This is a genomic window from uncultured Anaerovibrio sp. (assembly GCA_902786545.1).
Taxonomy (GTDB): Bacteria; Bacillota; Negativicutes; order Selenomonadales; family Selenomonadaceae; genus Anaerovibrio.
On record CADACU010000024.1, the window covers coordinates 1 to 43,761 of the forward strand.

At 43.7% G+C, this 43,761-nt stretch carries 63 protein-coding genes and 2 tRNA genes; 2 read left to right on the top strand and 63 right to left on the bottom strand.

The window, feature by feature from the left end; genetic code table 11:
* Nucleotides 1-218 precede the first annotated feature (218 nt).
* The 20 genes from QZV24_RS06025 to QZV24_RS06120 all read right to left on the bottom strand — a co-directional run bounded on the left by QZV24_RS06025 (nucleotide 219) and on the right by QZV24_RS06120 (nucleotide 16,137).
* Nucleotides 219-3,269, bottom strand: coding sequence for a type I restriction endonuclease subunit R (locus QZV24_RS06025; protein ID WP_294521509.1), 3,051 nt, complete (start codon nucleotides 3,267-3,269; stop codon nucleotides 219-221).
* Nucleotides 3,270-4,598 (bottom strand): restriction endonuclease subunit S, encoded by a 1,329-nt coding sequence (locus tag QZV24_RS06030; RefSeq protein ID WP_294521511.1) that lies wholly within the window; start codon nucleotides 4,596-4,598, stop codon nucleotides 3,270-3,272. It abuts the gene before it with no gap.
* Nucleotides 4,598-6,382 carry a class I SAM-dependent DNA methyltransferase gene (locus QZV24_RS06035; protein WP_294521515.1) on the bottom strand — a complete coding sequence of 595 codons (1,785 nt, stop codon included), beginning with the start codon at nucleotides 6,380-6,382 and terminating at the stop codon, nucleotides 4,598-4,600. Before QZV24_RS06035 ends, QZV24_RS06030 begins: the two co-directional genes overlap by 1 nt.
* Before the next feature lie 208 nt (nucleotides 6,383-6,590).
* Nucleotides 6,591-6,881, bottom strand: a complete 291-nt coding sequence (locus QZV24_RS06040) for a hypothetical protein (RefSeq protein ID WP_294521516.1) — start codon at nucleotides 6,879-6,881, stop codon at nucleotides 6,591-6,593.
* Nucleotides 6,878-7,885, bottom strand: a complete 1,008-nt coding sequence (locus tag QZV24_RS06045) for a DUF4417 domain-containing protein (RefSeq protein ID WP_294521520.1) — start codon at nucleotides 7,883-7,885, stop codon at nucleotides 6,878-6,880. The genes QZV24_RS06040 and QZV24_RS06045 overlap by 4 nt, the downstream gene beginning before the upstream one ends.
* 203 nt (nucleotides 7,886-8,088) lie before the next feature.
* Nucleotides 8,089-8,826, bottom strand: coding sequence for a helix-turn-helix domain-containing protein (locus QZV24_RS06050; RefSeq protein ID WP_294521524.1), 738 nt, complete (start codon nucleotides 8,824-8,826; stop codon nucleotides 8,089-8,091).
* A gap of 122 nt (nucleotides 8,827-8,948) precedes the next feature.
* The gene (locus QZV24_RS06055; RefSeq protein WP_294521532.1) at nucleotides 8,949-9,206 is read right to left on the bottom strand and encodes a hypothetical protein; all 258 of its coding nucleotides are present in this window, start codon (nucleotides 9,204-9,206) and stop codon (nucleotides 8,949-8,951) included.
* A complete protein-coding gene (locus QZV24_RS06060; protein WP_294521534.1) occupies nucleotides 9,178-9,360 on the bottom strand; it encodes a hypothetical protein in 183 nt (60 codons plus the stop codon). The genes QZV24_RS06055 and QZV24_RS06060 overlap by 29 nt, the downstream gene beginning before the upstream one ends.
* Before the next feature lie 13 nt (nucleotides 9,361-9,373).
* Nucleotides 9,374-9,871, bottom strand: a complete 498-nt coding sequence (locus tag QZV24_RS06065; RefSeq protein WP_294521538.1) for a hypothetical protein — start codon at nucleotides 9,869-9,871, stop codon at nucleotides 9,374-9,376.
* Nucleotides 9,872-9,989: 118 nt separating this feature from the next.
* A complete protein-coding gene (locus tag QZV24_RS06070) occupies nucleotides 9,990-10,382 on the bottom strand; it encodes a YkvA family protein (protein WP_294521540.1) in 393 nt (130 codons plus the stop codon).
* Nucleotides 10,383-10,408: 26 nt separating this feature from the next.
* Entirely contained in the window at nucleotides 10,409-10,675 is a 267-nt protein-coding gene (locus tag QZV24_RS06075) for a hypothetical protein (protein WP_294521543.1), read from the bottom strand.
* A 99-nt stretch (nucleotides 10,676-10,774) separates the two neighbouring features.
* Nucleotides 10,775-11,329 (bottom strand): XRE family transcriptional regulator, encoded by a 555-nt coding sequence (locus QZV24_RS06080; RefSeq protein ID WP_294521545.1) that lies wholly within the window; start codon nucleotides 11,327-11,329, stop codon nucleotides 10,775-10,777.
* Nucleotides 11,330-11,458: 129 nt separating this feature from the next.
* The gene (locus QZV24_RS06085) at nucleotides 11,459-12,082 is read right to left on the bottom strand and encodes an ERF family protein (RefSeq protein WP_294521548.1); all 624 of its coding nucleotides are present in this window, start codon (nucleotides 12,080-12,082) and stop codon (nucleotides 11,459-11,461) included.
* 25 nt (nucleotides 12,083-12,107) lie between these two features.
* Entirely contained in the window at nucleotides 12,108-12,536 is a 429-nt protein-coding gene (locus QZV24_RS06090) for a hypothetical protein (protein ID WP_294521551.1), read from the bottom strand.
* Nucleotides 12,537-12,590: 54 nt separating this feature from the next.
* The gene (locus QZV24_RS06095) at nucleotides 12,591-13,487 is read right to left on the bottom strand and encodes a hypothetical protein (protein WP_294521555.1); all 897 of its coding nucleotides are present in this window, start codon (nucleotides 13,485-13,487) and stop codon (nucleotides 12,591-12,593) included.
* A gap of 16 nt (nucleotides 13,488-13,503) precedes the next feature.
* Nucleotides 13,504-13,833, bottom strand: a complete 330-nt coding sequence (locus QZV24_RS06100; protein WP_294521558.1) for a hypothetical protein — start codon at nucleotides 13,831-13,833, stop codon at nucleotides 13,504-13,506.
* 11 nt (nucleotides 13,834-13,844) lie between these two features.
* Nucleotides 13,845-14,462, bottom strand: coding sequence for a RadC family protein (radC, locus tag QZV24_RS06105; RefSeq protein WP_294521561.1), 618 nt, complete (start codon nucleotides 14,460-14,462; stop codon nucleotides 13,845-13,847).
* 201 nt (nucleotides 14,463-14,663) lie between these two features.
* A complete protein-coding gene (locus QZV24_RS06110; protein ID WP_294521564.1) occupies nucleotides 14,664-15,611 on the bottom strand; it encodes a DUF932 domain-containing protein in 948 nt (315 codons plus the stop codon).
* On the bottom strand, nucleotides 15,608-15,787 hold the full coding sequence (locus QZV24_RS06115) for a hypothetical protein (protein WP_294521567.1): 180 nt from the start codon (nucleotides 15,785-15,787) through the stop codon (nucleotides 15,608-15,610). Before QZV24_RS06115 ends, QZV24_RS06110 begins: the two co-directional genes overlap by 4 nt.
* Before the next feature lie 5 nt (nucleotides 15,788-15,792).
* Entirely contained in the window at nucleotides 15,793-16,137 is a 345-nt protein-coding gene (locus QZV24_RS06120) for a hypothetical protein (protein WP_294521570.1), read from the bottom strand.
* 245 nt (nucleotides 16,138-16,382) lie between these two features.
* Here QZV24_RS06120 and QZV24_RS06125 point away from each other — a divergent pair, with 245 nt between their 5' ends.
* On the top strand, nucleotides 16,383-16,571 hold the full coding sequence (locus QZV24_RS06125) for a helix-turn-helix domain-containing protein (RefSeq protein ID WP_294521573.1): 189 nt from the start codon (nucleotides 16,383-16,385) through the stop codon (nucleotides 16,569-16,571).
* Nucleotides 16,572-16,678: 107 nt separating this feature from the next.
* Nucleotides 16,679-16,858, top strand: coding sequence for a helix-turn-helix domain-containing protein (locus QZV24_RS06130; protein ID WP_294521576.1), 180 nt, complete (start codon nucleotides 16,679-16,681; stop codon nucleotides 16,856-16,858).
* Nucleotides 16,859-16,901: 43 nt separating this feature from the next.
* Here QZV24_RS06130 and QZV24_RS06135 read toward each other — a convergent pair whose 3' ends face one another.
* From QZV24_RS06135 to map, 43 genes are all read right to left on the bottom strand, one after another.
* The gene (locus tag QZV24_RS06135; protein WP_294521578.1) at nucleotides 16,902-18,821 is read right to left on the bottom strand and encodes a hypothetical protein; all 1,920 of its coding nucleotides are present in this window, start codon (nucleotides 18,819-18,821) and stop codon (nucleotides 16,902-16,904) included.
* Nucleotides 18,822-19,166: 345 nt separating this feature from the next.
* Nucleotides 19,167-19,243, bottom strand: a tRNA-Arg gene (locus QZV24_RS06140).
* Between the two features lie 9 nt (nucleotides 19,244-19,252).
* Nucleotides 19,253-19,329, bottom strand: a tRNA-Pro gene (locus QZV24_RS06145).
* 75 nt (nucleotides 19,330-19,404) lie between these two features.
* Nucleotides 19,405-19,749: an Hpt domain-containing protein gene (locus QZV24_RS06150; protein WP_294521581.1), complete on the bottom strand. Its 345-nt coding sequence runs from the start codon at nucleotides 19,747-19,749 to the stop codon at nucleotides 19,405-19,407.
* 160 nt (nucleotides 19,750-19,909) lie between these two features.
* A complete protein-coding gene (rplQ, locus tag QZV24_RS06155) occupies nucleotides 19,910-20,251 on the bottom strand; it encodes a 50S ribosomal protein L17 (RefSeq protein WP_294521584.1) in 342 nt (113 codons plus the stop codon).
* A 42-nt stretch (nucleotides 20,252-20,293) separates the two neighbouring features.
* Nucleotides 20,294-21,271, bottom strand: coding sequence for a DNA-directed RNA polymerase subunit alpha (locus QZV24_RS06160; RefSeq protein ID WP_294521587.1), 978 nt, complete (start codon nucleotides 21,269-21,271; stop codon nucleotides 20,294-20,296).
* Between the two features lie 65 nt (nucleotides 21,272-21,336).
* Nucleotides 21,337-21,930 (bottom strand): 30S ribosomal protein S4, encoded by a 594-nt coding sequence (gene rpsD / locus QZV24_RS06165; protein WP_294521592.1) that lies wholly within the window; start codon nucleotides 21,928-21,930, stop codon nucleotides 21,337-21,339.
* A gap of 17 nt (nucleotides 21,931-21,947) precedes the next feature.
* A complete protein-coding gene (rpsK, locus tag QZV24_RS06170) occupies nucleotides 21,948-22,340 on the bottom strand; it encodes a 30S ribosomal protein S11 (protein ID WP_290655638.1) in 393 nt (130 codons plus the stop codon).
* A gap of 13 nt (nucleotides 22,341-22,353) precedes the next feature.
* Nucleotides 22,354-22,722, bottom strand: a complete 369-nt coding sequence (rpsM, locus tag QZV24_RS06175; protein WP_290655640.1) for a 30S ribosomal protein S13 — start codon at nucleotides 22,720-22,722, stop codon at nucleotides 22,354-22,356.
* 22 nt (nucleotides 22,723-22,744) lie between these two features.
* Nucleotides 22,745-22,858 (bottom strand): 50S ribosomal protein L36, encoded by a 114-nt coding sequence (rpmJ, locus tag QZV24_RS06180; protein ID WP_290655642.1) that lies wholly within the window; start codon nucleotides 22,856-22,858, stop codon nucleotides 22,745-22,747.
* A gap of 42 nt (nucleotides 22,859-22,900) precedes the next feature.
* Complete coding sequence (gene infA / locus QZV24_RS06185; protein WP_009645081.1) at nucleotides 22,901-23,119, bottom strand: translation initiation factor IF-1; 219 nt, start codon at nucleotides 23,117-23,119, stop codon at nucleotides 22,901-22,903.
* A gap of 77 nt (nucleotides 23,120-23,196) precedes the next feature.
* Nucleotides 23,197-23,841 carry an adenylate kinase gene (locus QZV24_RS06190; protein ID WP_290655651.1) on the bottom strand — a complete coding sequence of 215 codons (645 nt, stop codon included), beginning with the start codon at nucleotides 23,839-23,841 and terminating at the stop codon, nucleotides 23,197-23,199.
* 14 nt (nucleotides 23,842-23,855) lie between these two features.
* Nucleotides 23,856-25,112 carry a preprotein translocase subunit SecY gene (gene secY / locus QZV24_RS06195; RefSeq protein WP_294521601.1) on the bottom strand — a complete coding sequence of 419 codons (1,257 nt, stop codon included), beginning with the start codon at nucleotides 25,110-25,112 and terminating at the stop codon, nucleotides 23,856-23,858.
* Nucleotide 25,113: 1 nt separating this feature from the next.
* Nucleotides 25,114-25,554 (bottom strand): 50S ribosomal protein L15, encoded by a 441-nt coding sequence (gene rplO, locus QZV24_RS06200; RefSeq protein WP_290655656.1) that lies wholly within the window; start codon nucleotides 25,552-25,554, stop codon nucleotides 25,114-25,116.
* A gap of 23 nt (nucleotides 25,555-25,577) precedes the next feature.
* Complete coding sequence (rpmD, locus tag QZV24_RS06205; RefSeq protein ID WP_290655658.1) at nucleotides 25,578-25,760, bottom strand: 50S ribosomal protein L30; 183 nt, start codon at nucleotides 25,758-25,760, stop codon at nucleotides 25,578-25,580.
* A gap of 13 nt (nucleotides 25,761-25,773) precedes the next feature.
* Nucleotides 25,774-26,274 (bottom strand): 30S ribosomal protein S5, encoded by a 501-nt coding sequence (gene rpsE / locus QZV24_RS06210; protein ID WP_085022924.1) that lies wholly within the window; start codon nucleotides 26,272-26,274, stop codon nucleotides 25,774-25,776.
* Nucleotides 26,275-26,296: 22 nt separating this feature from the next.
* Nucleotides 26,297-26,656 carry a 50S ribosomal protein L18 gene (gene rplR, locus QZV24_RS06215; protein ID WP_290655662.1) on the bottom strand — a complete coding sequence of 120 codons (360 nt, stop codon included), beginning with the start codon at nucleotides 26,654-26,656 and terminating at the stop codon, nucleotides 26,297-26,299.
* A gap of 23 nt (nucleotides 26,657-26,679) precedes the next feature.
* Nucleotides 26,680-27,231, bottom strand: coding sequence for a 50S ribosomal protein L6 (gene rplF, locus QZV24_RS06220; RefSeq protein WP_290655664.1), 552 nt, complete (start codon nucleotides 27,229-27,231; stop codon nucleotides 26,680-26,682).
* A gap of 27 nt (nucleotides 27,232-27,258) precedes the next feature.
* Entirely contained in the window at nucleotides 27,259-27,657 is a 399-nt protein-coding gene (gene rpsH / locus QZV24_RS06225) for a 30S ribosomal protein S8 (protein WP_290655666.1), read from the bottom strand.
* Nucleotides 27,658-27,693: 36 nt separating this feature from the next.
* Nucleotides 27,694-27,879: a type Z 30S ribosomal protein S14 gene (locus QZV24_RS06230; protein ID WP_027397562.1), complete on the bottom strand. Its 186-nt coding sequence runs from the start codon at nucleotides 27,877-27,879 to the stop codon at nucleotides 27,694-27,696.
* A gap of 17 nt (nucleotides 27,880-27,896) precedes the next feature.
* Nucleotides 27,897-28,439 carry a 50S ribosomal protein L5 gene (rplE, locus tag QZV24_RS06235; protein ID WP_290655670.1) on the bottom strand — a complete coding sequence of 181 codons (543 nt, stop codon included), beginning with the start codon at nucleotides 28,437-28,439 and terminating at the stop codon, nucleotides 27,897-27,899.
* Nucleotides 28,440-28,460: 21 nt separating this feature from the next.
* Entirely contained in the window at nucleotides 28,461-28,793 is a 333-nt protein-coding gene (gene rplX, locus QZV24_RS06240) for a 50S ribosomal protein L24 (protein ID WP_294521617.1), read from the bottom strand.
* A gap of 18 nt (nucleotides 28,794-28,811) precedes the next feature.
* Complete coding sequence (gene rplN, locus QZV24_RS06245; RefSeq protein WP_294521620.1) at nucleotides 28,812-29,180, bottom strand: 50S ribosomal protein L14; 369 nt, start codon at nucleotides 29,178-29,180, stop codon at nucleotides 28,812-28,814.
* A gap of 36 nt (nucleotides 29,181-29,216) precedes the next feature.
* Complete coding sequence (rpsQ, locus tag QZV24_RS06250; protein ID WP_290655675.1) at nucleotides 29,217-29,474, bottom strand: 30S ribosomal protein S17; 258 nt, start codon at nucleotides 29,472-29,474, stop codon at nucleotides 29,217-29,219.
* Nucleotides 29,475-29,511: 37 nt separating this feature from the next.
* Nucleotides 29,512-29,703 (bottom strand): 50S ribosomal protein L29, encoded by a 192-nt coding sequence (gene rpmC / locus QZV24_RS06255; protein ID WP_235320857.1) that lies wholly within the window; start codon nucleotides 29,701-29,703, stop codon nucleotides 29,512-29,514.
* Complete coding sequence (rplP, locus tag QZV24_RS06260) at nucleotides 29,693-30,136, bottom strand: 50S ribosomal protein L16 (protein WP_027397556.1); 444 nt, start codon at nucleotides 30,134-30,136, stop codon at nucleotides 29,693-29,695. Before rplP ends, rpmC begins: the two co-directional genes overlap by 11 nt.
* Nucleotides 30,136-30,804: a 30S ribosomal protein S3 gene (gene rpsC, locus QZV24_RS06265; RefSeq protein ID WP_290655676.1), complete on the bottom strand. Its 669-nt coding sequence runs from the start codon at nucleotides 30,802-30,804 to the stop codon at nucleotides 30,136-30,138. The genes rplP and rpsC overlap by 1 nt, the downstream gene beginning before the upstream one ends.
* An 18-nt stretch (nucleotides 30,805-30,822) precedes the next feature.
* Nucleotides 30,823-31,155, bottom strand: a complete 333-nt coding sequence (gene rplV, locus QZV24_RS06270; protein ID WP_290655678.1) for a 50S ribosomal protein L22 — start codon at nucleotides 31,153-31,155, stop codon at nucleotides 30,823-30,825.
* A gap of 25 nt (nucleotides 31,156-31,180) precedes the next feature.
* Nucleotides 31,181-31,462, bottom strand: coding sequence for a 30S ribosomal protein S19 (gene rpsS, locus QZV24_RS06275; protein WP_290655680.1), 282 nt, complete (start codon nucleotides 31,460-31,462; stop codon nucleotides 31,181-31,183).
* A 28-nt stretch (nucleotides 31,463-31,490) separates the two neighbouring features.
* A complete protein-coding gene (rplB, locus tag QZV24_RS06280) occupies nucleotides 31,491-32,318 on the bottom strand; it encodes a 50S ribosomal protein L2 (RefSeq protein ID WP_290655682.1) in 828 nt (275 codons plus the stop codon).
* Between the two features lie 25 nt (nucleotides 32,319-32,343).
* Nucleotides 32,344-32,625 carry a 50S ribosomal protein L23 gene (gene rplW / locus QZV24_RS06285; RefSeq protein ID WP_290655684.1) on the bottom strand — a complete coding sequence of 94 codons (282 nt, stop codon included), beginning with the start codon at nucleotides 32,623-32,625 and terminating at the stop codon, nucleotides 32,344-32,346.
* Complete coding sequence (gene rplD / locus QZV24_RS06290) at nucleotides 32,625-33,248, bottom strand: 50S ribosomal protein L4 (protein ID WP_290655686.1); 624 nt, start codon at nucleotides 33,246-33,248, stop codon at nucleotides 32,625-32,627. The genes rplW and rplD overlap by 1 nt, the downstream gene beginning before the upstream one ends.
* Nucleotides 33,249-33,270: 22 nt before the next feature.
* On the bottom strand, nucleotides 33,271-33,915 hold the full coding sequence (gene rplC / locus QZV24_RS06295; protein ID WP_290655688.1) for a 50S ribosomal protein L3: 645 nt from the start codon (nucleotides 33,913-33,915) through the stop codon (nucleotides 33,271-33,273).
* Between the two features lie 15 nt (nucleotides 33,916-33,930).
* Nucleotides 33,931-34,242, bottom strand: coding sequence for a 30S ribosomal protein S10 (gene rpsJ, locus QZV24_RS06300; protein ID WP_290655690.1), 312 nt, complete (start codon nucleotides 34,240-34,242; stop codon nucleotides 33,931-33,933).
* A gap of 262 nt (nucleotides 34,243-34,504) precedes the next feature.
* Entirely contained in the window at nucleotides 34,505-35,692 is a 1,188-nt protein-coding gene (gene tuf / locus QZV24_RS06305; protein WP_294521631.1) for an elongation factor Tu, read from the bottom strand.
* Between the two features lie 20 nt (nucleotides 35,693-35,712).
* The gene (gene fusA, locus QZV24_RS06310) at nucleotides 35,713-37,791 is read right to left on the bottom strand and encodes an elongation factor G (protein WP_294521633.1); all 2,079 of its coding nucleotides are present in this window, start codon (nucleotides 37,789-37,791) and stop codon (nucleotides 35,713-35,715) included.
* Between the two features lie 42 nt (nucleotides 37,792-37,833).
* Nucleotides 37,834-38,304 (bottom strand): 30S ribosomal protein S7, encoded by a 471-nt coding sequence (rpsG, locus tag QZV24_RS06315; RefSeq protein WP_290655696.1) that lies wholly within the window; start codon nucleotides 38,302-38,304, stop codon nucleotides 37,834-37,836.
* A gap of 51 nt (nucleotides 38,305-38,355) precedes the next feature.
* Complete coding sequence (rpsL, locus tag QZV24_RS06320) at nucleotides 38,356-38,739, bottom strand: 30S ribosomal protein S12 (protein WP_027397544.1); 384 nt, start codon at nucleotides 38,737-38,739, stop codon at nucleotides 38,356-38,358.
* A 95-nt stretch (nucleotides 38,740-38,834) separates the two neighbouring features.
* Nucleotides 38,835-39,080 carry a ribosomal L7Ae/L30e/S12e/Gadd45 family protein gene (locus tag QZV24_RS06325; protein WP_294521638.1) on the bottom strand — a complete coding sequence of 82 codons (246 nt, stop codon included), beginning with the start codon at nucleotides 39,078-39,080 and terminating at the stop codon, nucleotides 38,835-38,837.
* Between the two features lie 441 nt (nucleotides 39,081-39,521).
* Nucleotides 39,522-41,516, bottom strand: a complete 1,995-nt coding sequence (gene tkt, locus QZV24_RS06330) for a transketolase (protein ID WP_294521640.1) — start codon at nucleotides 41,514-41,516, stop codon at nucleotides 39,522-39,524.
* Between the two features lie 42 nt (nucleotides 41,517-41,558).
* The gene (locus QZV24_RS06335) at nucleotides 41,559-41,939 is read right to left on the bottom strand and encodes a RidA family protein (protein ID WP_290655700.1); all 381 of its coding nucleotides are present in this window, start codon (nucleotides 41,937-41,939) and stop codon (nucleotides 41,559-41,561) included.
* A gap of 101 nt (nucleotides 41,940-42,040) precedes the next feature.
* Nucleotides 42,041-42,409, bottom strand: coding sequence for a chorismate mutase (gene aroH, locus QZV24_RS06340; RefSeq protein ID WP_294521643.1), 369 nt, complete (start codon nucleotides 42,407-42,409; stop codon nucleotides 42,041-42,043).
* 90 nt (nucleotides 42,410-42,499) lie between these two features.
* Nucleotides 42,500-43,372, bottom strand: coding sequence for a type I methionyl aminopeptidase (gene map / locus QZV24_RS06345; RefSeq protein WP_294521644.1), 873 nt, complete (start codon nucleotides 43,370-43,372; stop codon nucleotides 42,500-42,502).
* Nucleotides 43,373-43,761: the final 389 nt, after the last annotated feature.

Below are 43,761 nucleotides of genomic sequence, written 5' to 3' on the forward strand. Positions count from 1 at the left end.
GTTTCGGATTTTTACACCTTTATAGGAGTTTCCTGGACCCAGTATCCGAAATTTCCGAAGAAAATCTTTACTTAATAAATTACGTGTCTTTTTTAGGCCAATATGAGCGGTTCAGCACTCTAAACAGCCACAGTTTGCCCTAATAATATTAACCAATTTTTTGAAAAAAATAACAAGGCCTCTGACAAAAGTGCCGGAGGCTTTGTTGTCACTATATATTAGATTCCGCTTCTGAATTCATTGAATAATGACGCTGCCAAAGCATTCATAATGACACGATACTTTTCAGAATCCTTAAAGAGCTGGGTATATGTTTCCTGGCTTTCAATATACGCCTGCTGGGCCGTATCATTAAAAATTGTTGGGAAGACATTATTAGTAAACATTTGCGCCCCATTATTAACTGCAGCTTTCTGTAGCTTCTTGTTGTTTATGAGCTTATCATGCAACGCAGTAATAACTACTCTGTCGCCTTCTGTAAACTCGCCCACATACTGCTCATTAACTTTGGCAATAACTTCTTCCAAAGGACTCAGGGTTTCTTCCTGTTTAACAGGTTTTTTAGGCTTCGCTGGTTCGTAGGCACCTTTCTGCTCCTTAACCAGCTGTATGGAGCCTTCAAAGGTCTTTTGCAGATTATAAAATTCCAGACGGACACGGTTACCCAAATCAAACGGTGTGGATGGATCACCCGGCAATACCTTGGCCAGATATGAGCAGAAAATGTATTCCTTGTGCAGCGCCTTATCAAACATTCTGGCAATCTGAGTAATGTAGGAATACCATTTCACAAAGCTGCGGCACATCTTACGGAACTGATACCGTTGTTCCTGATTCAGATCATTATACTTGCGCTGAACAGGGAGCAGTGTGTTGGTAATAGCAGCCTGTGTCTTATTATTCTTTCGGGCATTTTCATCAAAATAGATGGCATTGACCCGCTCAATATCTGAATCATCATAAACCTTGTAATCACGCAGCATCTTCTGAATCTTGTAGATAGTATCTGTATTAAGCTCCTGCTCCAGATATGTTTCCTGATAAAATGGCTGGAAGGCATCAAGGATTTCCTCCTTGGTATTAACAAAATCCAAAATGAATGTATCTTCCTTATCGGGATGTATTCTGTTAAGACGGGACAAGGTCTGTACTGCCTTAACTCCACGGAGCTTCTTATCTACAATCATAGTATGTAGGAGTGGTTCGTCAAAACCAGTCTGATACTTCTCTGCCACTACAAGGATATTGCCCTCATCATGGAATACCTGCTTTGTCTGAGCTTCTGAAACATGGTTGCCTGCAGTATCAACATTCAGACTGCTTTCCGTGTATTCCTTGCCACTTGGATCATCAGGGTCCTTGATACTGCCGGAAAAGGCTGCCAGTATTTCCACATCATCATAATGCTTGGAATTAAGATATCTTTTCAATTCATGGAAATAACGCACAGCAGCAAGACGTGATGAAGTAACCACCATCATTTTGCCTCTGCCCTTTATCTTGTCCTTGGTAATATCCCTGAAGGTTTCTACTATAAGAGCAGATTTCTGCTGAATATTGTACGGATGAAGCTCGCTGAACCGCTTTATCATCTTCAGAGCCTTTGACTGCGGTACATCCGGATTATCACTCACATTTTTGGCAATCTGGTAGCATGTCTTGTAGGTCATATAGTTCTGCAGAACATCCAGTATAAAGCCTTCCTCTATGGCCTGACGCATGGAGTAGATATGGAACGGATGGAATGAACCATCCTCATATTCGGTACCAAACTGTTCCAGGGTTTTCTCCTTAGGAGTAGCCGTAAAGGCAAAGAAGGACAAATTCTTATGATGTCCGTGGGAAATCAGCTCACGAACCATACGGTCCTCTGTATCGAGGAGTTCTTCTTCCGCCTTGCCCTCAATTTCAGCATATTCCTTCAGTGCATCCTTGGTATCAGCCAAGGCCACCTTCATCTTCATAGCAGAGCTGCCTGTCTGGGACGAATGAGCCTCATCCACTATAACAGCAAAGCGTTTGCCTGATGTGTCATTGACTTCCTCATAGATAACAGGGAATTTCTGCAACGTAGTAACAATAATACGCTTGCCAGAATTTATGGCGTTCTTTAGATCCTGAGAGGTCTTCTTCTCTCCGATAGTTTCCACACTTCCCAAGGTGTGGTCAAAGCTGGTCACTGTATCCTGCAGCTGTGCATCCAGATTACGGCGGTCAGTAACGATAACTACTGAGGTAAATATTGGCTGATTGTCTGCATTATGCAGTGACGCCAGACGATAGGCCGTCCAGGCAATGGAATTGGATTTCCCGGATCCAGCGGAATGCTGGATAAGATAATTGTTGCCCGTACCATGCTGAAGGACATGAGCTATCAGCTTGCGTACAACATCCAGCTGATGGAAACGAGGGAATATCAGCTTTTTCTTGGTGGCATTAACTACCTTGCCGTTCTTTTTGGTCTTTTCCTGAGTGACCTGATAGCTGATGAATTTCTGCAGAATGTCCATCATACTGTCTTTCTGCAGCACATTCTTCCATACATAGGCGGTAACATAGTCGTTGTTATCAGTCTGAGGATTACCTGCGCCACCGTCATTTCCGGCACCATTGCTTCCCTGATTAAATGGCAGAAAGAAAGTATTAGCGCCATCCAGCTTGGTAGCCATGGCAGCCTCATAAAGATCAACTGCAAAGAAAGCCAGTATGCGGTGGTTGAGCCTAAAGGCAGGCTCATGGTAATCACGGTCATACATCCACTGGGTCTTGCCATTATCTATACTCTGGCCAGTCAGCTGGTTCTTCAGCTCTATGGCAATGACTGGAATACCATTTAATGCCAGCATCATATCAACGCTGTTCTTATTCTGGGCAGAGTAATGCCACTGACGGATGCACTGGCAGATATTCTGCTGATAATGCTTTACAGCAGTTTCATTAAGGGTGGATTCTGGCTTAAAGTAGCAGACCTTAAAATCCATGCCACGGTGCTTGAAGCCATGACGCAATACATTAATCAGCCCATCTTCAAGAACCGCATCCTCAAAGCACTTGTAAAATTTCTGATTAACATCAAAATTGCACTGACGCTCGAAGCGCTGCCACATAATAGGCTGGGTAGCCTTTACAAAGGATACCAAGGTTTCAATATCCAATGCCATATCAATAGAATTACGATAGCCAGTATCATCAGCCTTGGTATAGCCCCCCTCCGGGGAAATCAGAAAGGCTTCAATATTTGCTTCAAATTGTTTTTCATCTTCTGCCACTTACTCCACCACCTTTCGCTTACCGGTAACTACTTCGTAGATAAGGGATTTCTTGTAAGATTCAAGGTCTTCGATAAGGGATTGTTTTTCGGAAATCATATCATTAAGCGTCTTGATACGCTTATCAAGATACTGTACTATTTCCCTCTGTTCTTCAAGCGGAGGAATAGGCAAACGGAAGTTCATTATGGTGCTGGAATTGGTATTGGCAAGGTTAGTGGTTTTCTTCGCCGTATAGTCAAAATAACACCGTGCCACTTCGGAGGTGGTAACATGGCTGAAATATTCCGGCAGCAGCTTATCAGATTTGGTAGTCAATGCGAAAATATGATTCTGATGGAGGCACGGGGTAATCTCTCCGTGCCAAACACATCCACGCCCCAGTTTGTCCCTGTCTCCACCTTCTGTCATAAGGACAACGCCTGCTTCTAAACGATATTTGTCAACTTCTTCTGGAAGTACCTGTATGGTTTTCACATCTGACAAGTCAACATATTCACCTTGTACATTGGCTACTCTAAGATAGGGCATTTCTACTAACTTAGCTCCTGCCGGATATTTTTGCCCCAAAGTTATCCCTGACTTGATGGAAGCAAAGAACTTCAACTCTGCTACCTGCCATTCAAAGGGGGTTTTACCTATCCATAAGATATTTGTATCCTTGAGTGGCCGGTTCTTTTTTTTACCTAATGTAACAGCTTGGGTGATAACAGCCTGTTTCAGGTCCTTGTATTCCTCAATACTGGCTTTAGCTTCAGCAATGATAGCATCTATCTTGGAACAGTTGTCATCGAGATAATTGGCAATAGCTTCTTGCTGACCTAATTGAGGTGCAACGATAAATATATTTTTAAAATTTTGGAAACTTAAAGTTTTTCGTATTCCTGAACCCATCCCATGAAAAACTTGTTGATAATCATAGGCTTTGAATAGATAAACAGCAAATCTAGGATTAATTCGTTCTTTGTTTGGGTACAATGCCAAATACGCTGATGTTATAATACCAGGCTCCCTAACAATCGCTACTCGTTGTGAGATAAAGTCATAATTTAAATTCAAACCATTAATCATAATAGTATCTGGCTGAACAATATTGTAGGCACTGATAGTATCTTTCAATTTATCATCCAGTTCTCCTTGGACATGTTTATCCACTATTTCACCATAACGGAATGAAAACTGATTTGTGTACTCTAAAGATGTATTCTTATTCCTTATCTCACTAAATACACCATTAGCTGGATACATATCCCAAGACACAGGATATAATCCTATCCATTCAATACCACTATCCTTTAATTCTGCCTTATCACGCATTATAGCCTTCATTATGCTTCCTCCCCGAACAGTTCATGGAGCTTGGCCATCAGGCTCTTTTCGTGAGCTTCAATACGCTTGGCTATTTCATCAGCTGGCTCTATCTGCTTATATTCATAGAAAGTGCGGGTAAATGGAATCTCATAGCCCACCTTGGTCTTTTTCTTGTCAACCCAAGCATCAGGATTATAAGGCAGTACCTCACGCTTGAAGTAAGCATCAATATCCTCATCCAACGGCACATTTTCCGTATCACGCTTCTTGGCATCGGCCACTGGCTTTTTATTTTTGATCACCTTGTTGCCTTCCTCATCCAGCTCCGGGGATTCCACAGTAATTTTGTTGTAGCCCAAGGTAACAGAGTCCAGTACCTTGCTCTTTACAATGATTTCATTGCCGTTTTCGTCCACATCCTTGAAGGTGCCATCTGTATAATCACCATAGATTTTTACAATCAAATCACGGCAGGCAGTAGTAATATCCACCCGCTTGTTACCAATACTCTTTCTCCTACTGCTATAACAGCTGCTGGCATCTATCAGCTGAACCTTGCCAGTGCGTTCCTCTGGCTTATCCTTAGTGATAATCCATACATAAGTAGCGATACCGGTATTATAAAAGGTATCATTCGGCAACTGCACAATAGCATCCAGCCAGTCATTTTCAATAAGGAAACGGCGAATCTCGGACTGGCCTGAACCAGCATCACCAGTAAATAGGGAAGAACCATTCTGGATAATAGCCAAACGACCTGTCTTTTTCAGCTTTGCCAAGCCATTGAGCATAAACAGCATCTGACCATCAGATTTGGCAGGGAGTCCCGGCGCAAAACGGCCCGCCATCCCCTTCTTATGCTCAGCTGTAACCTCTTTCTCCTCACGCTTCCAAGGAATACCAAAAGGTGGGTTGGAAATTACATAATCAAACTGATAGCCAGTAAACTTATCGTCAGAAAGGGTATCACCAAACTGCATATTGTTTGGGTCACCGCCACGAATCAGCATATCAGCCTTGGCAATACCAAAGGTAAATGGATTGAATTCCTGTCCAAACACATCAATATCTGCATCGGCATCAAGGGCCTTAAGTCTTTCTTCCATACAGGTAAGCATCTGACTTGTACCCATTGTCATATCATAGACAGTCTTGGAAATGCCTTCATCCCCAAAGGCATTATTATCCCCTGCCACCAACAAATCACACATGAGATAGATAACATCACGGCTGGTGAAATGGGCTCCAGCTTCCTCGTTGTAGGACTCTGAGAAACGCTGTACGAGGTTTTCAAAAATATAACCCATATCAACGGCAGCTATCTTTTCTGGGGAAAAATCCCCCTTATCTGAGTTAAAATCTGAAATCACACGATAAAGAAGCCCGCCTTCCACCATCCTTTTGACCTGGGATGAAAATTCCATGCGGGCCAGTATGTCCTGAACATTGTCGGAAAATCCGTTAAGATAGTCCTCAAAGTTTTCCTCGATATTATCTGGGTCAGCCACCAGCAGATCAAAGGTAAACTTGCTGGTATTATAGAATTGATAGCCGGATGCACTCTTTAAAAAACCGTCCTTTACAGCCAGCTTCTCCACATCGGCATAGGTTTTAAGCACCTTATCGTGGGTTGGCAACAAACAGTCATGGAAACGCTTGATTACTGCCATAGGAAGCACCACAAGACCGTATTCATGTGGTTTAAAGGCTCCCACTAAATCATCAGCTACAGACCATACGAGAGCTGCTTTCTCCTGAATATTCTTCCCCACTTCCTGTATTTTCTCATTACTGGATTCCATATTTATAAATTCCCCTTTTATCTGTCGTTACTTGTAGTCATATTGTCTTTAGCCCCAAATATTATTATTCTTGCTAATAAGCGTATTTCCTGCATTTTTCCTGTTTTTACAAAAATAACCCCATCCGGTACCATCACCGGAAGGGGTTATAGAACGGCTACTGTATGATTTTTACATGAAATTACTATATCTTTTGTTGTTTTGACGTCTAATATACAATAGTTACATCAATCTCTTTTTCAATTTCCAAAAAAGATTTTCCATCAAAACATTTTTCGGAAAGTACCTTATCTATCGCCTCTTTAGGAATATCACCATCTTTTGATATTTCATGTCGGCAAATACATTTAGGTTTGTCGGAAATATCCCATATAACAAGCCAGTTCTTATGATCACTGAATTCCGGCTGAATAATATAGAGGTTTTTATTGTATGAAAATTCCGCATCTCGCCTATAAGTAAGATACTCATATAATTCATCTAATGTTGTTCCATTCATACATTTACCCCCTTGAACAAATCCTTATGCTTCCTATAAAGGTAGTGATGTGATTTCAGCTTCCTAGGTGTTTTCCTGTTTTTACCTTTTGAGAAAAAATGAACATGTAATGATATTTTCCCCCGATGAACACCATAATCAATCTGATAGAGGGGCGTCCTATCTTGTCCAAAAATTATAAATTGTTTAAATACACCATTTTTATTATACAACACATAAGCTGTGCCTGGAGTATTTGACCGTTCAGGTAAACTAAGGCTTGCTTTAGGGTCTTTAGGAGCTAAAACCTTTATGCCACCTTCATAACCAACAGTTTGCCATCTGGCAGGAGTGCTGAACCCCCCACTTTCCAACATTGATCCTCTGCTCCCCATCATGCACCACGTTCCTTTATAACTAGGATAATAAATAACATTTGGATATGATTCAAGCTCTGGAATTGGTCTACCACAAACAATTAAATGAGTTGGTGATTTTTGTTTATATAATTCCTCGACACCCAACATAAATATTTTTAGGCTATATGGCTCTGATTTACAGCCATTCGTGGATATAGCTATAGTACTATGTTCTGGCAAACCATCAAAGCACCATTCGAAATCACTTTCAAAACACCAAGTAGCCACAGGTATAGCATTAAATTTCTGTTTTTGGAGATAATAGGCCATCACTCTATTGCGGGTGCAATTCCAAATAAGTTGTCCTGGCAACATTTCAGGCTTCATTGAGTAGTCAGTAGTGATTATTCCTTTGAAGCGTCTTAGGTTTGAAAAACTGACCTCAGGATGATTCCAAAAATTTTCAAAAAGTACGTCATCAATGAAAAAATCCACCCAGTGTTTTTCCGGTTTTTTTATGCTATTCCGCTCATTAAATGATATAACATTTTCAGGAATAGCCTGAGTCGCCTTTAATTGTGGCAATTTATATTTGCCAACTAATGTTGCATTATGAAAATAGTAGAGTTTGAAAATATCATATTTTCTAATACCAGTTTTAAGCATAAAATCGCCTTCTTTCTCCGCATATCGCGGTCATATTTACAATAAAACTGTATAGATTGACAATAAAGCGAAAATATGCCATCATATATGAACACATAGGATATGCTTCGGCATATTCCGCAATAGAACGCATCAATTAACTGCTGGTAACAGTTTTTTGGTGCGTTTTATTTTACCTCCTTTCAAATTAATAGTTATTTATGCTAATCCAGAAACGCCCTATAACCTTTTGGAAATCTCCTTGTTTTTTTTGTATAAGTGCGTGACTGGCGATTGCTAAAAAATTCATCAATATTTTTTTGTTTTGTGGCTATGGCTTCCGGAGTTCTACTTTCAGGACTATCATCCATCAATTCTTCAGCCATACAGGCTGAAATTGCTTTTATTTGCCACCATTTTAGTGGAATGCAGCTAACCTTATTAAAATCTTTTTCAATAACATAAACTTTATATTCATCATCCAAGCACTCTTCCCATGCTTCAAGATTTTCTTCCTTGCTAAAAAAATTTGCATCCGCTTCTTCAACTTGCTGGCAAAAGTCTTCTTTATTCGCATATATTTTATCCTCCTTTGTCAGCAACGGAAAACTATCTTTGGTTAAATTTACTTTTTTTGCTTTATTTAGCAAATAATTGACCAACTTTTCATCATAAGAAAATTTTACTACAATTTTTCCATCCGTCTGTTCCAGCACTGTCATTGTTTGAGTTGATTCTACTTTTCTTTTACAACGCTGAAAGCGATTTACACCTAACAATTCGTCTAGCGATACTCCCAGTGCACCAGCAATGTTGCACAAAACTTCAAGTTTAGGCTCAACACCTTTATTTTCATAAGCCACATAGCGTGTGTAAGGTATACCCAGTTTTTCGGCAAACTCTTTAGCCTGAGTGTATCCAGCCTGTTCACGATATTTTTTTAGCTGCAAACCTAAATCCATTGTAATCCACCCCTTTAACTAGATATTAGCATTATTTTCTATTTCAGTCAAATCATTTTAGCATTTTTTTCTATTTATTGAAACCATAAAAAGAGCTGCCAAAATGACAGCTCCCTAATCACTTAGTATTTTGATTTTATTAATGATATGTGCCTCTTGAGATTGCTCACAATAAGCCAATCATGCTTGGAAAATTCAATATTGGAATTTTCCATAGCATCTGTAATTGACGATAATACGGCTTCCATGGATCTGACATCATAAAGGATTTCCTTTAGTGCTGCCAAGCCTTCTTCCAAAGACCCATAGTTATCATTGTAATTATATGGGTCAATATCATAGATCAGCTGATTAAGGCTCTTTATGAATTTCTCTTTCATCTTTCTCATCCTTCTGCTGATTATGAACTTTCCCAAATTTGAACTTATCATTGATTTTCTGGACATACTTTTCCTTTAACCTGTTCATACCGGATTGTTCGGCCGTAAACCCATATCCGTCACAGATTAAGTCCCTGATATCAAATTTAACCATAATTCTCAGCTCCTTATGATGGTTTTACAGCTGTTCGAGTTGTACCGTCAGGCAATTCCATTCTGATAATATTTTCGCTCTCTCCTGCCGTTTTGGAATTTTCCAAATCTTTGAGGAGTTTTTCCAGAGTGCTTCTGTACTTTATCAACGGATCAGTGGCTCCCAATTCATCATCCTCATCTTCTGAAGTTTGTGCCTTGAGGTCAGTGATGATTTTATCCCCGCTACGCTCAAGAGCGACCTGTAGCTTCTGGATAGAGGATTTTACTTCTTCGTAAACCTTCTCCCGCTGCTCGTCAGTTGTACACTCAGCCATGGCCCATTTGGCTTCCTCACGGATTTTTTCTATCAGGGACTCAATGCTTTCTTCAGTTGATGGCTCCCGTCTGGATTCCCTTTGTACCCTGAAAAGGTCATCGTCTAATTTCCCTTCTGATTCCAGCCATGCGGCTATTACCAAGCCAATAACACCACCGGCTCCCAACAATAAACCATTCTTTACCCAGCTCATAATAAATTCCTCCTTTGGTTCAAAATATTGATTTAGGGTAAGTTAAATATAAAATAAAAGGCATTAAAAAAGGTTGCCTGATAGGCAACCTTAACCCTTTTTGGTGAAATATTAAGTTTTAATCTTCCTTCAACTTTTCCAAAGCCTTGATACCAAAAATATCACGAATTTTGTTACGGGCCTGGTTCTTAATATCATCGTTTATATACATCTGTGCTAGTAGCAAAGCAACACCAATAGCTGCGGCGTCATCTGTATAGCCTGCCAGAGGCGTCAAATCAGGAATAAAATCGATAGGAGAAATCAGATACCCTAATGCTCCGTAAATCCCCATCTTAACCCGTGTAGGACAGTTTGGCGATTGAGCCACATAATACAACTGTAATGCTTTATATATCAGCCCAATGCCTATGGCCGTCACATTGTTCCTTATCTTACTCCAAAGCCCTTCCTCAGAATATTTATCTACATACTCTTCTACTTCAATATTACTGAAATCCGGTGCCTTCATGCCAATCCCTCCTAATTCAGTCTATATTATTCTTCACCTCTGCTCTGTCTTGCCCATTTATGAAGTGCCTCCAGCTCTTCTTTATACTCATCCAGTAATTCCTGAGGTGGTTTCCAAGTTTTATAATTTACAAGTTTTCTAGGGTCTTCTTTTACTTCTTCATCAGATTTCCTATTATTTAACTCAGGATGATTTTCCATAATGGCCAGTCCCATAAGCTCTATATCTTCTAAAGTATACGGTGGACCCTTTTTTTCGAGTTCTTCCAATCTTTTTTTCAACTCAATATCCATACTGCTCCCTCCAGATAATATCTGCCATAACAAAACTTCTGAACATATCATACAGGAAGAAAACACTTAATAGGTTGCCTACCAGTCAACCTTACAGATTTACGAATATTGCTTGCCGGTAAGCGGTGCATAGCCATATTCATCCAATGTGATATTGATAGCCTCAATATTAAATACCTTGGCATCAATATAGCATCTAACAATAACATCCTTTTTGATGCTGTTAGAGAGTGTATAGCCAGCACGACCAATTAGATCTTCCGTTTCGTTTAGATTAAGATGCAGAGCTATAGCAAATGCTACCGCTGTATCCTTGGACGGTCGATAGTTTTTATTTCCTTTTATCTTGGCAAAATGGTCCTTGGTAATATCAGCCTTCTTATAGATGGCCGAAGGTTTCTGACCTGACTTGCTGATAAGCTCCAACAATTTTTCCGAGAAGGTCAGTTCCAATTGGCTACGGATTCCGTCAAGCAGCCGTTTCAGCATATCCCCTGACGGGGCTGTATACGCCGTTCTGTACCCAGGAATATAGGTTCTTGGCTCTTTAAATACACTTAAAAAGCCTTTATTTTCCTCATCATCAGGACGGTAATGCTTGGCTATATATTCATTGATTTCTGCTCTGGTTAGCATGTTCTTTTGAGTATCCATACCTTCTCCTTAAACACATACAAAGCATTGGTTATAATGAATTCTACCATAACAGCAAGTGATTTATACAGGGAATTAAAAATAACACTGGGGCAGGGTAAACCTGTCCCAGTGCTAACCTCTTTATCCTTATACTGCCTGATGGTTTTTCTGACAATTCATGCAGAGGCCGGTACCAAAGCGTTCCTGACTGAATTTCTGTACTTTATCAGAAATTTTGGTGCCACAGTCAGTGCAAACGGCCCCAAGGCTGTAGGCAGCTCCTGTTCCTCTGCTGACAGCCCTTGGTTTGGGTACTTCTGATACAAACTGGTCTGTGCGGATGTCAGCCTCCGGATCATCGCCAGTAGATATATTGAAGGCCATCATATAAGCGTACTTGATACTGGCTGTTTCTGCCTTCATCACAGCTTTATCCCCGCTGTCCTGACCATTGCCAAGGCCAGCTATGTCCACAAATTCCCCAGACTCAGAATCTATAAGTCTGATATTCATTTGTACCGTCGCCAGATGCTCCTGATTCCCCTTGGCATTAGCTACATGCTCCAGCGAGATGAGATCTGCCTTGGCAATCGAGCAAATCTTATTCTTGACCAGTGCCTCATTAACCTTCTCAAGTACATCTGCTGCTGTCGCATATTGGTACTTATGAAATTCATTAGTGCCATTCTTCTGTACATGCGAGACTTCTTCCATGACTTTAACCAACTTAGCCGTAATTTTCTTGATTGGTCTGTCCGTTGTAGTTTCCATTGTAATTTCACTCCTCTCATAACAATCACGCAACCAAAGGCAAAGAGTTCCAACAATAGCGATAAACCAGGCTATATGGCCTTACTTCCTCAATCAGTTCGCCATCCTCCCAAAGCTGCAGACCAGAATCTGCTCCCCGATCATCAGTAGCCCAATAATACCTGAAACCAACCTTCGGGAACTTTTTGACCAGAGCCTCAATCACCTTCAACGGTGCTGTCCACGAAGTCGAAAAGCTGATGGTATTATCCTTGTTTCTGATGCAGTCCAACGCATCAGTAGAGCCCCAATTGGTGATTTTCCAATGATGAATGTCAACATCCGTTTCCTTTGGCAATGGGATTATATTATCCATGTCCATAAGGCCATTATCACCAACGATATAGTTCATAACCTTTGCCACATCTTCTTTTGCTCCCAACATAACCAGTACACTTCTCACATAGTTCGCCACATTAACACCTCCTAATATCAAGGGCACTGCCTTTTCTGCCAGTGCCCCTTCAAATTATCCAGCTTTCTTTATCATAGCCTGCTTTATAGCCTGTCCGTGGTCACAGTAGTCGGCTACATCACAGTAGGACTGGCATTTCTTATCATGCCACCGTTCCCTGACTGAGCATAGCTTTGGAATTTCACCTGTAGCTATAGCTTCCTTGAGAGCCTTGGCCTTATGCTTAAAATAGCGGATAAGCCATTGATCAGATATCTTGTTTATAGGGATTATATAAACATTCCGGTCAATTCCCCGCTCAGCCGCTATTCTTAGGCTACCATCCCGGCATATTGCCTGAATGAACATCCTTTTGACCTCAAAGCCCTGCTGTTCCAGTAATATACGATAGTAATTCAGCTGCAAGGCCCAGTCCATAACATATCTGACACCATCGGTAAACAGCTCCTGACGGTACTTTGGCTGACCTTTCTTGGCGCCAGTCTTATAAAACTCACCAGTAGGAACAGACTTCTTGTAGTAGCCCAAGGCCCGCATCAGCTTGTAGCTGGAAGTTACCTTCAAATCTCCCAAAGTTCCTGTATCTTCATCAAGAAGCTGTCCATAGAGATCAAATTTCCCTGATGTAGTACCGTCCTTTAGTCTTACCTCAGCCAGAATGTCACCATCAATGTGTTTCTCATGAATACCATGTATTCCCTGCCCCTGAAGGGCATACAAAGCATCCTCCGGGTTGATGGCATAATCCTTGGTCTTTTTGAGGAACACTTCTCTTGTCCCCGTAAGCAGTTCCGTAACACTTGGTTCGTCGAGCTTTCTGTCAGAACTTTGAGCCACTGCCCTTAGTGTAGGCAGGAACATACATCTTGTACCGCACCTACACCCATCTTCCAAACATCCCGAAATAGGAATCTCCTGCCCATCCGGGCAGGAGAACTTTGTCGCTGGCATAGTAATGCCCTCCTTCCTATGCTATTTTTACCTTCTGTTCTTCAGTATTATCTCCAATATATCCAAAATTATCTCTGTGGTCTGGCGCATTGCTGTCAGCCTCCTTCCTTACTTCCTCATACTCAAATTCAATCCCACCATATAATGATCCTGCACGCTCCAAATCACTGACAGATACTTTAGCAGAAGCAGTAATCAGCGACTTACCAAGAAGCATTGCTTGGTTAGGATTGAGTGTTACCTCAAAATCATTGCCGCCATCACTTAAAGTAAGATAAATACATTCATTGATGCGGAGCAAACATTTCATGTCGGTAAAGGCCACACAACTCGAATAAGATGTCATAACTGCTCCCCCTAGAAAATGTCTTTGCTTGTATTAAAAATCTCACCATAGGCCTCTCTGAGGCTCACAGCACCTTCTTTGGCAATAATAATGTGATCAAGTACCTGAATACCCAATATTTCTGAACTTGCCACTAAATCCTTTGTAATTTTTATATCTTCCTGACTAGGTGTTGAAATACCAGATGGATGATTATGGGCTACCACTATTGCTGCAGCCATTCTCTTTACTGCCGGAGCAAAGATTTCCCTCATGCCCAAAGCACTGGCATAGATATTCCCTTTTGAAACCATAGTACTGCCAATTATGTGATTTTTACTGTCCAGCAACATTACCCATACTTCTTCCGTTGGCTTGCTGGCAAGGAACTGGAAATACTCCATGGCCTCTCTTGGAGAATGTATTGATTTGATACTGTTTTTAGACCGATGAATTATGCGATTGGCAATTTCTTTCAGTGCTAACAACACCTTTACCCTGGCTTCCCCAACGCCCTTGATGGCCAATGCTTCTTCCTCAGCCACATTAAACAGTTCAGGAACACTGTATTCCCCCATCATCACCGACAATGACGGATTAACGAGCATTAAAAGCTCATTGTCTGTTAGATTTCTGATTTCACTTTCCATATAAACCTCCAAAACAAATAGGGACAGGCATATTGCCTGTCCCATTATTATTTAATTATGCTGTTATGGCGTCCAGAGTCTTTACAGGAGTGAGGTTAATAACCCCTCGTGTCTTGGGTACTGGTTCAGCCAAAATCTCCCCACCGATGCGTTCCATATATGTAGCACGTTCATAGCTGGATGCTAGCTGAGAAGCCGCTGTTACTGCGTTGATAAGTCCATATCTGCTGTTGTCCTTTCCCATAAACAGCTGACGAAGGACATCTCCACGCTCATTAGAGGGCTAAGCTGGTACTTATCTGCAAGCAACTCTACTTCCTTGATGGGATCTTTCCCTAATGGGATATCCGTGGATTCTCTCAGCTTGTCTACAGCCATAGAAAACTTAGTTTCATCAGCTGCCACCTTAACTGTATCCTGAACCTTCATAAAGAAAGCTTTGTCGTCAGCTCTCAGTGTTTCATCTGAATACAGCTCGTAAGCACCGTCTCCCTCTGCCTGTCGACCCACATGATATTTCTTCTGAGTGTAATCTTTAAGAATAAGCCCATTCCTGCATACCAGACGATAAATTAAAGGCTCCACTTTCACAGAACCAAGACCTACTTCGGAGTTACTGATAACAAAACCTGCCTGTACTGCATCACCGACTGCCACCTCAGCTTTAAGTTTTTTGTTTACTACCTTCAGATACATATGTGTTGGTGTAACCTCACAGCTGGTAATAGATGCTCCTGTCATATCTCTTATGATAGGCAGTACAGCCTCACAGAGCTCCAGATTATCGAGGCGACGATAGCGGTCAGAGAGAAATGCTCTTGCTTCTCCATCCAAAGTTCTGAGCATTCTACGCTCTGGAGCATAATGGAACCAGGTATTTACGTTTTCTGAAAGTAAATCCGGCTGCTCCACCATCATTTTCTGATAGTAACGGTAAGGAATCTGAAGGCGCTGGGCAATCTGCTGATGAGCCAGCTCATTAACAGCGAAGTTCTGAGTATTGCCCTTCATATTAAGAGTAATAAAGCTTCTGCCGTTATCCTCAGCCTTAAAATCCATAAGACTGGTGTCAGCCAGAAAATCCTGTCTTGCAGTTCTTTGCCTTTGCAATTCCTCACCTAATGCTTCCAATGTTCTTCCGTTTTTCATTCTAATTTACCTCCTTTTTCCCTCATTACCTCTACATCAAAACATCCCACATTACTAAGTTCAGACAACTCGTTGGTAATAATCTCTGCACCGTATTTACTGATTGCCTTAAAAACATCATCAAACCTCTTTTCATCCACATCAGCGTAAAAGCTGACCTTGATTTCCTTTTGCATGATAATCACCCCCAATTTGCTGTACTGATGCCAGTTACGGCCTTATAAAATTCTTCCTTGGCCATATTCACGATTGGTTCATAATGCAACCACAAGGCTTCCTTTACCTCATCTTCACTAGACGGTGTAAGCTCTGGGCATAATTCCCATGGATATTGCGGTGAGTATCCACAGATCCACTCCTCATCAAGAACAAACACCCTTTCAATCAGCACTTCCTTGCCATTGGAGATTTTTACATAAATTTCAAGTTCCCCATTCCAAAATTGGTCAACATCAATACCATCCTTGAATTTCAAGGAGTTTTCCCATATACCATATGTATTTATTCCCCAATATTCCATACTCATAAGAATCCACCTCCTTTGAAAAAATGGGTTTATGATTTATTTATAGCAGCTTCGGTACAGATAGCTGTGGGATATATTCCTTATATATAGTATATTTTTAAAAAAAATAGCTTTTTCAGGTTTTGTATAGGCAGTATGTAATATTGTTCATGCTGCAAAAATATCAAATAATGTTTACGGACTTTTATAAAATCTAGATAAATTCTATTAACAATAAAGTAAGAAAATAAAAAGGAGGGATTCCCATGGAAATAATGGGTGTAATGCCTATCAACAAATCTGTTCTTACAGTGGCTGAGGCAGCTTCCGCACTTAGTGTATCATCAAATACTGTCTATAAACTTCTAGATAGCGGAACAATAAAGGCCAGTAAAATTGGTAGAAGCTGGAAAATCCCAGTAGAGTCAATAGACGCCGTTATGCGTCAAAAATAGTTAATGGAGGTTTTGAAACATTTATAGAGTATTTATGAACCTTGTTTTTCTTATTGATTTATTAAATAACATAAATATAAGAAAATAAGAAAAGGGGTTGATAACGCATGAATAACGAGCCTGTACGGATCTTGTCCTTAGAAGAACTTTGCGAACAGCTAACGATAGGCAGAAACGCTGCCTACAATTTGTTACGCACTGGTCAGATAAAAGCCTTTAGAATCAAGCGCATTTGGAAAATTCCACAATCTAGTATCAATGAGTATGTTCAAGCAGTTACTAAATAAAGATATCCCCTTGGCCAATTAGACCAAGGGGATACTACATGTTCTATACTCCATACAGAGGGATGATATTCATAAATTCCCTCAAGTCTTTATTATATTTTTCAAACAGCTCGGTACAAAAGTAACCCGTTTCAAGCATCCTTTTATAAGACTTTGCAATTAGATTATGGCAGTCTTCCATTATATCAAATACCTCTTCATAGCCCAGGTTCACATAGAATTGTTTCCTCATTAATGCATTTAACCAGATACTAACCTTAGCATCCTGCTTAGCCTTTGGATCTAAAATCATTTTTAAGGTACATTCCTTTTTTCGTCCGCTTATATAATACCTACGATCTGAGCTAAAATACAATGAATCCTCCGAAGCACATAGTTGATATATTAGTATTTTTTGAATATTATCTGGTTCACATACTTTACCGACTAATGCTTCATTGTTTATTTTCTTCATAAACCTGTTGACCTTGCCATCCAGCTTGATACGCTCATCATCATCAATACCAAGATATTCATCCAGCCAAGAATTATCAAACTCCCAAAGCCATCTGTAATCTCTCAAGGCCTCTTTGAACATCTTTTTCTGTTTATCCGTTGGTTCCGGAAATTTTATCTGTCTAACGTGGTCACTTTGTTCACGACTAACATTCAGTATTTTTACTGTATATTGGGAATCAATCCACCTTCTTAACCTAAAAAATATATCTTCTATTTTCTCGTCTTTTTTAAGCCGCTTAAAACTACCAGTTTTAATTTGAGGCAAATCGGCTCCAACACTCGTTTTAAATCTTTTTATGCGACGGATAACAGAATCATGCTTCATGTTTAAATCTAAAACTAATTTTAGAGTGTACCTAAAAGCTGAATCTACTTCATCCATATATTCAAATATTACGGCACTAGATTCTTTAAACACCCCACTAATAACAGTATTACTAAAGCCAAGATGCCTTATTATTTCCGACCTAAAAAAAACACATCTTTTAAAAACATTGTCATCAATAGGCGATTCATATGATGATAACTCTATAGGAAGTTTTTTAATTACCTCCTGTATATCTGTTATTTTCCTAGTCTCTTCATCTTTATAACGATAATTTGTGTAGTCACGTAAATCCTGAAGAATATTTATTGACATACTGACTTTCTTACCTTTACTTATTTTTTTTCTATCATCAAATGTTAAACTTACAACATTATCCCTCTCCAGTTTAGCTCTCATTGATGAAGATGTAGATGACATGTTTTTGACCGACTCTGCCCTTACGTCTCCCAAACCTTTATAGGGTGATTCAAAAACTATATTTTTTAATGCTTTGGCTTGGTGATATACTTCGAATAGATAAATTCCACTGACAAGTCCTTCCACTGGAAGCACAATATTTATATTCCGTAATTTTTGAAATTCCGGTGAATAAATATATATGCCATCGTTAGCTATATCCTTAGTCAATTGAAAAAGCTTTCTGATGTTGGTCTTATTGTACTTCTTATATTTTTCTTCTACTCCGGAATTAATAAAATCACATAATTTATCAACGTATCGTTCACTTAAAATATATTCTCTTTCAGTAGCAATTAAAGATAACCCCACCAGATCGCTTAGTTCTTTAAAATACTTTGTATCCCCAATGTTTTTAACCTTTTCTTTTTGAGAGTAATAATTTAATCGTTCACTTTGGTCATTAAAGTGTTTTTTTTGAAAATTTATAAAATCATGTAGAAACGACGGATTACTACACTTATTTTTATAATTCCAATAAAGATAACACTTATTATGCCATAGCTTCTCCAAGAGGATATTTGCCTCATCATCACCATTTTTTGCGGCAGTTATTAAATCATAACCGGCCCCATGTTTTGATAAAAAATTTTGTAGCATAGTATAACTGTCTTGATCAATATCGAGAAGATTACATCCATTTCCGCTAATAGGTATACCATAAAAATCCATTATTTTCACAACTATCACTTCTCCAATATATACTGCTCTATGGCAATAATAATTACAATATATATTTTAACATAACGGCTATACTCTTAGTATATGAGAGAATGATTTAGGTGTATAGTCTCTTTATTTTAGGCTCTACATGGAAAGAACTAATTATGACCCTATTTCTGTATTTTTATTCCAATAATTTCCTTTTCTAACTGATCCAAATAATGTAATAAATTACATAGTTTATTTTGCTATTGGGGTACAGATTGGGGTACAAATCGTCAAAGTGAACAAATGCTCAGATTTATTCAGAAAATAAAAAATCCCCAAAGCCTTGATACACAAGGCTTTGAGGTAATTCTCAAATGGTGCGACAGGAGGGATTCGAACCCCCGACCCACGGCTTAGAAGGCCGTTGCTCTATCCAACTGAGCTACTGTCGCAAATAAAAATGGTCGGAGCAGCAGGATTCGAACCTGCGACCCCCTGGTCCCAAGCCAGGTGCTCTACCAAACTGAGCCATGCCCCGAACAAGTATCAGCTCCACGCGTCAACATATGATATAATACACGAATTGCTATCTTCTGTCAATACTTTTCTTTATTTAAAGCAGTTGTTTTATGTCATCCCGTAATTTTTGGATCTGATGAAAGCGTTCTATGGCATTTTCCGGCATTTTACCTACCCGCAAGTCCTCCACCATATCATAGATAATGGTGTACATTGGCGTCAAGCCCAAGTTGGCGCATACGCCCTTCAGGTTATGGGCATTCTGAAAGCTTTCCTCAATATTGCTGCTGCTCAGGGATGTCTCCAGATTGGAAAATACCCCATCATCCAGGAACTTTTCCAGACACTCCACATAAAATTGCTCATTATCTAAAAAGCGCTCCAACGCCTCATCTATATCGCATCCCATTGCTCTGAGTTCATTCAATAAAGTTGCCATTTGCCCTCTCTCCTTACGGATTGTATGTAAATAAATTCAGCTTATATTCAGTTTATCATATGTAAATGTATCTGCCTAGGATTATATTAGTTATTTCTATCAACATAAAAAAAGCTGTGGCAAAGTGCATCAGCACTTGTCACAGCTTCTTTAACTGATATTATTTTACCAATTCAAGGATAACCATTGGAGCTGCGTCACCACGACGAGGTCCAAGCTTCATGATACGGGTATAACCGCCCTGACGGTCCTTGCACTGCTCAGCGATTTCGCCGAACAACTTTCTAACAACATCTTCATCAGCAAGCTGAGCAATAGCCTGACGGCGAGCAGCCAAATCGCCACGCTTGGCGAGAGTGATCAGCTGATCAGCAAGGCCGCTGATTTCCTTAGCCTTGGCTTCGGTAGTCTCAATGCGCTCATGCTTGAAGAAGGAAGTCAGAATGCTCTTGAACAGTGCCTTACGAGCACTGGAGTTACGACCTAATTTTCTGTAAGCCATTTATTTCCCTCTTTCCTATATCTTAATCTCGAAATGTCAATCTTAGTCTACAGACCCATCATTGTTCTTCAATGACAAGCCCAGTTCCTGAAGTTTATTCTTGATTTCTACCAAAGACTTGTTGCCAAGGTTACGAACCTTCATTATCTCAGCTTCGGTCTTGTTGATCAAATCGCGAACTGTTCTGATCTCAGCTCTCATCAGGCAATGATAAGAACGAACCGTCAGTTCAAGCTCCTCAACCTTTTTATCAAGAATAGGTGACTCTGCCATATTCACGCTCTCTGGGGTAGCATCAGCAGACTCATTGGCTGATGGCTTAGCCTCAATAATCAGATTACTGAACAGCTTCAAGCGTGCAATCAGGATGCCTGCTGCCTTGCTGACAGCTTCCTCCGGATGAATGGAACCATCGGTCCAAACCTCAAAGGTCAGCTTGTCATAATCAACAGCATCGCCCACCCGGGTATCCTCAACCTTGTAGTTTACGCGACGGACTGGAGAGAATATAGAATCGATAGGAATCTCACCAATTACCTGGTCAGGCTTCTTGTTCTTGTCGGCCGGAACATAGCCAAGGCCATGCTCTACCGTCATTTCTATATTCAGTGAGCCTGTCTCGTTCACGGTTGCGATGTGAAGATCCGGATTCAAAATCTCAATGTCAGCATCGTGAATAATATCAGCTGCTGTCACTTCCTTTTCTCCGGAAACATCAATGCGGATGGTCTTTGGTCCATCACCGTGCATCTTGAGGCAGAGTTCCTTAAGGTGCAGGATGATGTTGGAAACATCATCACGAACACCTGGAACTGTGGAGAACTCGTGCAACACACCATCAATTCTGATAGCGGTGATTGCTGCACCTTGTAAAGAGGACAGGAGAATGCGGCGGAGGCTGTTACCCAGGGTAATGCCATAGCCACGCTCAAGCGGTTCACAGATGAACTTGCCGTAGCGGCTGTCCTCACTGATTTCCTCTATCTCAATCTCAATCTTTTGCTTATCGATTTCGATCATCTGGAATTGCCCTCCTCAATAATTCAATGCATTTATGTACAAATCCGACAATGAATACACAGATATTATTTGGAGTACAACTCGACGATAGCCTGACTGTCTACAGGAATATCGAAGTCATCACTTGCAGGGAATCTGGTGATGGTACCGGTAAAGTTATCGGAACCAACAGTGATCCATGCAGGTACGCTCAAAGCGCTGTTGGACTCAGAAAGCTCCTTGAAGTAAGCGTTGGAGCGAGCCTTTTCAGAAACTGCTACAACATCGTTTACATCAACCAGAGCAGATGGAATGTCCAGACGCTTGCCGTTCAAGGTGATATGACCATGACGAACAATCTGACGAGCCTGCTTACGGGTGGAAGCAAGACCAAGACGGAAAACTACATTATCAATTCTTCTCTCGAGAAGGCTGATGAGGTTTTCACCAGTGATGCCCTGCATCTTCTTTGCCTTGTTATAGTAAGAACGGAACTGCTTCTCCAGTACACCGTAAATGAACTTTGCCTTCTGCTTTTCCTTCAGCTGAGTGCCATACTCGCTTACCTTACCACGGGTACGACGAGGCTGACGCTTGGAACTCTTATTCAGACCAACAACACCTGGCTCGATACCGAGGGAACGGCATCTCTTCAGTGCTGGTACTCTATCTATTGCCATTTAGTTTGCACCTCCCATTATACTCTTCTACGCTTTGGTGGACGGCAACCATTGTGAGGAATTGGGGTAACATCCTTAATCATGCTAACCTCAAGACCAGTTGCCTGCAGGGAACGGATAGCTGCCTCACGGCCGGCACCAGGACCCTTTACATATACATCAACCTGCTTCAAGCCATGCTCCATAGCTGCCTTTGCAGCAACCTCTGCTGCCATCTGAGCTGCAAATGGAGTGCTCTTTCTGGAGCCACGGAAGCCAAGTCCGCCAGCGCTTGCCCAGGAAAGTGCGTTACCATTCTTATCGGTTAAAGTAACAATAGTGTTATTAAAGGTGGAGCTGATATGAGCAACACCAAATTCTACATTTTTACGGTCCTTTCTCTTAGGACGCACAGATTTCTTAACTGCCACTCTTTAGCCCTCCTTACTTCTTCTTACCTGCAACAGCCTTTTTAGGGCCCTTGCGGGTACGTGCGTTATTCTTAGTGTTCTGTCCACGGACAGGAAGCCCCATACGATGACGACGACCACGATAGCAGCCGATCTCAACGAGTCGCTTTATATTCAGGGACTGCTCCCGACGGAGGTCACCCTCTACTACTACATTCTTATCGATAGCATCACGAAGCTTGATAACTTCGTCCTCAGTCAAATCTACAGTACGGGTATCTGGGTTAACACCAGTCTCCTTCAGCAGATTCTGAGCAGTGGTAAGACCAATACCATAGATATAGGTCAATGCAATCTCAATTCTCTTATCGCGTGGCAAATCTACACCGGCAATACGTGCCATACATCAAGCACCTCCTTCTTAATTATCCTTGTCTCTGTTTATGTTTTGGGTTCTCGCAAATAACCATTACATGACCCTTACGCTTAATAACTTTGCATTTTTCACAAATTGGTTTAACCGATGGTTTAACTTTCATTGCGTTATGCCCCTTTCATCATCTATCTTTGCCAGGCAAAGATTACTTAAAACGATAGGTGATACGGCCCCGAGTCAAATCATAAGGGGTAAGCTCAATAGTAACCTTATCCCCTGGCAGAATACGAATAAAATTCATACGAATTTTACCGGAAACATGTGCCAAGACAACATGACCGTTCTCCAACTCCACCTGGAACATGGCGTTTGGCAATGCTTCCAGGACTTTACCTTCAACTTCTATTACATCTTGTTTAGACATAAGCGGTTTTGCTCCTTAGTGTCAAACGATTCTTATATCATTCGGTGTTCCAGGCAAAATCTGCCTGTCGATGACTCTTATCCTCTGAGCTTCTTGACGATATCATCAAGAACCTTGTCAATAGCCTGACGGCCATCAATTTCCAGATACAGACCAGCTTTCTGGTAATAATCGATCAACGGCTTGGTCTGAGCTTCATATACGGAAAGACGATTCTTCATAGTCTCTTCTGTATCGTCAGCTCTCTGATAAAGCTCTCCACCGCACTCATCGCACTTGCCTTCAACCTTGGATGGGCTGAACTTGATGTGATAAGTAGCGCCGCAAGCCTTGCAGATTCGACGGCCTACTGCCCGCTCCACCAAATCGGAGGATGGAACAGTGATGTTTACTACACTCTTAAGGCTAAGCCCCAGATCGGACAAAATCTTGGCCAGGGCATCGGCCTGCTCCAAAGTACGAGGGAAACCATCCAGAATGAAGCCCTTCTTGCAGTCGTCCTTGGCAAGACGCTCACGGACAATGCCGATGGTAATTTCATCCGGAACGAGGTTCCCGGCATCAATACATGCCTTCGCCTGCTTTCCAAGCTCAGTACCTTCCTTGATGGCGGCACGGAACATGTCACCAGTGGAAATATGAGGTATGCCGAACTCTTTCACCAGGTTAGCAGCCTGAGTGCCTTTACCGGCACCCGGAGGTCCCATTAAAAGAATATGCATTTAACTTATCCTCCCTATTTCATAAAACCTTGGTAATGGCGCATTACAACCATGGATTCAATCTGCTTCATGGTGTCAAGGCCAACGCCCACAACAATCAGCAGGGCTGTTCCACCAAAGTTGACTCCCTCAAGATGAGTAGCAGAAGCAACAAAGGTTGGCAGCACAGCGACAAATGCCAGGAACAATGCACCGGCAAGCGTGATTCGAGTCATGACATGATCTAAATATTCAGCCGTTGGTTCACCCGGACGAATGCCCGGGATAAAACCACCGTATTTTTTCAGATTCTCTGCCATATCCGATATCTTTACAGTAACCGCGGTGTAAAAATACGTGAAAAAGATAATCAGCAATGCGTAAATTGTTGACTGTAGCGGTGTACCCCACGCAAAATACCCGGCAATTTGTTTTACCCAGGGGATATCAATAAACTGGGCAATAGTTACTGGAAACATCAGCACGGATGACGCAAAGATTATTGGAATAACTCCCGCGGTGTTAACCTTGAGCGGGATGTGGCTTGACTGTCCGCCATAAGATTTGTGGCCAACCACCCGTTTCGCGTAGGAAACAGGCACCCGACGATAAGCTGTGTGAATTGCCACAACGAACACAATCATGGCTACGGCAATCAAGGCAAAGAAGAACACATTTATATAACTAATGGTTCCTGTCTGCAAATAATTGTAAATCTTTCCAATGTTGCTTGGCAAGGCAGCTACGATACCGGCGAAAATGATAAGGGAAATTCCGTTACCCACACCGTTGGCCGTAATCTGTTCACCAACCCACATAAGGAAAACTGTACCTGCGGTCAGTGTAATCGCTATGATAAGGATTGACACCGGACCTGGATTTAAGATTGCCTGCTTGAGGCCGATGGACATACCCAAAGCCTGAAGGAAGGCAAGCAGTACTGTAAAGTACCTCGTTACCTTGGTGGTTTTTTTGTACCCTTCCTGACCTTCCTTTGACCATTGCTCCAGAGTTGGAACAACTACATTCAGGAGCTGAATGATAATGGAAGCGTTGATGTAAGGGGTAATACTCATAGCAAATACGGAAAACTTACTAAGAGCTCCACCAGAGAACATATCTAACAATCCGAAAAGACTACCGTTGTTGAACAAAGCCTCAATAGCTGACGGGTCAACTCCAGGAACTGGGATATGTGTACCCATCCGGAAGATGGCGAACATTATCAGCGTAAAAGTAATCTTTGCTCTTAATTCTGGAATCTTATACACATTGGTGAGAGCTGATATCAAATCAGATCACCTCAACTTTGCCACCTGCTGCTGTGATTTTCTCTTCGGCAGACTTGGTGAAGCCGTTGGCAACAACGGTCAGCTTCTTGGTGAGCTCACCCTTGCCGAGAATACGGATGCCGTCACGAACATTCTTCAGAACGCCGTTTTCTACCAATGCAACTGCATCTACAGTAGCACCATCCTCGAAACGGTTAAGGGTTTCAACATTTACTTCAGCATAAACCTTAGCAAAAACATTCTTGAAACCACGCTTTGGCAATCTGCGGTACAAAGGCATCTGGCCGCCCTCAAAACCGGTACGAACTCCGCCGCCGGAACGGGACTTCTGGCCCTTCATGCCCTTGCCTGAGGTCTTGCCATTGCCGCTGCCCAGACCACGACCTACACGGAAGGCCTTCTTTCTGGAGCCAGCTGCTGGAGATAATTCATTCAATTTCATCGTCTATGTGCACCTCCTCGATCTCAGGCCTGCTCTTCAACAGTTACGAGATGCTCTACCTTGTGGATCTGGCCACGGAGAGACTCGTTGTCTTCAAGCTCTACTGAGGAATTTAACTTCTTGAGTCCTAATGCTTTAATAGTAGCACGCTGAGTAGCTGGTCTACCAATCAGGCTTCTAGTAAGAGTAATTTTTAATTTTGCCATTTCAAAACCCTCCTTAACCTAAAAGTTCCTGTACGGTCTTACCACGAAGCTCAGCAACTTTTTCTGCCTGCTTCAGCTGCTCAAGACCCTTCAAGGTTGCACGAACCATATTGTTAGGATTGGAAGAACCAAGGGACTTGGTCAAAATATCCTTAATGCCTGCAAGCTCGAGTACAGCACGGGCTGGACCACCAGCGATAACACCAGTACCTTTTGCTGCTGGCTTCATCAGTACACGGCCTGCACCGAAAATACCAATCATCTCATGAGGAATGGTGGTTCCCTTCAGGGAAACATCAATCAGATTCTTCTTGGCGTCCTCAACGCCCTTGCGGATTGCCTCAGGAACCTCAGCAGCCTTACCAAGGCCTGCACCAACCTGACCCTTCTCATTACCAACAACAACAAGTGCGCTGAAGGAGAAGCGGCGGCCGCCCTTAACAACCTTTGCAACTCTGTTAATATATACAACTTTTTCCTGGAACTCAGGAGTTTCGTTGTCTATTCTAGCCATCTATGTACCTCCTTTACAAAAATTAGAATTTCAAGCCAGCTTCGCGAGCGGCTTCAGCAAGTGCTGCAACACGGCCATGATATACATAACCACCACGGTCGAAAACTACTTCAGTGATGCCCTTTTCCAGAGCGCGCTTAGCAACTGCCTGGCCAACTGCCTTGGCAGCCTCTATGTTACCACCGTAGTTCTGGAAATCCTTATCCTTTGTGCTGGCAGATACGAGAGTAACACCGTTAACATCATCAATAACCTGTGCATAAATGTTGCTCAAGCTACGGAAAACATTAAGACGAGGTCTCTCAGCAGTGCCGGAAATATGATTGCGTACCCGCAGGTGACGCTTCTGACGAGCTTTATTCTTATCTTCCTTTACAAACACTGTCGGTTACTCCTTTCTGGTTATTATTTCTTACCCTTGGCGCCAGCCTTACCTACCTTGCGGCGTACATATTCGCCCTCGTACTTGATACCCTTGCCCTTATATGGCTCTGGTCTTCTGTAGTCGCGAATCTTAGCTGCGATAGCGCCAACAATTTCCTTGTTGATACCACTTACGATAATCTTGGTAGGATTTGGAACTTCAAATGCAATACCAGTTGGTGGCTCAACAACTACCGGGTGAGAGAAACCGAGAGACAGGTTCAGGTTCTTGCCCTGGAGCTGTGCTCTGTAACCAACACCGTTGATCTCGAGAGTCTTTGCGTAACCCTCAGTTACACCAACAACCATGTTGTTGATCAGGGTACGGGTCAGACCATGGAGAGATCTGTGATCTTTATTATCTGAAGGACGCTCTACAGTGAGTACACCGTCCTCTACTTTGATTTTCATATCCTGGTGAAGAGTGCGAACTAACTCACCCTTTGGACCTTTTACGGTAACCTTATTGCCATCCTCAACCTTGATGGTAACACCACTAGGGATGGTAATAGGTGCTCTACCTATTCTTGACATCTGTACACCTCCTGACTTCTATAATAATTACCAAACGTAAGCTACAACCTCGCCGCCGAGACCAGCCTTGCGAGCATCCTTATCGCTCATAATTCCCTTGGAAGTGGAAATGATGGCGATACCCAAACCACCGAGAACTCTTGGGAGCTCAGCAGCCTTTGCATACTGGCGAAGGCCTGGCTTGGAAATACGCTTAATACCAGTAATTACCTTTTCACGATTAGGACCATACTTCAGGGAAACAGTGATTACCCCCTGCTTGCCATCCTCAGTGAAAGTGAAGTCATTGATGAAGCCCTCTTCCTTAAGAACGGACGCAATCGCCTTCTTAATGTTGGAACCAGGAATCTCTACTTTTTCATGATAAACGGAGTTTGCATTGCGCAAACGAGTCAACATATCTGCAATAGGATCAGTCATTACCATTTAAACCGATATCCTCCTTTCATTTCGCCTTAATGCTTACCAGCTAGCCTTGGTTACGCCAGGAATGGCACCCTTGTAGCTCTGCTCTCTGAAACAAATACGGCACATATCGAACTTTCTGATATAACCGTGCGGACGACCGCAAATCTTACATCTGTTGTACTTGCGAACAGGGAACTTTGGTTCCTTGCTCCACTTTTCAATCATTGCCTTCTTGGCCACAGTCAGTACCTCCTTCTTTACGCTTCTTTAAAAGGCATGCCCATGAGCTTCAACAGCTCCTTGGCTTCCTCATCAGTCTTAGCAGTAGTAACAACGACAATATTCATACCACGGAGCTTGTCAATCTTATCATACTCAATTTCAGGGAAAATGAGCTGCTCCTTAAGGCCGATAGCATAGTTGCCGCGACCGTCGAAGGAATTTGCGCTGATACCGCGGAAGTCACGAACGCGTGGAAGTGCAACATTCATGAACTTGTCCAGGAACTGGTACATGCGTACACCGCGAAGAGTTACCTTTGCGCCGATTGGCATACCCTGACGAAGCTTCCAAGCTGCCAAGGACTTCTTTGCCTTGGTGAGGATTGGCTTCTGGCCTGCGATAATAGTCAAATCACTAACAGCGGAATCGAGAGCCTTAGGGTTGCCTACAGCCTCGCCAACACCCATGTTAATGATAATCTTTGAGATTTTTGGGAGCTCCATAATGTTCTTGTAACCGAACTTTTCAGTCAGAGCAGGAACTACCTCTTTGTTGTATTTTTCCTGTAATCTATCCACTAGATGGTCCTCCTTTCCCTATTATTTGGTCTGGTCTATAACTTCGCCGCACTTCTTGCAGGCGCGTACAGACTTGCCATTTACTTCCTTATGTGCAACGCGGGTAGCCTTGCCGCATGCTGGGCAAACCAGCATAACCTTTGCTGCAAACATAGGAGCCTCTTTCACGAGGATGCCACCCTGTGGGGCACTCTGATTAGGCTTGGTGTGGCGCTTTACCTTGTTAACGCCCTCAACTACAACCTTATTCTTCTTAGGCAGAGCCTGAATTACCTTGCCCTGCTTGCCTTTATCTTTGCCGGACAATACCAGAACGGTATCGCCCTTCTTTACATGCAGTTTTGTAAGTGACAAAATAGCACCTCCTAACTATTAAAGAACTTCAGGAGCCAGGGATACGATCTTCATGAAGTCTTTATCACGAAGCTCTCTTGCAACTGGTCCAAAAATACGGGTTCCTCTTGGAGTCTTATCCTCCTTGATAATTACGGCTGCGTTTTCGTCGAAACGAATGTAGGAGCCGTCGCTGCGACGCTGGCCCTTCTTGCTGCGAACTACAACGGCCTTTACAACGTCACCCTTCTTTATCATACCGCCAGGGGATGCAGATTTTACTGCAGCCACTATTATATCACCAATGTTGGCATACTTGCGATAAGAACCGCCAAGAACACGGATGCACATAATTTCCTTAGCACCGGTGTTGTCACCAACATTGAGTAAAGTCTGTTGCTGAATCATCAGTTAACCTCCTCAATATCTTCCTTATTCAGGAAATTATTTTGCCTTCTCAACGATCTCTACAACTCTCCAGCGCTTATCCTTGGAAAGTGGGCGGGTTTCCATAATGGAAACGGTATCGCCAACATGAGCCTCGTTGTTCTCATCATGGGCCTTGAACTTTACAGTCTTCTTAACGGCCTTCTTATATAAAGCATGCTGCTCAATGTCCAGAACTGCTACAACAACAGTCTTGTCCATCTTGTCGCTTACAACCTTACCAATTTTAGTCTTGCGTTCATTTCTTTCGCTCATTAGGGAGCCTCCTTCCTTTACATATCAATTCGTTCAATTAAGCCTTAGCCTGCTCGGTCTGAACAGTCTTAATGCGGGCAATAGTCTTCTTAACTTCCTTGATACGCATTGGGTTCTCCAGCTGGCCAGTAGCAAGCTGGAAGCGGAGGTTGAATAACTCCTCTTTGAGAGAAGCAAGTTTCTGGTTAAGTTCCTCAGCGCTCAAATCACGAATTTCATTAACCTTCATTTACTTCACCGCCCTCTGCTTCTAAATCTTCACGAACTACGAACTTTGTTTTGATTGGGAGCTTGTGGCCTGCAAGACGCATAGCCTCAGCAGCTACCTCACGAGAAACGCCGTCCATTTCGAACATTACACGACCTGGCTTAACTACTGCTACCCAGTACTCTGGTGAACCCTTACCGGAACCCATACGAGTCTCAGCAGGCTTTGCAGTTACAGGCTTGTCAGGGAAAATCTTGATCCAAACCTTACCGCCACGCTTGATGTAACGAGTCATAGCAATACGGGCTGCCTCAATCTGTCTATTAGTGATCCATGCTGGCTCAAGAGCAACAAGACCATACTCACCGTGAGAAACCTTGTTGCCGCGCTGTGCCTTACCCTTCATGCGACCACGGAACTGTTTACGATATTTTACTCTCTTTGGTAATAACATTAAGCTTCGCTCCCTTCAACAGCAGCAACAGGCTGCTTTTTCTCAGGAAGAACCTCACCCTTGAAGATCCAAACCTTGATACCGATACGACCATAGGTGGTAGCTGCCTCTGCAGTACCATAATCGATGTCAGCTCTCAGAGTATGAAGAGGAATGGAACCTTCGCGATAGGACTCGCTACGGGCAATTTCAGCACCGCCAAGACGGCCGCTGCACATAATCTTAATACCCTTGGCGCCAAGACGCATTGTACGGCCAACAGCCTGCTTCATAGCACGACGGAAAGCAATACGACGCTCAAGAGAGCCGGCAATATTCTCAGCTACCAAAGTGGCATCCATATCTGGATTCTTGATCTCTTCGATGCTGATGTCAATATTGCTGTTAGTGAATTTCTTGAGACCTGCTTTGATCTGCTCAATACCGGAACCACCACGGCCGATAACCATACCAGGCTTTGCAGTGTGGATGGTCAGCTTCAGACGGTTCTTGGAGCGCTCAGTCTCTACTCTGGAAACGCCAGCACTCTGAAGGAGACCCTTCAGGTGACGACGGATTTTGATATCTTCATGCAGATTTGCTGCATAATCTTTACCGGCATACCACTTAGCATCCCAAGTCTTTACGATACCAAGTCTTATACCATGTGGATGTACTTTCTGACCCAAGTTTATAACCTCCTTTTATTACTTTTCGTCTACTGCTACAGTGATGTGGGAAGAACGCTTCAAAATCTTGAAGGCCTGACCACGGGAACGCGGATGAATACGCTTCATTGTTGGTCCCTGATCCACATAACAAGAAGACACATAGAGGTTATCAACATTCATGTCAAAATTGTTCTCAGCATTTGCTACTGCACTCTTGAGAACCTTTTCTATAGCTTCAGCACCAACTTTTGGTGTGAACTTCAAAATCGCAAATGCATCTGCTACGCTCTTGCCACGGATGAGATCCATAACAACGCGTACCTTGCGAGGTGCAATGCGAACATACTTTGCAACTGCTTTTGCTTCCACAGAGGAATCCTCCTTTCAAATCAACTTATCTAAGTCCGGTCTTTCTCTCTTCACCGGCATGACCCTTGAATGTACGGGTTGGTGCGAACTCACCAAGCTTGTGACCTACCATATCCTCAGTTACATAAACTGGAACATGCTTGCGGCCATCGTGTACTGCGATAGTGTGACCAACGAAGGTTGGCAGAATAGTAGAACTTCTGGACCAGGTCTTAATAACCTTCTTGTCGTTGGCTTCATTCAGGGCATCAATCTTCTTAGTTAAGCTTTCATGAACATAAGGTCCCTTTTTTACTGATCTTGACAATTTATATCCTCCTTCCGGTGATTATCTCTTATTTGGTACGGCCTTTGATGATTAACTTATCAGAAGCCTTCTTACGGCGGGTCTTAGCACCCATAGCGCATTTACCCCACTTAGTAACAGGGTGCTTGCGGCCAACTGGGCTGCGGCCCTCACCACCACCATGTGGATGGTCATTAGGGTTCATAGCTACACCGCGGTTCTCTGGGCGGATACCCAACCAACGGTTACGGCCTGCCTTACCAATAGTGATGTTCATGTGCTCAGCATTGCCAACTACGCCGATAGTTGCACGGCAGTTAACATGTACCTTGCGCATTTCCCCGGATGGCATACGAAGGGTTGCATAGTCACCCTCAATTGCCATGAGCTGTGCAGAAGCACCAGCAGAACGAACCAGCTGAGCACCCTTACCAATCTTCAGCTCAACATTGTGAACCTCGGTACCTACTGGAATGTTCTTTAATGGGAGACAGTTACCTGGCTTGATATCGGCATCTACACCGGACTCAACCTTGTCTCCAACCTTCAGACCGTTAGGAGCGATGATGTAACGCTTCTCACCGTCTGCATAATTCAAAAGTGCAATACGGGCACTGCGGTTTGGATCGTACTCAATAGTAGCGACTCTGGCTGGAATACCATCCTTGGTCCGCTTAAAGTCAATGATACGATACAAACGCTTATGGCCGCCGCCCTGATGGCGAACGGTCAGTCTACCTTGCTGATTGCGACCACCGTGCTTCTTCAGACGCTCAACAAGGGACTTTTCTGGCTTATCAGTAGTAATTTCATCGAAAGATGCTACAGTCATGAATCTTCTGCCTGCAGAATATGGTTTAAAACTCTTTATTGCCACTTAATTAACCTCCTTTTCCCTAATCTTACGCTTCGAAGAACTCAATGGTCTCGCCAGCTGCAAGTTTTACAATAGCTTTCTTATAGTCACGACGCTTTCCAACGAAGCGACCCATACGCTTTTTCTTACCTTCAACATTGATGGTGTTTACACCAGCAACCTTTACATTGAAGATTGTGGAAACTGCCTTGGCAATTTCAATCTTGTTGGCAGCCTTGGCTACCTCAAATACATACTTACCCTCAGCCATGAGTGTAGTGCTCTTTTCAGTAATGAGAGGGCGAATGATAATATCTCTAGCTTCCATTATGCATATACCTCCTCAATACGCTCGATGGCATCCTTGGTGATGAACAGCTTGTCAGCGTTCAGGATGTCGAATACATTCAGGCCAGTGGTGTTAATAGCCTTAACACCCGGGATATTACGGGAAGACTTTTCAACATTCTCTGCATAATCAGCAGTAACGATGAGAGCCTTGTTATCTACACTGAAGGTCTCCAGCATCTTTACAACATCCTTGGTTTTAGGAGCGGCAAAATCAATGCTGTCGAGAACCACAAATTCATTGTTAGCAACCTTGTCGGACAGTGCGCACATGATAGCCAGGCGACGCTGCTTACGAGGCATGCTGAATGCGTAGGAACGAGGGGATGGACCGAATACGGTACCGCCACCTACCCAAATTGGGGAACGGGTGGAACCACAACGAGCACGACCAGTACCCTTCTGCTTCCAAGGCTTACGACCACCGCCGCGAACCATGCTGCGGGTCTTGGTGGCATGATTGCCGTGGCGCTGAGCAGCAAGCTGCATAATAACAGCCTGATGTACCAGACCTGCGTTCATCTCTACGCCAAAAATATTTTCTTTTAATTCGAGATCGCCAACCTTCTTGTTAGCGATATCATAAACTGCTACTGTAGGCATTATAGCTTATCCTCCTTCCGAATTAGTTTTTACCCGGTTTAACGGTTGCCTTTACAATTACCAGGCCCTTCTTAGGACCAGGAACTGCACCCTTGATAAGGAGCAGGTTACGGTCTGCATCAACTCTTACAATGGAGAGACGCTGTACAGTAACTCTGTTGCCGCCCATCTGACCTGGCAGCTTCTTACCTTTGAGAACGCGGCCACCGTGACCACTGATCATCGCACCTGTAGAACCAGGCTCACGATGAGACTTGGAACCATGTCCCATTGGTCCACGAGCAAAATTGTGACGCTTGATACCACCAGCGAAACCCTTACCCTTGGAAGTACCAGTCACATCAACTAATTCTCCGGCGGAAAATATATCAACACCGATTACATCACCAGTGTTATATTCAGAAGCATCAGTCAAACGCATCTCGCGGATGTACTTTACTGGAGTAACACCAGCCTTTGCGAAATGACCCTTCATAGGCTTGTTTACCTTATGTTCCTTGACTACGCCGAAGCCAAGCTGTACTGCATTATAACCATCATTTTCAACAGTCTTGTTCTGTACAACTACATTGTTGCCAGATTCAACAACTGTTACTGGAACAACCTGACCTTCTTCAGTGAAGATCTGGGTCATGCCCAGCTTTCTACCTAAAATTGCTTTAGCCAATTATTCCACCTCCTCTTATAACTTAAGCTCGATATCCACACCTGCAGGCAGTTCAAGACGCGTGAGAGCATCTACTGTCTTTGGAGTTGGCTCCAGCACATCAATAAGGCGCTTGTGAGTTCTCATTTCGAACTGCTCACGGGAGTCCTTGTTAACATGTGGAGAACGCAGAATTGTGTAAATCTGCTTCTCAGTTGGGAGCGGAATAGGGCCAGATACCTGAGCACCGGTTCTCTTGGCAGTCTCAACAATCTTAACTGCACTCTGATCCAATGCCTTGTGATCATAAGCCTTCAAACGAATTCTGATTTTCTGCTGCTTAGACAATTTATTTTCCTCCTTCTCGTCCGGGCTCTGGGCCCAAACATTTCTCCGCAGTAGTTCCCTTACTCATACCTAAGAATATGGCAAGCCATCTACCGCGTCATCGCATTGGGGGTACATAGAAGCACACCGCTTCTTATTATATATACCGTACTGAAAAAGTCAATACGGAGTGTACCATAAACCTTATTATAAGGGCGACCATACAGCCGCCCTTATATAATAAGGAAATTTAGTAAAATATTTTATTAACTAAACTGACTTATTAAGCGTCAATCTCAGTTACACGGCCTGCACCAACAGTGTGACCACCCTCGCGGATAGCGAAGCGGAGACCAGCCTCGATAGCGATTGGAGTGATGAGCTCTACGGACATCTCTACATTATCGCCAGGCATTACCATTGGAACATCAGCAGGAAGAGTTACAACACCGGTAACATCGGTAGTTCTGAAGTAGAACTGTGGACGATAGTTGGTGGTGAAAGCAGTGTGACGGCCGCCCTCTTCCTTAGTCAGTACATAAACCTGACCCTTGAACTTGGTGTGTGGGTTGATGGAACCTGGCTTAGCCAATACCTGACCACGCTGGATTTCCTTACGGTCAACACCACGGAGCAGAGCACCGATGTTATCGCCAGCCTGTGCGCTAGGGAGCAGCTTGCGGAACATCTCGATACCGGTTACAACAGTGGAACGGGTCTCTTCTGCGATACCTACGATCTCAACAGTATCGTTCAGGTTCAGCTCACCACGCTCTACACGGCCGGTAGCAACGGTACCACGACCAGTGATAGTGAATACATCCTCTACTGGCATCAGGAAAGGCTTATCAGTATCACGGGTAGGAGTTGGGATGTAAGCATCAACCTCATCCATCAGCTTGAGGATGTTCTTCTTCTGCTCTTCGTCGCCCTCAAGAGCCTTCAGAGCGGAACCAGCAACTACTGGAATATCATCGCCAGGGAACTCGTAGCTGGAGAGCAGCTCACGAACTTCCATCTCAACGAGCTCGAGGAGCTCAGGATCGTCTACCTGGTCAACCTTGTTAAGGAATACAACCATTGCAGGAACGCCAACCTGACGAGCGAGCAGGATGTGCTCACGGGTCTGAGGCATAGGGCCATCAGCTGCGGATACTACCAGGATAGCACCATCCATCTGAGCTGCACCAGTGATCATGTTCTTTACATAGTCAGCATGGCCCGGGCAGTCAACATGTGCATAGTGACGGGACTCAGTCTCATACTCAACATGTGCAGTGTTGATGGTGATACCGCGCTCTCTTTCCTCTGGAGCCTTATCGATGTTTGCATAGTCCTCAAACTGAGCCATGCCCTTCTCGGAAAGAACCTTGGTGATTGCAGCAGTCAAGGTAGTCTTACCATGGTCAACGTGACCGATAGTACCAATGTTAACATGTGGTTTTGTTCTTTCAAATGTTTCCTTTGCCATTTTGGATTATTTCCTCCTTATTATTCGCCTTTATTTTTGGCAATAATGCCATCAGCTATATTCTTAGGAACTTCCTCATAGTGAGAAACTTCCATTGAGTAGTTACCGCGACCCTGAGTCTTGGAACGCAAGTCAGTGGAATAACCGAACATACCGGAGAGTGGAACGAAACCATTGATTACCTGGGCACCATTGCGTGCTTCCATACCATCAATGCGACCACGACGGGAGTTCAGGTCACCGATTACATCACCCATGTACTCTTCAGGTACGATAACCTCAACCTTTACATAAGGCTCGAGAATTACTGGATCAGCCTTCAATGCACCGTTCTTGAATGCCATGGAACCGGCAACCTTGAACGCAGCCTCGGAGGAGTCAACCTCGTGGTAAGATCCATCATAAACGATAGCCTTAACATCAACAACTGGGTAACCAGCGAGAACGCCGGCTTCCATAGCCTGCTTGATACCAGCTTCGATTGGGCTGATGAATTCCTTAGGAATAGCACCACCAACAACCTTGTTCTCAAAGCTGAAGCCAGCACCTGGCTCCTGCGGAATGAGCTGGAGTTTGCAGTGACCATACTGACCGTGACCACCGGACTGACGAACGAACTTGCCTTCGCAGTCAACTTCCTTACGGATGGTCTCACGATAAGCAACCTGAGGGTTACCTACTACGCAGTCAACCTTGAACTCACGCAGCATACGGTCAACGATGATCTCCAGGTGAAGCTCACCCATACCGGAGATAATAACCTGACCGGTTTCTTCATCAGTACGAACGCGGAAGGTTGGATCCTCCTCTGCCAGCTTCTGAAGGGCGATACCCATCTTCTCCTGGTCGTTCTTGGTCTTAGGCTCAACAGCTACGGAAATAACTGGATCAGGGAATTCCATGGACTCAAGGATGATTGGATGGTTCTCATCGCAAAGGGTATCACCGGTAGTGGTGTCCTTGAGGCCTACTGCAGCAGCGATATCACCGCTGTATACGATGTCCAGTTCCTTACGGTTATTAGCATGCATCTGGAGGATACGGCCGATACGCTCTTTCTTGCCCTTAGTGGAGTTAAACACATAAGAACCGGAAGACAAGGTACCGGAGTAAACTCTGAAGAATGCCAACTTACCAACATATGGGTCAGCCATAATCTTGAAAGCCAGTGCGGAGAAAGGCTCCTTGTCGCTGGAAGGACGCTCGTCCTCTTCGCCGGTGTCAGGGTTAACGCCCTTGATAGCAGCGATATCAACTGGTGCAGGCATAAAGTCTACAACAGCATCCAGCATTGGCTGTACGCCTCTGTTACGGTAAGAAGTACCACAGGTTACAGGGCACATCTTGCAGGCGATGGTTGCCTTACGGATAACTGCCTTGATTTCCTCCTCGGAAATCTCCTCACCCTCAAGGTACTTCATTGCGAAGTCATCATCCAAATCAGAAAGAGCCTCCATGAGCTTCTCACGATACTCTTCAGCCTGATCCTTCATATCAGCTGGGATTTCAACTTCGTCAGCTACCTTACCGAGGTCATCCTCGTAGATGATAGCTTCCATCTTAACCAGGTCGATAATGCCCTGGAAGTTGTCCTCAGCACCGATTGGCAGCTGAATAGCAACTGCATTGGCCTGAAGACGCTCATGCATCATATTGATTACATTGAAGAAATCTGCACCAGTAATGTCCATCTTATTTACATAAGCCATTCTTGGTACACTGTATTTCTCAGCCTGACGCCATACGGTTTCAGTCTGAGGCTCAACGCCACCGCGAGCAGTAAGAACTGCTACAGCACCGTCCAATACACGCAGAGAACGCTCTACCTCCACAGTGAAGTCAACATGGCCCGGGGTATCAATGATATTGATACGATGGTCCTTCCAGTGACAAGTAGTAGCAGCGGAAGTGATGGTAATACCACGCTCCTGCTCCTGCTCCATCCAGTCCATGGTAGCTGCGCCTTCATGAACCTCACCAATCTTGTGGTTGACACCTGTGTAGAAGAGGATACGCTCAGTAGTGGTTGTCTTACCGGCATCGATGTGAGCCATGATACCGATATTACGAGTCTTTTCAAGACTATACTCTCTAGCCACTTGTTATCTATCTCCTTAATCTACTTCTATATAATAAGAAAATTACCAGCGATAATGAGCGAAAGCCTTGTTGGCTTCAGCCATCTTATGGGTATCTTCCTTCTTCTTGATAGCTGCGCCAGTGTTGTTGGCTGCATCCATCAGCTCACCGGAAAGTCTCTCATCCATGGTCTTTTCGCCACGCAGTCTTGCGTAGTTTACCAGCCAACGGATACCGAGAGTCATACGACGGTCAGGACGAACCTCAACTGGAACCTGGTAGTTAGCACCACCTACACGGCGGGCACGAACCTCCAGAACTGGCATTACATTCTTCAATGCAGTCTCAAAAACTTCCAATGGATCCTGGCCAGTCTTGGCACGAATGATCTCAAATGCATCATATACTACTCTTTCAGCAACGCCCTTCTTACCAGAAAGCATTACCTTGTTGATGAACTTAGTGACGATTTTGGAGTGGTACACCGGATCCGGCAATACGTCACGCTTAGGTACTGAACCTTTTCTTGGCATCTTTTTGCCTCCTTCCATAATCTTTTGGTTTTAGAATTGTTTTAGCAGATCTTATGCTTTCTTAGCCTTAGCGCGCTTAGCACCGTACTTGGATCTACCCTGAGCACGGTCCTGAACACCAGCGGTATCCAAGGAACCACGAACAATGTGATAACGAACACCTGGTAAGTCCTTAACACGCCCGCCTCTGATCAAAACAACGCTATGTTCCTGCAGATTATGGCCAATGCCTGGGATATAAGCGGTTACTTCAATGCTATTAGTTAAACGAACACGGGCAACCTTACGCAATGCGGAGTTAGGCTTTTTAGGAGTTGTAGTGTAAACTCTTGTGCAAACCCCACGCTTCTGTGGGCAATTCTTTAATGCCGGTGCTGTAGATTTATCCTGCATGCTCTGTCTGCTCTTGCGAACTAACTGATTTATTGTAGGCATACATGCACCTCCTTCCTTCAAATTGAGTATTTAGTATTTATTAAAAATCCATACTGCAAGCCCTTTTGTCAAGTAGTATGAACTTTTTAACGGCCTTACTTGAGAACTGCCACTGCTGCAGCCCTTACACCGATGGAGCAGGCCTTGCCAAGCTCCGCCATAGTATGGCTTTCTTCCAGTGCAATCTCTTTTTCGTTACAGAGTTCTTTTAATGGACCGGTAACCTTTCCATCAGCATCACTGCCAAGGAAAACGCATGACACCTGGTCGCGATTGATGGCTTTTGTTACCTGCTTCAAGCCGATAACCCGTTGAGCCTTCTTCAAATCCTCCAGCGCCATACTCCTCACTCCTGTAATTAAAAATACCCGTAATTTAGGCACAGTGATATATTATCACCCACTAAATTTGATGTCAACACTTATTTTTCAACATATTTATTGTACACGCACTCTGGTGTATCATAAGTTACATGTACACTCTGATGGTGGACACTTGTGTTTTTATAGCATATATTTTTTGTTTTTTCTGGAACAGTTACCCAACACTTCATCATTTTTTACTTTTTTTCATTTATTTTTGCACATTTTTTCAAATAAAGTTACTAAAAAATTTTTTGTTTTTTTATGTATTTTTTTCGTAAAAAACAAAAAGGCAGGGAATATCTCCCTGCCTGATGGTTATAACGCCATTGTTCAAATTTTTCTTCTTTAAGAAGAAAAATCTTCCAATTAGCGTTTCAACGAGCTGGGAGATATGCTCGCCAGCTGTTAAAGTTTTATTTAATTCTGAGCCAATACCTTCCGCATGGTTTCAGCCACATTTTCCTTGGTGAAGCCAAATTTTTCAAAAAGCTGGGCCGCCGGAGCCGAAGCGCCGAAGCCCTTCATGCATACCACAGCTCCATCCAGGCCCACATAGCTGCCCCAGCCGAATTCCTTGCCAGCCTCTACTGCCACACGGGCGCGAACCTGCTTAGGAAGAACCTTTGACTTATACTCATCACTCTGCTGCTCAAAGATATCCATGCATGGCATGGATACTACCCGTACATCAACGCCTTCGCCCTTCAGTATAGCCTGAGCCTCAACGGCCAAAGCCACCTCAGAACCGGTAGCAATAATAATACCATCCGGAACCTCCTTGGTGGAATCAGATACCACATAACCGCCTTTTAAAGCTTCCTTGCTACTGCCGGAAAGCGGTGTGAGATTCTGGCGGGTGAGAACCAATGCCGTTGGTGTGTTTTGGCTGGTGATGGCTGTATACCAAGCCGCCGCCGTCTCAATATCGTCCGCTGGGCGGAATACATTGATGTTAGGCAGGCTTCTAAGCATAGCCAACTGCTCGATTGGCTCATGGGTAGGACCGTCCTCGCCTACGCCGATACTATCATGGGTCAGTACATAAGTCACCGGTAAGCCCATAATAGACGCCAAACGAATCATTGGCTTTAAGTAATCAGAAAATACGAAGAAGGTCCCCACAAAGGTACGCAGTCCACCGTGGAGCGTAATGCCGTTGGCAATGGCGCTCATGGCCAATTCCCGCACACCAAAGTGAATATTTCTACCTATATAATTATCCTTGCCAAATTCTCCGGCACCCTTCATCTCTGTTTTATTTGATGGAGCCAAATCGGCACTGCCGCCGAACATATTTGGGAACATGGCATTTAACTTGTTAATCAGGTTTCCGGACAAAGCCCGGCTGGCAGCCGGCTTGTCAGTTCTCGCCCAGAAATCAGCATCATTCAGCAGTGCTTCAGCATCAACCGGTGCGTGGAACTTCTTCCAGCGATCAGCTTCCTCCGGGAATTTGGCACAATAGTCGGAAAAGAGCTTGTTCCATTCAGCTTCAGCTTCCTCGCCCCTCTTGGCCAGCTGCTGATAATTGTCGTAAACCTCAGCCGGAACCTTGAAGGCCTCCTTCTCTGGCCATTGGAGAGTCTCCTTGGCTGCCTGGAGATTCTCCTCACCCAGGGGTTCGCCATGAGCACTGGCCTTGCCCTGCTTTGCCGGACAGCCATAACCAATCTCAGTCCGCACCCGAATAAAGGATGGACGGGTTGTATCTTGCTTGGCGGCTTCGATAGCCGCACCGATAGCCTCACAATCGGTGCCATCCTCCACATCTATGGTCTGGAAGCCAAAGGCTTCCATCCGCTTCATAACATCTTCCGTGAAGGCCAAATCCGTACTGCCTTCAATGGAAATCCGGTTGCTGTCATAAATAATGATTAGCTTGCCCAACCCCAAAGTACCAGCTAAAGAGAAGGCCTCGGAGGAAATACCCTCCATCAGGCAGCCATCACCACCCAAAGCAAAGGTATAGTGGTCTACTACCGGAAAGCCTGGCTTGTTGAACTGGGCGGCCAAATGAGCCTCAGCCATAGCCATACCCACAGCCATGCCCATCCCGGCCCCCAACGGACCAGTAGTAGCTTCAACACCAATGGTGTGGCCGAATTCCGGGTGACCAGGAGTAAGTGAATCCATCTGGCGGAAGTTCTTTATATCCTCCATAGTAAGTCCATAACCAAACAGGTGCAGCAAAGAATACAGCATAGCTGAACCATGGCCACCCGACAGGATAAATCTATCCCGGTTAGCCCATTTTGGATTTTTGGCATTATGGTTCATATGCCGCCCCCAAAGCTCGTAGGCAATTGGTGCGCAGCCCATTGGCAGTCCAGGATGGCCAGACTTCGCCTTCTGAATCATTTCCGCAGCGAGAATTCGGATGGCATTCACGCTGTTTTTCTCAACATTACTCAAAAAACTCACTCCTTGTATACTCCTCGTATTAACTTTCCAATCTTATTTGGAAGCAATAACATCTATTTCCACCAAAACATCCTTTGGCAGTTTGCTTACTTCAACGCAAACTCTGGCCGGGCAATTCTCGGTGAAATACTTGCCGTAAATCTCATTAACCTTGCCGAAATTCCCCATATCGGTAATATATACGGTGGTCTTTACCACATCAGCCAGGCTGTAGCCTGCCGCAGTAACAATAGCCTTCAAATTATCCAATACCTGGGTAGTCTGGGCTTCAATGCCACCTTCTACAACAGCACCGGTAGCCGGTACCAATGGAATCTGGCCTGACACAAACAGCATTCCACCAGCAGTCTTTACGGCCTGAGAATAAGGTCCGATTGCCCCTGGTGCATTGTTAGTAGCAATAATCTCGTTCATAGTTAATCCTCCCACCTATGTTAATTATGAATTAGTAATGCGTAATTGTTAATTAGTACTTCATAGTGCGTAATTCTTAATTCATCATTTTAAATTCTTGATTATTTCCCATTCTGTACTATATCGGGGCGCAGATTTGCGGCTTTACCTAAAAACACATGCTGTACCTCCCGCTGTTTTAGCGGTGTATCCACCAACAGCAACACCCGAATACACATTTTCATTGCATCTTCTACTGCAATTTGACGAGTATCAAATAGTGGCACTGCATCAAATCCCGGCAATTTTCTGGCTCCCGAAGCAGGGAATGCTGCAGTAATGTCCTCAGTGGCACTAAATATCGCCGCCCCAATATCATCTGGCTCCACATTATTTCGTTTGAGCATTTCGCTGACAACTTCCTGGGTTGCAGCCCAAATTGCTTCGGCGGTATTTTCGGCTACCGTGGTAGCTCCCCGTAATCCCCGCAAATCCATTCCTCCCTACAATAATAGCTCCACACCGATTTACTCCCTCAAGCCCGGCGGCCGGCTCCCCCAAAGGAGCCAAGGGATTAATTATCAGCTGGACAGTACCTCTGTACCGGTTTCAGTAACCAATATGGTCTTTTCCCACTGGGCTGACAAGGAGCCATCCTTGGTCCGTACCGTCCAATTATCCTTCTTGTCCACCGTCACCTTATATCGGCCAGCATTTATCATTGGCTCCACGGTCAGTACCATACCCGGTACCAGCAGCATACCTGTTCCTGGCTGTCCTACATGGGGTACAAAAGGCTCCTCATGGAAATCCTTACCTACTCCGTGCCCCCCCAGCTCTGTCACCACAGAATATCCGTTGGCCTTGGCGTGGGCATTCACCGCCGCACCGATATCACCCAACCAGCCCCAAGGCTTGACGGCTTCAATACCCAGCTCCATACATTCCTTAGCCACCCGAACCAGCTTTTCGGCCTCCGGTGTAGTTTTTCCTACGATAAACATCCGGGATGCATCGGCATAGTACCCATCCAAAATGGTGGTAATATCGATATTAACGATATCCCCTTCCTGCAAAATGGTCTTCTTGGACGGAATACCATGACAAACCACTTCATTTATAGAAATACAGATGCTCTTTGGGAATCCTTCATAATTCAAGCAGGCCGGAATGCCTCCCTTGCTTTCAATGAACTCCCTCACCGCAGTATCAATGGCCTCCGTGTTCTGTCCAGCCTCCACCATGCTGCCAGCCAGATCCAGCGCCGCATCGTTTATTACACCGCTTTTCCGGATTCCTTCAATATCCGCCGGAGTCTTGATGATCCGATGCGGGGGCCGGCACTGAGATTTAAACACATCAAATTTTATACTATCTATACGCTCGTCAAAGGGCAGATGACATTTCTTGTATTTTAGTCCACTGCCACACCAACATGCATCATTTCTGTTCATAAAAAAGAATGCTTCCTTTCTGCAAAACTCATCTTATCCCGGGGAAAACATATCCACCATATTCACGATAAGTTTTCAATTTAGCCTATCCCTTATTTAATCACAGTAATTATCCTGTGGCAAGCTTTTTTTGTGCCTGAGCCTTTTCACATACTGTTAATCATTGACAACCACTATTATGGGTATTAGAATAAAATCTGACTTTAATTATTATAATAATGAAGGGAACATCTATTGACCTTGAACAAAAAAAATGCTTTACTTTTATCACTTTATGCATTACTTACCGTTATGCTTGTTTTTGTACTTTGGAGTATTCGGGAAAGCGAACGCAGTATACCGGTCATCAATTACCATCAGATAAATCCTGTAGACAAGGATGCCCTGAC

What these genes read in the sequence shown, in the direction of transcription:
- rplW (WP_290655684.1), bottom strand. Translation starts at nt 32,625, where the DNA reads ATGGAAGCTAGAGATATTATCATTCGCCCTCTCATTACTGAAAAGAGC.
- QZV24_RS06325 (WP_294521638.1), bottom strand. Translation starts at nt 39,080, where the DNA reads ATGGCGCTGGAGGATTTGAAGAAGGCTCAACGGGTTATCGGCTTGAAG.
- map (WP_294521644.1), bottom strand. Translation starts at nt 43,372, where the DNA reads ATGAACAGAAATGATGCATGTTGGTGTGGCAGTGGACTAAAATACAAG.
- QZV24_RS06110 (WP_294521564.1), bottom strand. Translation starts at nt 15,611, where the DNA reads ATGAAAAACGGAAGAACATTGGAAGCATTAGGTGAGGAATTGCAAAGG.
- rpsG (WP_290655696.1), bottom strand. Translation starts at nt 38,304, where the DNA reads ATGCCAAGAAAAGGTTCAGTACCTAAGCGTGACGTATTGCCGGATCCG.
- rplQ (WP_294521584.1), bottom strand. Translation starts at nt 20,251, where the DNA reads ATGGCTTACAGAAAATTAGGTCGTAACTCCAGTGCTCGTAAGGCACTG.
- QZV24_RS06060 (WP_294521534.1), bottom strand. Translation starts at nt 9,360, where the DNA reads ATGGTTAAATTTGATATCAGGGACTTAATCTGTGACGGATATGGGTTT.
- rplN (WP_294521620.1), bottom strand. Translation starts at nt 29,180, where the DNA reads ATGATTCAGCAACAGACTTTACTCAATGTTGGTGACAACACCGGTGCT.
- QZV24_RS06040 (WP_294521516.1), bottom strand. Translation starts at nt 6,881, where the DNA reads ATGAATGGAACAACATTAGATGAATTATATGAGTATCTTACTTATAGG.
- rpsL (WP_027397544.1), bottom strand. Translation starts at nt 38,739, where the DNA reads ATGCCTACAATAAATCAGTTAGTTCGCAAGAGCAGACAGAGCATGCAG.
- rpsE (WP_085022924.1), bottom strand. Translation starts at nt 26,274, where the DNA reads ATGGCTAGAATAGACAACGAAACTCCTGAGTTCCAGGAAAAAGTTGTA.
- QZV24_RS06190 (WP_290655651.1), bottom strand. Translation starts at nt 23,841, where the DNA reads ATGCATATTCTTTTAATGGGACCTCCGGGTGCCGGTAAAGGCACTCAG.
- QZV24_RS06070 (WP_294521540.1), bottom strand. Translation starts at nt 10,382, where the DNA reads ATGAAGGCACCGGATTTCAGTAATATTGAAGTAGAAGAGTATGTAGAT.
- rpmJ (WP_290655642.1), bottom strand. Translation starts at nt 22,858, where the DNA reads ATGAAAGTTAAACCATCGGTTAAACCAATTTGTGAAAAATGCAAAGTT.
- QZV24_RS06045 (WP_294521520.1), bottom strand. Translation starts at nt 7,885, where the DNA reads ATGCTTAAAACTGGTATTAGAAAATATGATATTTTCAAACTCTACTAT.
- QZV24_RS06050 (WP_294521524.1), bottom strand. Translation starts at nt 8,826, where the DNA reads ATGGATTTAGGTTTGCAGCTAAAAAAATATCGTGAACAGGCTGGATAC.
- QZV24_RS06080 (WP_294521545.1), bottom strand. Translation starts at nt 11,329, where the DNA reads ATGGATACTCAAAAGAACATGCTAACCAGAGCAGAAATCAATGAATAT.
- rplP (WP_027397556.1), bottom strand. Translation starts at nt 30,136, where the DNA reads ATGTTATTACCAAAGAGAGTAAAATATCGTAAACAGTTCCGTGGTCGC.
- rpsD (WP_294521592.1), bottom strand. Translation starts at nt 21,930, where the DNA reads ATGGCAATAGATAGAGTACCAGCACTGAAGAGATGCCGTTCCCTCGGT.
- tuf (WP_294521631.1), bottom strand. Translation starts at nt 35,692, where the DNA reads ATGGCAAAGGAAACATTTGAAAGAACAAAACCACATGTTAACATTGGT.
- rpmD (WP_290655658.1), bottom strand. Translation starts at nt 25,760, where the DNA reads ATGGCAAAATTAAAAATTACTCTTACTAGAAGCCTGATTGGTAGACCA.
- QZV24_RS06065 (WP_294521538.1), bottom strand. Translation starts at nt 9,871, where the DNA reads ATGAGCTGGGTAAAGAATGGTTTATTGTTGGGAGCCGGTGGTGTTATT.
- QZV24_RS06150 (WP_294521581.1), bottom strand. Translation starts at nt 19,749, where the DNA reads ATGGCAACTTTATTGAATGAACTCAGAGCAATGGGATGCGATATAGAT.
- rplF (WP_290655664.1), bottom strand. Translation starts at nt 27,231, where the DNA reads ATGTCAAGAATAGGTAGAGCACCTATTACCATCCCTAGTGGTGTTACC.
- QZV24_RS06030 (WP_294521511.1), bottom strand. Translation starts at nt 4,598, where the DNA reads ATGAAGGCTATAATGCGTGATAAGGCAGAATTAAAGGATAGTGGTATT.
- rpmC (WP_235320857.1), bottom strand. Translation starts at nt 29,703, where the DNA reads ATGAAGGTTAATGAAATTCGTGATTTGAGCGCTGAGGAACTTAACCAG.
- QZV24_RS06335 (WP_290655700.1), bottom strand. Translation starts at nt 41,939, where the DNA reads ATGAACGAGATTATTGCTACTAACAATGCACCAGGGGCAATCGGACCT.
- QZV24_RS06125 (WP_294521573.1), top strand. Translation starts at nt 16,383, where the DNA reads ATGGAAATAATGGGTGTAATGCCTATCAACAAATCTGTTCTTACAGTG.
- rpsQ (WP_290655675.1), bottom strand. Translation starts at nt 29,474, where the DNA reads ATGAGCGAAAGAAATGAACGCAAGACTAAAATTGGTAAGGTTGTAAGC.
- QZV24_RS06115 (WP_294521567.1), bottom strand. Translation starts at nt 15,787, where the DNA reads ATGCAAAAGGAAATCAAGGTCAGCTTTTACGCTGATGTGGATGAAAAG.
- QZV24_RS06160 (WP_294521587.1), bottom strand. Translation starts at nt 21,271, where the DNA reads ATGATCGAAATCGATAAGCAAAAGATTGAGATTGAGATAGAGGAAATC.
- QZV24_RS06055 (WP_294521532.1), bottom strand. Translation starts at nt 9,206, where the DNA reads ATGAAAGAGAAATTCATAAAGAGCCTTAATCAGCTGATCTATGATATT.
- QZV24_RS06035 (WP_294521515.1), bottom strand. Translation starts at nt 6,382, where the DNA reads ATGGAATCCAGTAATGAGAAAATACAGGAAGTGGGGAAGAATATTCAG.
- QZV24_RS06085 (WP_294521548.1), bottom strand. Translation starts at nt 12,082, where the DNA reads ATGGAAACTACAACGGACAGACCAATCAAGAAAATTACGGCTAAGTTG.
- QZV24_RS06075 (WP_294521543.1), bottom strand. Translation starts at nt 10,675, where the DNA reads ATGGATATTGAGTTGAAAAAAAGATTGGAAGAACTCGAAAAAAAGGGT.
- radC (WP_294521561.1), bottom strand. Translation starts at nt 14,462, where the DNA reads ATGGAAAGTGAAATCAGAAATCTAACAGACAATGAGCTTTTAATGCTC.
- QZV24_RS06100 (WP_294521558.1), bottom strand. Translation starts at nt 13,833, where the DNA reads ATGACATCTTATTCGAGTTGTGTGGCCTTTACCGACATGAAATGTTTG.
- QZV24_RS06130 (WP_294521576.1), top strand. Translation starts at nt 16,679, where the DNA reads ATGAATAACGAGCCTGTACGGATCTTGTCCTTAGAAGAACTTTGCGAA.
- infA (WP_009645081.1), bottom strand. Translation starts at nt 23,119, where the DNA reads ATGTCTAAACAAGATGTAATAGAAGTTGAAGGTAAAGTCCTGGAAGCA.
- QZV24_RS06120 (WP_294521570.1), bottom strand. Translation starts at nt 16,137, where the DNA reads ATGAGTATGGAATATTGGGGAATAAATACATATGGTATATGGGAAAAC.
- QZV24_RS06095 (WP_294521555.1), bottom strand. Translation starts at nt 13,487, where the DNA reads ATGCCAGCGACAAAGTTCTCCTGCCCGGATGGGCAGGAGATTCCTATT.
- rplD (WP_290655686.1), bottom strand. Translation starts at nt 33,248, where the DNA reads ATGCCTACAGTAGCAGTTTATGATATCGCTAACAAGAAGGTTGGCGAT.
- rpsM (WP_290655640.1), bottom strand. Translation starts at nt 22,722, where the DNA reads ATGGCACGTATTGCCGGTGTAGATTTGCCACGCGATAAGAGAATTGAG.
- rpsH (WP_290655666.1), bottom strand. Translation starts at nt 27,657, where the DNA reads ATGGTAATGACTGATCCTATTGCAGATATGTTGACTCGTTTGCGCAAT.
- rplO (WP_290655656.1), bottom strand. Translation starts at nt 25,554, where the DNA reads ATGAAATTGAATGAATTATCTCCAGCAGCTGGCTCCAGAAAGAAGGCC.